This is a genomic window from Mesorhizobium sp. B2-7-3 (genome assembly GCF_006440715.1).
In the GTDB taxonomy this organism is placed as follows: domain Bacteria; phylum Pseudomonadota; class Alphaproteobacteria; order Rhizobiales; family Rhizobiaceae; genus Mesorhizobium; species Mesorhizobium australicum.
Window position 1 is genome coordinate 1 of the sequence record NZ_VFTY01000020.1, and the last position, 55,317, is coordinate 55,317.

The following is a 55,317-nucleotide window of genomic DNA, read 5'->3' on the forward strand; positions in this document are numbered from 1 at the left end:
GGAACAAGCTGATCCAACGTTACCATCTCGAGCGCGGTCTGTTCAGGGGCGGGTCGCTTCAACATGACCCAGTGAATCAAAAACCCCCGGCAAAAGCCAGGGGTTTGTCAGCAGTCTGACCCGCGGGGATCGCTCCCCGCGGGTTTTTTCAACCGCTCCCGCTCAGCCGTGCGCGAGCACGGCCAGCAACAGGAGCGCCACGATGTTGGTGATCTTGATCGCCGGGTTGACCGCCGGGCCGGCGGTGTCCTTGTAGGGATCACCGACGGTGTCGCCGGTCACCGAAGCCTTGTGTGCCTCGGAGCCCTTGAGGTGCTTGACGCCGTCCTTGTCGGTGAACCCGTCCTCGAACGACTTCTTGGCGTTGTCCCAGGCGCCGCCGCCCGAGGTCATCGAGATGGCGACGAACAGGCCATTGACGATGACGCCGAGCAGCGAGGCGCCGAGCGCGGCGAAGGCGGACGCCTTCGAGCCCGAGATCAGCAGCACGCCGAAATAGACGACGAGCGGCGCCAGCACAGGCAGCAGCGACGGGATGATCATCTCCCGGATCGCCGCCTTGGTCAGGAGGTCGACCGCACGCGCATAGTTCGGCTTGGACGTGCCGGCCATGATGCCCGGATCCTCGCGGAACTGCTTGCGCACCTCCTCGACGATGGCGCCCGCCGCGCGGCCGACCGCCGTCATGGCGATGCCGCCGAACAGATAGGGGATCAAGCCACCGAAGATCAGGCCGGCGACGACGTAAGGGTTGGAGAGATCGAAGGAGATTTCGCCCATGCCCTGGAAGTAGGGATATTTGTCGCCATTGGCGGCGAAGAACTTCAGGTCGTTCGAGTAGGCCGCGAACAGCACCAGCGCGCCGAGGCCAGCCGAACCGATGGCGTAGCCCTTGGTCACCGCCTTGGTGGTGTTGCCGACGGCGTCGAGCGCATCGGTGGAGTGGCGCACTTCCTTGGGAAGGCCCGCCATTTCGGCAATGCCGCCGGCATTGTCGGTGACCGGGCCGAAGGCGTCGAGCGCCACGATCATGCCGGCGAGGCCGAGCATGGTGGTGACGGCGATCGCCGTGCCGAACAAGCCGCCGAGCTGGTAGGTGGCTATGATGCCGCCGACGATGACGATTGCCGGCAGTGCCGTCGATTCCAGCGAGACCGCGAGGCCCTGGATGACGTTGGTGCCGTGGCCGGTCACCGACGCCTGGGCGATGGAGTTGACCGGGCGCTTGTTGGTGCCGGTGTAGTACTCGGTGATCACCACGATCAACCCGGTCACCACGAGGCCGATCAGGCCGCAGATGAACAGGTTCTTGCCGGTGATCGTCATGCCGGCGACGGTGCCGACCTCGCCCCAGCCGAGCGTGGCCGAAGTGGCGACGCCGAGGCCGACGATCGACAGCAGGCCGGTCACGATCAGGCCCTTGTAGAGCGCGCCCATGATCGAGCCGTTGGAGCCGAGCTTGACGAAGAAGGTGCCGACGATCGAGGTCAGGATGCAGGCGCCGCAGATGGCGAGCGGATACAGCATCGCCGCACCGAGGACAGCGGTGCCACCGAAGAAAATGGCGGCCAGAACCATGGTGGCGACAACCGTCACCGCATAGGTTTCGAACAGGTCGGCGGCCATGCCGGCGCAATCGCCGACATTATCGCCAACATTGTCGGCGATGGTGGCCGGGTTGCGCGGATCATCCTCCGGAATACCGGCTTCGACCTTGCCGACCAGGTCGCCGCCGACATCGGCGCCCTTGGTGAAGATGCCGCCGCCGAGACGGGCGAAGATCGAGATCAGCGAGGCGCCGAAGCCGAGCGAGACCAACGAGTCGATGACGATACGATCGTTGGGCTGAAGACCCATGAAATGGGTCAGGACGAGATAATAGATGGAGACGCCCAGCAGAGCGAGGCCGGCCACCAGCATGCCGGTGATGGCGCCCGACTTGAAAGCGATGTCGAGGCCGGCGGCGAGGCTGTTGGAAGCCGCTTGCGCGGTGCGTACATTGGCCCGCACCGAAACATGCATGCCGATGAAGCCGGCGGCACCCGACAGAACGGCGCCGATCAGGAAGCCGATGGCGGCGGTGATTGACAGCAGCCACCAGGCGAGCACGAGCACGACCACGCCGACGATGGCGATGGTGGTGTATTGGCGCGCCAGATAGGCCTGGGCGCCTTCGCGGATGGCGGCGGAGATTTCCTGCATGCGTGCATTGCCCTGATCGGCCGCGAGGACCGAACGTGTCGCCCAGATGGCGTATAGGATTGAAAGCAGGCCGCAGGCGATGACGGCGGAAATAATGGTCATTGCCGAATTTTCCTCGATTGTTGGCCCAAAAGAACCCCTCCCTGGGCCGTTGAGACAAAGAACGGATTCCGCGCGCGGAATCCGCCTCTTCGCATCGGTGTATGCGAAACAGGGCCGCGAACGTCAAGATATTGTTCGGTTTTTGCCCGGCTTTCGCCCAAAAGACAAAACCCGCGACGGCAGAGCCGAAAGGGCCTTGGATTTAGATCGATTGAAATCGCGCTAGGGAACCATCCGGGGCAAGACCTCCGTCTCCCCGAGGATCATTCCGCTTCGCGACCCATCCGGCGCGCCGTGTAGCGCTCTACCGCCGACAGTCCGTCATAGATCAGCACGGCAAGGGCCGCCACGATCAGGCCGCCCTGCAGGATGAAGGCGAGATTGTTTGATAGCAGGCCGGCGATGATCACCTCGCCGAGTGTCTTGGCGGCCACCGTCGAGCCGATGGTGGCCGTGGCCAGGCTGATCACCACGGAGAGCCTTATGCCGCCAAGGATGATCGGTGCACTGAGCGGCAACTCGACCTTGGTGAGCCTTTGCCAGCCGGTCATGCCGGCGCCACGCGCCGCCTCGACGACGTTAGCCGGCAGCGTCGTCAACCCGGTCAGTGCGTTCTCGAAGATCGGCAGCAGTCCATAGAGAAACAGCGCGATCAGCGTCGGCTTCTCGCCGAAGCCGACTGCCGGCACGGCGAGCGCCAGCACCGCCACGGGCGGAAAGGTCTGGCCGATGTTGACCAGGCTGCGCGACAACGGCAGAAATTCGACGCCAGCCGGCCGGGTGACGAGGATGGCGAGCGCCACCGCGACGATGGTGGCGGCGACGGTCGCGATCAACACGGTGCGCAGATGCAGCAGCGTCAGCGTCAGCAGGCTGCCCTGATTGTAGATTACGGGAGCGTTGTTTTCGGTCAGCGGCTTCAGCAACGGCTCGAACCACCCCGGACTGGTGATGAAGGCAACAAGCAACACCACCAGCGCAAGCCTGAGCAGCAGCGGCAGCCAGGCCCTCATGCCGGCCTCGCCGCGCGCTTGATCAGTCCGTCGACGGTGACGCGGCCGATCGGCTTGCCGTCGGCACCCTTCACCGGCAGCGCCGGCCTGCCGGACCAGAGAAGTTCCGCGAGCGCGTCACGCTGGCTGGCGTCGCCGGGGATCGCCTCGCCTTCGGCGCCGCCCTGCTCCACCGCATCGCGTACCCGCCCCAGCGACAGTAGCCTGAATGGTTTTTCGCTGGCTCCGACCAGGGTTTCGACAAAGCTGCTGGCTGGGTTCGCCAGGATCTCCGCCGGCCTTGCATATTGCACGAGCTTGCCGGCATCCATCACCGCGATCTTGTCCCCCATGTGCACGGCCTCCTCCATGTCATGAGTGACGAGGATGATGGTGGTGCCGAAGCGCTTCTGGATTGCCAGCAGATCTTCTTGCGCCTTGGTGCGGATGATCGGGTCGAGTGCGCCGAACGGCTCGTCCATCAACAGCACGTTGGGTTCGGCGGCGAGCGCGCGGGCAACGCCGACGCGCTGCTGCTGGCCGCCGGACAGTTCATGCGGGTAGCGCGGCCCAAATTCCTGGGGGTCGAGTTGGTAGAGCGTCATCAGCTCGTCGACGCGGGACTTGATGCGTGCCTTTTCCCAGCCAAGCAGCACCGGCACGGTAGCGATGTTCTGCGCCACCGTGCGATGCGGAAACAGGCCGTGGCCCTGGATGGCGTAGCCGATGCTGCGGCGTAGTTCGTACCCCGGCACCGATCGGTTGTCGGCACCATCGAGCTTGATGACGCCGGCGGTCGGTTCGACCAGCCGATTGATCATGCGCAGCAGCGTCGTCTTGCCGGACCCCGAGGTGCCAACAATGACGCAGACCGTACGCGGCTCGACGACCATCGAGACGTCGTCGACGACAGTGGTCGCGTCATAGCGCTTGGTGATGCCTTCGATTTCGATCATGCCGTTTCAACCCTGCGCTTGGTGGCGGTCATTTCGATCACGGCGTCGAGGATGATGGCGGCGGCAAAGGCGAGTGCCACGGTCGGCACTGCGCCAAGCAGCACCAGGTCCATCGCCGTCTGGCCGACACCCTGGAAGACGAACACGCCGAAACCGCCGCCGCCGATCAGCGCGGCGATGGTGGCAAGGCCTATATTCTGCACCAGCACAATGCGGATGCCGGTGAGGATCACCGGAAAGGCCAGCGGAAACTCCACACCGAACAGGCGCTGGCGGTCCGTCATGCCCATGCCCCGCGCCGCGTCATTGGCGGCACGCGGCACGCCGGCAAGGCCGACCACGGTGTTGGCCACCACCGGCAGCAGCGAATAGAGGAACAGGGCGACGAAGGCGGGCGCCGTGCCGATGCCCCTGATACCGAGCGCGGCGGCCCCCGGAACGTGGGCCGCGACCCAGCCAAGCGGCGCGATCAGCAGTCCGAACAGCGCGATCGAGGGAATGGTCTGGATGATGTTCAAGACGTTGAGGACGCCGGCCCGCAGGCTCTCGACACGGTGGCACAGGATGCCGAGCGGCAGGCCGACGATCACGGCGGCAAGCAACGAGCCGAGAGCAAGGGTCACATGCTTGGAGCCTTCGGCCCAAAAGCTGTCGGCGCGGTTGGAGTATTCCTTGAGGATCGAGAGGCTGTCCCAGCGTCCCGAAATCAGCAGCAAGCCGATGGCCAGCGCCGCAACGACAAGCACGCCGACGCGCGCCGAGGGCGACAGGTTGAGCCGGGTCAGCACGTCGGCGAGCAACAGCGTGAAGGCGAAGATGAGAATCCAGAAGCCGGATGCCGGCGAGACCCGAGCAAAGGTATTGCCGGCTGGAGTGAGGAATGTGCCGGCGACGCCGATGAGCAGCGCCAGCGCGACAAGCGTCACGACGCTCGCTGCAAGGCGCAAGACGAGCGGCGTTTTGAGGAGCGCGATGATTGCCGCCGCGACAATGATTGCGAGCAGCAACGGCCCTATAGCCTGCGGCAGCGCCTCGACGATAGAGCGTGCCTGGCCGGGAACGATGCGGTTCGCGCGGAAGGTGGCGAATGGCGCGAGAAACGCGGCGTAAGCAGCGAGTGCAGCGATGACCACGCCGAGCTTATCGAAACGCGGGGTCATAAGGCGCCTCGCACTGACGTCGCTATCGACGCGCAGCTATTTCAAAAACCCGTTCTTCTTCAAAAAGTCCTCGGCGACGCCCTTGACCGGCTCGCCGCCGACCTGCACGCGGCCGTTCAGTTCCTGCAGCGTGACGAGATCGAGCTTGGCGAAGACCGGCTTCAGTAGCGTTTCGATCTCCGGGTGCTCCTTCAGCACGGATTCGCGGATGATCGGCGCCGGCTGATAGACCGGCTGCACGCCCTTGTCGTCAGTCAGCACCACGAGCCCCGATGGCGCGATGCCCCCGTCGGTGCCGTAGACCATGGCAGCATTGGCGCCGCTGGTCTGGTTGGCGGCGGCCGCGATGGTTGCCGCCGTATCGCCACCAGAGAGGGTGATCAGCTGGTCCGGCTTCAACGTGAAGCCGTAGGTAGTCTGGAAGGCCGGAAGGGCTGCCGCCGAATTGACGAACTCGGCGGAGGCCGCCAGGACCACCTTGCCGCCGCCGGCGACATATTTGCCGAAGTCCGACAGCGTGACGAGCTTGTTCTCGTCCGTCACTTCCTTGCGCAGGGCGATCGCCCAGGTGTTGTTGGCCGGTGCCGGTGACAGCCAGACGATCTTGTTGGCGTCGTAGTCAAGCTTCTTGGCCGTCTCATAGGCCTTGGCGGCATCCTTCCACACGGGATCATCGGCCTTCTCGAAGAAGAAGGCGGCGTTGCCGGTGTATTCGGGATAGATGTCGATCTCACCGGCGGTGATCGCCTTGCGCACCACGGGCGTGCCGCCGAGCTGGATGCGGTCCGTGGTCTTGATATTGTTGGCGTTGAGGACGAGCTGGATAATGTTGCCGAGCACGCCACCCTCGGTGTCAATCTTCGAGGAGACGACGACCTGAGCGCTCGCGGAAGCCGCCGTGATGGCGAGCGCGATTGCCGCGCTGGCCAGAACCTTGACTGAAAACATTGTGAAACCCCTTGCTGTAAACCGGAATGCGGTGGCCGCATATGAGCATGGCTTCAACGGCCAGTCGGGGCACACGGTTTCATAAGAAGGGGGACCAGCGCAATATTTTTGTTCCGGACGCGCCGATTTGGGCCTGGCGGCAACAGCGGGCTGGCGATTGGCCGCTATCGGGTGAATAATGCCACGAGGGTGGCGGCAAACACGGAGAGCGTGTCATGGCCATACACAAGGTCGGTTATCTCATCGGCAGCCTTGCCCAGGCATCCATCAACCGCAAGCTCGCGAAGGCGCTTGTTCAACTTGCCCCTCCCGAGCTCGAAATGACGGAAATCGGCTTCAAGGATCTGCCTCTCTACAGTTACGACTACGACGCCAATTTCCCGCCGGCCGCCCAGGCTTTCAAAAAGGCGATCGCCTCCGTCCAGGCCGTGCTGTTCGTCACCCCGGAGTATAATCGCTCGATCCCCGGCGGACTGAAGAACGCGATCGACTGGGCCAGCCGCCCCTACGGCAAGAATTCATTCGCGCGCAAACCGTCGGCCGTCATCGGAACATCGCCGGGCGCGATCGCGACCGCTGTCGCCCAACAAAGCCTGCGCAGCGTGCTGAGTTTCTGCAACTCACCGCAGATGAACGCGCCCGAAGCCTATATCCAGTTCACGCCGGGACTGATCACGGATGACGGCGAGGTGACGGTTGAATCCACTGAGGATTTCCTGCGCAATTACATGGCTGAGTTCCATATGTTCATAGCGCGGGTGCTTCAGGTTCTGCCGCCGGACGCATAGCTTTCGAATTCGCGTCAAGCCGGCCGCAAGCTTGTGATCTTCAGCGCGCCGAGTGCCACGAAGCAAAGTGCGGCGACCGGAAAGATCATCCAGTTGAGCATCGTCCAGCCCCAGGCGTTGTAGACCATGCCCGACATCAGCGACGCACAGGCGACGGAGCCGAACAGGACGAAGTCGTGGAAGCCCTGCACCTTGCCCTTTTCGGAAGGGTGGTAGCTGGCCGCCACCATGGCGGTGGCGCCGATGAAGCTGAAATTCCAGCCGAGGCCGAGCAGGATCAGCGCCGTCCAGAACTGCCACAGCGCCAGGCCCGACAAGGCAACGACGGCACAGCCGATCAGCAACAGCAGGCCGAGGGCGACAATGCGCTCGGCGCCGAAACGATGGATCAGCGAGCCGGTGAAGAAGCTTGGCCCGAACATCGCCATGACGTGCCAGGAGATGCCCAGCGTCGCATCGTCCTCCGACAGGCCGCAGCCCACCATGGCGAGCGGCGCGCCGGTCATGACGAAACTCATCAGCGCGTAGCTGCCGACGGCGCAGAAGAGCGCCGCGACGAAACGCGGCTTGGTGACGATTTCGGAAAGGGGTCGGGCATCGCCGTCGGCAACGTCCACCTTGCTCGCGGTCCTCGACGGCAAACGAAGGAACGACAGGATGACGGCGCCGACAGCCGCCAGCGGCAGGATCGAGGCGAAGGAACCGGCAAACATGGTGCGAATAATTCGCGCGTGAAGATGACGATCTGCGGCCCGACGATGGCGGTGATGATGCCACCGGCGAGCACGAAGGAGATGGCGCGGGCCTTGAACGCCGGCGGCGCGTTGTCGGCCGCGGCAAAACGGAACTGCTGGACGAAGGCGCCGCCGACACCGATGACGAGCAACGCGAACGCGAACAGCCAAAAGCTGCCGTGGAATAGAGCCAGGGTGGCGACCAGCCCGCCGAGCGCGGTGACCACGGTTCCGGTCATGAAACCGCCACGCTGCCCCAGCCAGCGGATAATGGCGGCCGCGGGCAAGGCGCCTAGCGCCACACCGAGATTGAAGCCGGTGATCGGCGCGGTCGCCAGGGATTTGTCGGCGCCGAGCAGATATTGCCCGGCCAGCGCGCCCATGGAAATGGCGATGGGAGCCGCCGAGCCGATGATCGCCTGCGAGGCAGCGAGGATCAGCGCGGTGCGCCGCGCCTCCTTGCCCGCCTCGACGGCGATGGCGGTCACGAAGCGTCCTTGCCGCGTCCCTCGCCACGCACCCGGCGTGACACGCGGTCGAGCACGGCATTGACCAGCTTCGGCTCGTCTTCTTCGTAGAAGGCCTTGGCGATGTCGACATATTCGGTGACGATGACCGCGACAGGAACGTCCTCGCGCTTCATCAGTTCGTAGACGCCCGCGCGAAGGATGGCACGCAGCGTCGAATCGAGGCGCGACAGCGGCCAGTCGTCGGTCAGCGCCTGGCGGATGATCGGATCGATGGTCTTCTGGTTCTCGACGACGCCGGTCAGGATGGCGCGAAACCACTGCGCGTCCGCCTCGCGATAGAGCGCGCCGTCGACTTCCTTGCCGAGACGGAACGCCTCGTACTCGGCGGTGATCTCGAACACGCCGCTGCCGGCGACATCCATCTGATAGAGCGCCTGCACGGCGGCCAGACGGGCAGCGCCGCGCTTGTTGGCGTGGCGCACCGCAGGCTGTCCGGGCGAAGCGGGTTCGCTCACGATTGCGCTCCCAGTTGTTCCTTCAACGCGATCATGGTCAGCGCCGCGCGCGCGGCAAAGCCGCCCTTGTCGCCTTCGGAGCGCTTGGCCCGCGTCCACGCCTGCACATCGTTCTCGGTGGTCAGGATACCGTTGCCGATGCAGACCGAGTCCTGCACGGACAGGTCCATGAGCGCACGGCTGGATTCATTGGCGACGATGTCGAAATGATAGGTATCGCCACGAATAATCGTGCCGAGGGCGACAAAACCGTCATAGCCCGTCCCGCCTTCGGCCATGCCGTCGAGCGCGAAGGTGATCACCGCGGGAATTTCAAGCGAACCGGGAACGGTGACGACGTCGTAAGTCGCGCCCGCTTCGTCGAGCGCGCTTGTCGCGCCATCGAGCAGTGCGTCGGCGAGGTCGTCGTGAAAGCGCGCCTCGATGACGAGGAGGTGAGCCTTCTTCTTGGGACGAATGAACGCCTTGCCGTGTTGGGATGTGCCAGCCATAGATGTCTCCGGAGTCGCCGGTGACTTAGGCCGAAGCCGGTTTGATCGCAAGCGGAAGATTGCCCGACGCGTATCAGCTTGCCGTGGGTCGGACTGTCCCGCAGGCGATCAAAGCCCCTCTTTCGCCGCCTCCGCCAGCCGGGCTGCGTAGCGGGCCATGGTATCGATCTCGAGATTGACGCGGTCGCCTGCCTTGCGCTCGCCCCAGGTGGTGACGGTCAGCGAATGATGGATCAACAGCACGTCGAAGCGGGTGCCCGCCACGCTGTTGACAGTGAGCGAGGTGCCATCCAGCGCCACGGAGCCTTTCGGCGCGATGAATTTCGCCAGATCGCGCGGCGCTTCGAGTGTGAAGCGCACCGCATCGCCCTCGTCCCTGCGTTCAACGATCTCTGCGGTACCGTCGACATGGCCCGAAACGATGTGGCCGCCAAGCTCGTCGCCGATCTTCAGCGCCCGCTCCAGATTGATTCTGGTGCCCGATTTCCAACCGGCCGCCGTCGTCAGCCTGAGCGCCTCCTCCCAGGCCTCGACCTCGAACCAGCGCGCGTTCGAGCCGCTGTCGGGCAAAGCGGTGACCGTCAGGCAGACGCCACCGCAGGAAATCGAGGCGCCGATGGCGATGGTCTCGGGATCATAGGCGGTGTCGATGCGCAGTCCCACCCCTTCCCGCAGCGGCTTGGTGGCGGCCACGGTGCCGATATCGGTGACAATCCCGGTAAACATTGATCGCTATCCCTGAAAATCCCTGATCCATTCGGCGTAACCGTCTTCGCCGAACCGCATCTCGCGCAGCTTGCGAAAACCCGCCGGAATATGGTCAGCGTCGACAGGCGATGCAATGCCGTCTTGGCCGATCGCTTCCGGTCCCTGGAACAGCACGATGCGGTCGACCAGCCCGTCGGCCAGGAAGGCGCTCGCCACCTTGGCGCCGCCCTCGACCAGCACGCTTGCCATGCCAAGCGCCGCCAAATCCTCGAGCAGCTCCGGCAATGCGACGCCGCCCTCGTGCGTCTCCGTACCGATGAAGCGCACGCCGGCGCGCTCGAGCACGGCCCGGCGCTGCGGATCTGCCTCCAGGCAAGCCGCCACATAAAGAGGTACGCGATCGACGCCCGACACCAGCTTCGAGCCCTCCGGCAGCCTGATCTGGCGGTCGAGCACGATGCGTGCCGGCGAGCGGTTCTCCAGTCCGGGCAAACGCACCGTCAGCGCCGGATCATCTTCCAGCGCCGTGCCGATGCCGACCAAGATGGCGTCCGCCTCGGCGCGCATGAGGTAGACTTCGCGGCGCGCCATGTCGCCTGTTATCGCGACCTGGCCGGCGCCTTCCCTGCCGATCTTGCCGTCGCTGGAAAGCGCAAGCTTCAGAATTACTTCCGGGCGCTTTCTCAGAGAGCGAATCAAATAGCCCGCCATCTGTTCGGCAGCTTCCGTGGCGAGGACCTTTTCGACCACTTCGACACCGGCCTCGCGCAGGATGGTGTAACCCTTGCCGGAGACCCGCGGATCGGGATCACTGGCGGCACCCACGACACGCGCGATGCCGGCATTGACCAGCGCGTTGGCACAAGGCGGTGTGCGGCCGTGATGGGCGCAAGGCTCGAGCGTGACATAGGCGGTTGCGCCACGCGCGAGTTCGCCGGCCTCGGCAAGCGCCTCGGTCTCGGCGTGCGGCCGGCCGCCGACGGCGGTGACGCCGGTACCGACGATCATCGGCCCGGTCCCATCATCGCGCACGATCAGCGTGCCGACGGAAGGGTTGGTCGAGGTGCGTCCGGCGTTCTTGCGCGACAGCCGCAAGGCCGCGGCCATGAAACGGCGGTCAGGGGCCGCTTGTTCGGCCTCGCTGCGTTGCGGTGCTGCCATGCTCAGCCGGCGTCCTCTTCGCTCTTTTCTTCGTCCCCCTTCAGCTCGCCGAGCAGCTCGTGGAAATCCTTGGCCTCACGGAAATTGCGATAGACCGAGGCGAAACGCACATAGGCGACATCGTCGAGCGATTTCAGCGCATCCATGACCAGCCGGCCGACCTCACCCGAGGCCACTTCCGTTTCGCCGGAGCTTTCCAGTTGGCGCACGATCCCGGTCACCGCGCGATCGATGCGCTCGGGATCGACATTGCGCTTGCGCACCGCGATCTCGACCGAGCGCAACAGCTTGTCGCGGGCGAACGGCACTTTTCGTCCCGACTTCTTGACCACGACGAGGTCGCGCAACTGCACGCGCTCGAACGTCGTGAAACGGCCGCCGCAATCGGGGCAGACACGCCGCCGGCGGATCGCCGCGCCATCCTCGGCGGGGCGCGAATCCTTCACCTGCGTATCTTCGGACTGGCAATAGGGACAGCGCATGGAGAGCCTTGGGTTCGCGAATCTGGTGGGGTGAAAGGCTTAGAACCTTTCCGGTGCGGATTGAAGCAGTTCCGCTTTTCCACGGCCTGCCGTACCTCAGAGATAGCGAGGCGCGAGGAAGATTGCCAGCACGGCAAGCAGTTGCGCCGGCCAGCCCGCTATGGCGCCACGTCCTTGGTTGGAAAGCCACAAGACGCGCCGAGATTGCGATAGGCCTTTGTAAAACCGTCCATCGGAATGCTGGCGACAGCCTGCTTGCCGAAAGCCACATCGAGCGAGGTAACCTGGCGCATGGCCCGCAGCAGCGCAAGACTGGTCTTGGCCTGGTTGTCGATCGTCCAGCTCGGACGGCCGTTGACGGCGTCATTGGAATAGACAGCCGTCGAAACCTTGACGCCGGGATCGCCGAAAGTCGCCGCGATCTTCTTGCCGGTTAGCAGGCTCTTGTTGTCGATGGTGATCAAGATTGCCGGATAAGCATCGGGCGGCAGCGCGTCGCCGGTCGAGATCGACAATGTCAGCGTGCCCGAATTGCCACTCGCATCGAAGAAGGCTGTGGAAGCCGCGCAGGTCTTGTGCGCGTCCTGGCCGGTGTCGAGCGTATCGACCATTGTCGTCCACCGGCCGAAAGTGCTGGTGGCAGGCATGTCCGCGGCGGGCTGCGTCTGCGCCAAAACGGGGCCGCAGGCGGCCAGCCAACCGAAGGCGCCGAGAGAAGCAAGACAGAAATTGCGCATCATCAATTCTCCGGTTCGATGCGTCACCCGATCAGGGGTGACGCGATGCCGGTGGATAAAAGATGACGCTTCGCGCCCGGTCAACCGAGATAAGCGATCAACCGAGATAGGGATAGAGGGGGAATCGATCGGTCAATGCGACGACCTTGGCCTTGACCGCCGCCTCGACCGCGGCATTGCCTTCGTCGGAATTGGCGACCTTGAGCCCATCCAGCACCTCGGCGATCAGCTTGCCGATCTCGCGGAACTCGGCCTGGCCGAAGCCGCGCGTGGTGCCGGCGGGCGTGCCGAGCCGCACGCCAGAGGTAACGAAGGGCTTCTCTGGATCGAAGGGGATGCCGTTCTTGTTGCAGGTGATGTTGGCGCGGCCAAGGGCCGCCTCGGCGCGCTTGCCGGTGGCGTTCTTGGGCCTGAGATCAACCAGCATCAGGTGGTTGTCGGTGCCGCCGGAGACGATGTCGAGGCCCGTTTCCTTGAGGCTGGAGGCAAGCGCCTTGGCGTTGGCGGCCACGCTTTCGGCATAGACCTTGAAGCTCGGCTTCAACGCTTCGCCGAAGGCTACCGCCTTGGCGGCGATGACATGCATCAGCGGTCCGCCCTGCAGGCCGGGGAACACCGCCGAGTTCATCTTCTTGGCGATATCCTCATCATTGCACAGGATCATGCCGCCGCGCGGGCCGCGCAGCGATTTGTGCGTGGTGGTCGTCACCACATGGGCGTGCGGCAGGGGCGAGGGATGCACACCGCCGGCAACGAGGCCCGCAATGTGCGCCATGTCGACCATCAGATAGGCGCCGACGGCGTCGGCGATCTCGCGAAAACGCTTCCAGTCCCAGATGCGCGAATAGGCTGTGCCGCCGGCCAGGATCAGCTTCGGCTTGGTCTCGTGCGCGGTCTTTTCGATGGCGTCCATGTCAAGCAGATGGTCGTCCTTGCGCACGCCATAGGAGACGACCTTGAACCACTTGCCGCTCATGTTGACCGGCGAGCCATGGGTGAGATGTCCGCCGGAATTGAGGTCGAGGCCCATGAAAGTGTCGCCGGGCTGCAGCAGCGCCAGGAACACCGCCTGGTTCATCTGGCTGCCGGAATTCGGCTGGACGTTGGCGAAGTTACAACCGAACAGTTTTTTCGCACGCTCGATGGCCAGTTCCTCGGCCAGGTCGACGAACTGGCAGCCGCCATAGTAGCGCTTGCCCGGATAGCCCTCGGCATATTTGTTGGTCATGATCGACCCCTGCGCCTCGAGCACGGCGCGCGAGACGATGTTTTCGGAGGCGATCAGTTCGATCTCGTGGCGCTGGCGACCGAGCTCGTTGCGGATGGCGCCGAAGATCTCCGGATCGGCATCTTCCAAAGTGGTTTCGAAGAAGGATTCGAATTTGTTGGACGCCGCCGCTGCTGTTGCCATGGCCTGAGTTCCCCTAGGGTTGGAAGGGCAAATTCGTGCACGCCGTCGTCCCGAACCACTCAACGGCCTTGGGCGACATGCATTGCGTTCGCGGGGCCATTAACACAGTTGTTTTGGGCTCGCCACGTTTGCAGCGCGAAATTTGCTGGCCGGTTTGCGCCAACGGATCGCGGCGGATCGCTATTTCCTGTCCCGCCGCTGCTTCAACAAGGCCTCGGTCAAGGTGATTTCAGAAAACAGCGCGCGCATTGTGTGATCGTTGATCTCCTGGCTGCGGAACATGGCGCGCAGCGCGGAGCGCTCGGCTTCGATGCCGGCCGCCCTGAGTTCCAGTTCCAGCCTGCCGGCCTCGCGAGCCTCGGCACGGGCCTCGTCGGCTTCGTCCGAAGCCGCGATGCGTCTACGATAACCTGCCACGATGCTGTCGGCGACGGCCAGCCGAGCCTGGACCGCTTCGCCCTCGCCCGCCTCATTGGCGATGCTCTCGATCCTGGCGATCGCCGCATTGGCGGCGCCCACGCGCGCCCGGCGCTCTTCCGCCGCCGCCGGATCCTTGCCCGGCTCGACCAGCCCCCGCGCTATCCTGGGCAAGGCAAGGCTGGCGATCAGAAGCGAGCAGATGATGACGCCGGCGGCAAGGAAGATCACCACATCGCGTGCCGGAAAGGGAGAGCCGTCCTGCAAAGCGAGCGGCAATGACAGGATGCCCGCCAATGTGATGGCGCCGCGCACGCCGGCCACGGAGCCGGCAAGCCGGACGCGAAATCCGAACGGCTCGGCCTCGCGTTTGCCGATGCGCGCCGCGATCGCCTGGGCGATGTCGCCGACCCAGATCCACAGGAAGCGCAGTCCGATCAGGCAGAGCGTCAGGATCAGCACCGTCGCCACCGGCTCGATCAGCCAATGACGGCTGGACAGTTCCGGTGGGACCTTGCGGATGATGTCGGGAAGCTGCAGGCCGAGCAGGATGAACAGAGCGCCATTGAAGACGAAAGTGAGCGTCGCCCAAAGCGACAGGGTCTGCATGCGCGCCGACACACCGAGGAAGCGGTACATGCCGGAAACCCCAGTCAACAGGCCGGCAGTGACCGCCGCCAGGATGCCCGAAGCGCCGACATGCTCGGCGCCGAGATAGGCGACGAAAGGCAGCAGGATCATGACGAGAACCTGCGCCTCCGCTGGCACGCCGCCGATGCGGTTGAGCAGCTGCAGCGCTTTGGCGGCGATAAACAGCGCCGCGACACCGGCCAGGATGCCGGCGGCGACGGCGTAGAGGAAGCTGAGCGAGGCTCCCGCGAAGGAGAAGCTGCCGGTCAATGCCGCCGCCACCGCAAAGCGGAACATGACCAGGCCCGACGCGTCGTTGAGCAGCGACTCGCCCTCCAATATGTGCATCAGCCGGGACGGAACCACATTCCTGTCGACGATCGCGGACACCGCCACGGCGTCGGTCGGCGACAGCACGGCAGCCAGCGCGAATGCGACGACGAGCGGAATGCTCGGCACCAGCCAATGCAAGGCATAGCCGAAGCCGACAATGGTGAAGAAGACGAGCCCGACGGCGAGATCGAGTATGGGTCCGCGCAAGGCGACGAGTTCGCGCTTGGGCGCCGCGAAGGCGTCGCCGAACAGGAGCGGCGGGATGAACACCAGCAGAAAAAGCTCCGGATCTATCTCGACATGCAGGCCCTTGGCCGGCCAGGCAAGGGCCGCGCCGATGGCGATCTGCAGCACCGGCAGCGGCACCCGAACCAGCCGGACGAGCGCGCCCGACAGCGCAACGAAGACGAGCACGACGAGAATGAAGATGGCGACGTCCATGGCACGATCCCGGCTGTTTGCCGACCATCGCCAATCGCCTGAGCTTCGTCCAGCCGGCCGAATGAGTGGACCTGACGGCGTCCGCAACAAAAAAGCCGCCCCTGAGAGCGGCTTTTTTTAAAAAATCAGCTTGTTACAGCGAAGACGTGATCTGCAGCTCGCTGTTGCCGTCGAGCGCATAGACGTCGTCGCGGAACTGGACGACGCCGGGTCCTGTCGACCAGGCCGAGAGATAGAGGAAATGCACCGGCACCGGGTTGGTGACCTGGATCGGCGTGTTCTGGCCGGTCTTGATGGCCGCCTCGAAATGCTGGCGATCCCAGCCGGGCGTGTCGCGCAGGATCCAGGTGACGAGATCGCGCACGTTCTGGACACGCACGCAGCCCGATGAATCGAAGCGCATCATCTTGCCGAACAGGCTCTGCTGCGGCGTGTCGTGCATGTAGACGCCGTCCGGGCTCGGGAAATTGATCTTGACCGACGCCATGGCGTTTTCCGAACCGGGATCCTGGCGGAAACGGTACTTGGCCGCATCGTCCGTCGACCAGTCCACATTCATCGGATCGACTTCGCTGCCATCGGGCGCGAACAGGCGGATATGGCTGTTCTTGAGATAATCGGGATCCTTCCGCATCAACGGAATGATGTCCTTGCGCACAATCGAGACCGGGGCGTTCCAGTACGGATTGACGATGATCTCGTTGATCTTGGAATTGACGATCGGCGTCTGGCGATCGATCTTGCCGACGATCGCGGTGTGGCGAAGCACGACGCGGTCGTTCTCGACCGCTTCGATCTGCGCCGCCGGAATGTCGACCAGCACATAACGGCTGCCCAGCGTGCCGGCCTTTTCCTTCAGCCGCTGCAGATTGGTCTGCAACTGGCCGAGCCGGATCTGCGCCGAAACGTTCATCGCGGCGTAGGTGTATTTGCCCATCGAACCGTCAGCCGGCAGGCCGTGGCGCAACTGGAAACGCTTGACCGCCGAGTCAACATAGGAATCGAACGCTGTCGAAATGCCGGCGCTCTGCGACAGGTCGCCCGCAACCATCAGGCGCTTGCGCAGCGGCACCACGTCCGGATCGTCGACGCCGAGTTGCAGCTTCTTGGTCGCGGGAACGTCCGTCCAACCGCCCTGCCCGACAATGTTCTGATACTGCGCGACCGCCTGCTCGGTGAAGGCGACGGTCTGGGGACTGAAGATGGGCAGCGTCGAGGCCACCTTGCCGCCTTCGCTGGCGCGGGCATCGAACTGATCGTCCCAGTTGCCGCGGGCCGAGGATTTCAGGATATCCCCGATCACATCCTGCGCATTCGCACGCCCAGCCATCACGGCGGCGGCGAGCGCGGAGGCTCCGGAAAGGAAAAAGCGGCGGCTGGTTCTCATGGACGTTCCAGACATTCTTGTAGCGGTTCGATCACTTGCTGCGTCGACCATCGCGCGATCTCGCCCGCACTCTAAAATCGGCAATCTTAACAATTAGCCAACCATGGTCCGTATCACATTGGCGACCAAGGCAAGGGGCGCGACACGGTTGCGGGTGGACGCATGGTCTTCACCACAGCATCACTGCCGCTCTCGGTTCCATTGGAATATGGCGGCAACGTGGCCTTGGCCCGTAATTTGCTTTGGCCGAACGCGCGAAAAGAGAAGACCGGTGCTTTTCGGCACCGGCCCTGACTGGAGGTCGCTGTTTCGGCCACGCTTCTGCGGCGGGGCTCCGTTTCCAGGATGCTCTTACATCCGGTAGGCAATCGTGTCGTTCCAGAAGCGGTCGAGGCGCTGCAAAGCGCGGTTCATCTGCTTGAACTCGTCGGTGTTGATGCCGCCGACCTGTTCGATCGAGCCGACATGGCGCTCATAGAGACCGGCAACCACGTCTGCCACTTCATTGCCTTTCGGCGTCAGCGAGACACGGACCGAACGGCGGTCGATGCGCGAGCGCTGGTGATTGATGAAGCCGAGATCGACCAGCTTCTTCAGATTGTAGGAAACGTTGGAGCCGAGATAATAGCCACGCGAGCGCAGTTCGCCGGCGGTCAGCTCGGAATTGCCGATGTTGAAGAGCAGCAGCGCCTGGATGGCGTTGATGTCGGAGCGGCCGTTGCGGTCGAATTCGTCCTTGATGACATCAAGCAGACGGCGGTGCAGGCGCTCGACCAGCTGCAGCGATTCCATGTACAGGGAACGGATAGCCTCGCGGCGATCGTCGGAAACGTTGGCGGTCTTCGCCGCCGGACGCGAATTGATCATTGTCTTTGCCTCTCGTTTGTCGCCTTGGTGATTTTTTGTTTTTCACCTTGATCGCGACACTATCGAATACTCATAAAATTCGACTTAAACGCTAGGGCTAACAAGAGCTTACCGGTAAGAGGTTTCGCAAGACGCTTAACGAACGGTCACCCGAGCAAGGATGATTAACCTAAAGATTTAGGCAATGATCGCCGCGCCGGATTCAGGCGGTCGCCAGGTCGTCAACGCGTACAAGGGCTTGCAGCATGTCGCGGCGAATAGGATTCGCCCGACCTGCCGCAGGCTTCTGATTTTATGCATGTCGTTGTCCCGCAACCGAGGACACTTCGGGGCGACATGCATTAGTGCCGTGCCGGTCGTTTCTGCAGGTATATGACGACGCGAAAGACGATATAGAGCAGCGCCACGCAGGCATGCGAGACGATAATCAGCAGACGATGGCCGAAAAGCTCGGAAAAGCCGGCATACATGACCGTCTCCGTGACCGCGCAGATGAACCAGATCACCGGACCCCAGGACGCCAGCATCCACAACCCCGCCGCGGCGAAGGGAAAGAACACGGCGAGCATCACCGCCGCGACCTGCCAATGCACCGGCATAAGGTCGAACCGCCACAGCGAGCCCGGATAGAAGCCGATCAGCTTGATCCAGTAGAGGATGCCGAACAGCAGGCAGTAGCCCGCGATGACGCGCTGGAACCAGGCGAAGATCACCTCGACCGTCGAGGGCTGCAGGATGACGCGTCTCGATGTCACTTCGCTCACAACTCGAGCTCCCGATCGCCGAGCGGGGCAAAATAGGCCTCGACATCCGCCTCGCTAACCGCATCGATCGCTGCCGGCCGCCATTGCGGCTTCGAGCCCTTGTCGATGATGGCGGCGCGGATGCCTTCGTAGAAATCGTGGCCGGCCAGCATCCGGTTCAGGATGCGGAACTCCATCCTCATGCAGTCGTCCATCGACAATGTCTGCCCGGCGCTGATCTGTCGCCAGGCGACGCGAAGGCTGGTCGGCGAGCGCGTGCGGATCGTTGCCAGCGTCCCGGTGGCGAATTCGTCATTGCCCGCGCGGTCCAGGCTGGCGATCAGATCCCGCAGCGACGGTTGGGCGAAATGGCGGGAGATCGCCTCCAGGATCGGCCTGTCGGTCTCCCGCTTGGCCGGAACAAAGAAACCGCGCAGCACCGATTCCGGATCGCCCGTCAGCGCCAGCCGATCGAGGAAGCTTGCCTGGTCTTCAGCCTTGATGGTGTGGGTGGCCAGCCCAGACCACAGCGCATCGCCATAACGAATGCGGTTCCCGGTCAGCGCCAGGTACATGCCGAAGGAACCGCCAAGGTCGGGCAGCAGATGACTGGCGCCGACATCCGGGAAAAAACCGATGCCGACCTCCGGCATGGCGAACTGGGCATTCTCGGTCATCACCCGGTGCGAACCGTGGAAGGAAATGCCGACCCCGCCGCCCATCACGATACCGTCGATGAGCGCCACATAGGGCTTCTTGAAACGCGCGATGTAGGCGTTGAGGCGATACTCGTCGGCGAAAAATTCGACCGGTGGGTTTCCAGCCCGTCCGGCTTCGTAGATGTGCAGGATGTCGCCCCCGGCCGAAAACGCCCTGCCCTCGGCCTTGACCACGACGACATCCACCCCCTCGTCGCGTTCCCAGGACCGCAGGGCCTTGCCCAGCGCCTTGATCATGCGATGGGTGACGGCATTGAGCGCCTGCGGCCGTGTCAGCGTGACGACCCCGGCCCTGCCCAACCTTTCGAAGCGAATTTCGTCGCCTCCACCAAAATCCATCGCCAGAGAATCCTTGTTCCCGCGCCTGCGGGACTGAAGTGCTAAAGGCGGCACATGGGTGCGTCAATGGCTGCAGTCTGGCCGCCTCGATCTTGGCGGCTAGCGGTCGCCGATGCTAGACATTGGTGGCCGGTACTACAGGCCGAGAGCAGGATACTTAGCCATGCCGCAATTTTTGCGCTTTGCCTTTGTTCTGAGTTGCCTGTCGTTTTTGTGGGCAACCAATGTCCCCGCGGGGGCAGCCGACCTTGGCGACCTTTACCACTCGCAGACCATTGTCACCGGCCAGGGTGAAGAAAATCGTCAGCTCGGCTTCAGGACCTGCCTCGACAAGGTGCTCGTCCGTGTTTCGGGCGATCAGCGGCTGCTTGCCAGACGCGAAATGGACGCGCTGCGCGACAAGGCCGGCAGCTTTGTCGACTCGTTCCGCTACCATGACCGGATGGAGGGCATTCCGATCCATGACGAGCAAGGGACGCATGACCGGCCGCATGATCTCACCTGCTTCTACAAGCCTGATGCGATCGACAGGCTGCTGGCGTCGCTCGGCAGCAGGCCCTGGCTTGGCGAGCGGCCGACACTCACCGTCTTCCTCACGACCGAACAAGGCGCGCGGCATTTCATGCTGAGCGCCGAGGAAGGGCGTGGCGAGACGATGCGCGAATCCTTCGTCAATGCCAGCGGGCCGATGCTGATGCATGTCGCGTTTCCCAAGGCCGCGCAACTTGCCGGCTTGGGCGAAGAAGCGCTGCGCGCGACGGACATGGCAAGGCTGGATCGAGTGGCCAAGCAAGCCGGAGGCGACCGAGCGCTCGCCGGCAGCATCGTGTGGAGCGACAAGGAACTGGGCTGGGTCGCCGATTGGCGACTGGCCGATCACGGCAAGACCTATCGTTGGCAGGTGCGCGGTGTCAGCTTCGACGACGCGTTCCGTGTGGCAATCGGAGGCGCGGCACAGATCCTTTCGGGCAACGGGCAGCCCTGAACCAATAGGCGTGGTGGGACAGCGCTGTGGCGGCTTTCGGCACTGGCACAAACGTGTCGCATTGGTCAGCACCAAAAGCTCGTGGTAAAAGCCGCCGATCCGGAGTTTTGGCCATGAACAAATTCACCCCAGCAAAAGCTGCCGGCGCGCGCAGCGTCGACGATGTCACCGGCAGCCGCCGCCTGCGCCGCATGCGCAAGGCCGACTGGTCGCGCCGGCTCGTGCAGGAGAACAGGCTTTCGGTGGACGACCTGATCTGGCCGATCTTCGTCGTCGAGGGCAGGAATGTCCGGGAGCCGATTGCCGCCATGCCCGGCGTCTTCCGGCTGTCGGTCGACCTTGCCGTCAAGGAGGCCGAACGCGCGGCCAAGCTCGGCATCCCCGCTCTTGCCACCTTTCCCAACGTCGATCTCGGCCTGCGCGACCAGACGGGGTCCCACATCCTCGACCCGGAAAATATCATCAACCGCGCCACGCGCGCCATCAAGGACGCGGTGCCCGAGATCGGCATCATCACAGACGCCGCACTCGACCCGTTCACCAGCCATGGCCATGACGGCATCCTGCGCGACGGCATCATCGTCAATGACGAGACAGTCGAACAGGTCGCCGCGGCGGCCGTCATCCAGGCGGCGGCCGGCGCCGACATCATCGCGCCGTCCGACATGATGGACGGCCGCATCGGCGCCATCCGCGATGCGCTCGACGCCAACGGTTTCCAGGACGTGGCGATCATGTCCTACGCCACCAAATTCGCCTCGGCCTTCTACGGTCCCTATCGCGAGGCGGTCGGCACCGCCGGTCTGCTCAAGGGCGACAAGAAGACCTATTATATCGACCACGCCAATTCGGACGAGGCGGTGCGCGAGGCCGACCAGGACATCGCCGAGGGCGCAGACATGCTGATGGTCAAGCCCGGCCTGCCCTATCTCGACATCATCCGCCGGCTGAAGGACGAATTCCAGATGCCGACCTTCGCCTATCAGGTCTCGGGCGAATATTCGATGATCAAGGCGGCTGATTCCAATGGCTGGATCGATGGAGAGAAGGCGATGCTGGAATCGTTGCTCGCCTTCAAGCGCGCCGGCTGCGACGGCATCCTGACCTATTTCGCACCCGAAGTGGCCGTGATGCTGAAAGGGTAGCCCGACTTCCCGGGCAAGGCACTTCAGTAGATGTCACCACTCTTTCAACTGGTCGGCGGTTCTATCGAAAACCCGCTGACAAAAACTGGCGGCTGCAGCTATGATGGAAGCATGGCCGGAAGCGGCCGGCAGCCCGCACCTCGGCCAAGAGGTATGGCGAACGCCTCCTGAGGATGCTTCCTGACTCGTTTCACCGTCGGGCGAAGGTGTCGGCATTGCGGGCACTGACAAAGGCTTCGCCGTGACCGAGGAACGGACATGCTTGCCTATCGCGATGCCAAGACGATGGCGAAAGCCATGCGGGAGGCGCTTGCCGCCCGCGACCTGCCGATCAGGCACAGCGAGGCCCTTGAGATCGTCGCGCGCCAACTGACCGGCCAATGAAGCGGCGGCCGTAGCTTGGCGGCAAGATTCGGAATACAACCGGTTCTCAAGGAGGAGGTCCTCATGTCCAAACTTCGCGTCAACGCTTTCAGCCTGTCGCTTGACGGCTATGGCGCCGGTCCCGATCAGAGCCTTGAAAATCCGCTCGGTGTCGGCGGACCGGCCCTGCACAAATGGGCTTTCAGCACTCGCACCTTCCGCAAGATGTTTGGCCAGGAAGGCGGCGAGACAGGCGTTGACGAAGACTTTGCGGCGCGCAGCTTCGAGAATGTCGGCGCCTGGATCCTCGGCCGCAACATGTTCGGGCCGATCCGGGGCGAGTGGCCTGACGACAGCTGGAAGGGTTGGTGGGGCGACAATCCGCCCTATCACGTCCCGACCTTCGTGCTGACTCATTACAAGCGCGATCCCATCGTGATGGAAGGCGGCACGACTTTTTATTTCGTAACCGACGGCATCCATTCGGCTCTCGAACAAGCCAAAGTCGCCGCGTCAGGCAAGGATGTGCGGGTCGGCGGCGGCGTCTCCACCATCCGGCAGTATCTGCAGGAAAAGCTGATCGACGAGATGCACCTGGCGATCTCGCCGGTGCTGCTTGGCAGAGGCGAGAACCTTTTTGCGGGCCTCGACATGCTGAATCTGGGCTACCAGTGCGGCGAACAGGTGGCGACGGCACTGGCCACGCACGTGGTGATCAAGCGGGCGTAAGGTGGCGAAACCCTCGACGAAAGCCCATTTCTCCCCGTCACTATACGGGGAGAAAGACAAAACTCTCGCTCAATACTTCTCCGGCACGTAAAGCTCGCGCGGCAGCACCTGGCGCTCGTATTCCGGGTTGAAGACGCGCTCCGGCAGCGTGATCTCCTCGTGCGGCACCTCTTCATACGGCAGCTGCTTGAGCAGATGGTCGATGCAGTTCAGCCGCGCGCGCTTCTTGTCGTTACCCTCGACGATGAACCAGGGCGCCTCGGGAATGTTGGTGCGGGCGAAGGTCTCCTCCTTGGCCTTGGTGTAGTGTTCCCAGCGCACCCGCGACTGCAGGTCCATCGGCGACAGCTTCCACTGTTTCATCGGGTCGTGGATCCGCATCAGGAAGCGCATTTGCTGTTCCTCGTCGGTGATCGAGAACCAATATTTGACCACGGTGATGCCCGAGCGCACCAGCATGCGCTCGAACTCCGGCACGTCATGGAAGAACTCCTCGACCTGCTCGGGGCTGGCAAAACCCATTACCCGTTCGACGCCGGAGCGGTTGTACCAGGAGCGGTCGAGCAAAACGATCTCGCCGCCTGCCGGCAAATGCGGGACATAGCGCTGGAAATACCATTGCGACTTCTCGCGTTCGGTCGGAGCCGGAAGCGCCACGACGCGGCAGATACGCGGATTGAGCCGCTGTGTGATGCGCTTGATGACGCCGCCCTTGCCAGCGGAGTCGCGGCCCTCGAATATCACCACCAGTTTCTTCTTGTGGTAGGCGACCCAGGATTGCAGCTTGATCAATTCGGACTGGAGGCTGATCAGGTCGCGAAAATACTGCATGCGATCGATCGAAGGCGGATGCGAGTTCTTGTAGATCTTGGCGATCTCCATCGAGAGGGCCGGCTCCGACATTTCGAGCTCATAGTCCTCGTCGAGCGTGTCGGCGAGCTCGGCTTCAAGCCAGTCCTTGGCAGGGGAATTCTGTTTCAGCTCGGTCATATCAACTGCTCCGCTTGCAAGCCCTGTCGGTTACCACTGGGCGCTCCAAATTGCTGGCCGGCGGCCGGGAATGGAAACACCTGAGCCGACTTCAATATAGGCCGGCGGTGACGGTTTTATTGCAGCACAGGCGCAATTGCCGACGTTGCAAATTCCGCGATGTCTGATCGATCGACCGTCGTCGCATGGCGACAAGCCGGCCGAATTGTCCTACAAATGCGCGGTCGCCTTCCAGGCCTGCCTTGCCGGCACGCCTCTTCAACAAAATCGTGAGGATCTGACATGGAATACCGCACCCTTGGCCGTTCCGGCCTGAAGGTTTCGACACTGACGCTTGGCACCATGACATTCGGCGGCGCCGGGCCCTTCGCCGCGGTCGGCAACAGCGATCTCGCCGAAGCCAAGCGGATGATCGATATGTGCATCGATGCCGGCATCAACCTCATCGACACCGCCAATGTCTATTCCAACGGCCTCTCCGAAGAGATCATAGGCGAAGCTCTCGGCGGCAAGCGCAAGAACGATGTGCTGATCGCGTCCAAGGCGCGGATGCGGATCGGCAAGGGCCCGAACGACGAGGGCCTGTCGCGCCATCATCTGATCCGTGAATGCGAGAGCAGCCTGAAGCGCTTGAAGACCGATGTCATCGACATCTATTTCGTCCACCAATGGGACGGCCTCACTCCGCTCGAGGAGACCGTTGCCGCGCTCGACAGTTTGGTCAGCCAGGGCAAGGTGCGCTACATCGGCTGCTCCAACTATTCCGGCTGGCAGGTGATGAAGGCGCTTTCCATCAGCGACAGCCGTCACCAGCAACGCTTCGTCACCCAGCAGATCCACTATACGCTGGAAGCGCGCGAGGCCGAGTACGAGCTCTTGCCGATCTCGGTCGACCAAGGGCTGGGCGTTTTGGTCTGGAGCCCGCTCGCCGGCGGCCTGCTGTCGGGCAAATACCGCCGCGACAGCCCGACCGCTCGCCAGCTTGCCGGCTGGTCCGAGCCGCCGATCCGCGACGAGGACCGGCTGTGGCGGATTGTCGATGTGCTGGTCGAGATCGGCAAGGATCGTGGCGTCTCGGCGGCGCAGGTGGCGCTCGCCTGGCTGCTCGGACGCCCTGCCGTCTCCTCGCTGGTGATCGGTGCCCGCAATGACGTTCAGCTCAAGGACAACCTTGCGGCGGCGGCCCTGAAGCTCGGCACCGAAGAACGCCAGCGCCTCGACGCGGTCAGCCGGCCGGCTCTGCTCTACCCCTACTGGCACCAGCAACTGACAGCGAAGGATCGCTTCGGCCCAGCCGATCTGGTTCTCGACCGCAGCGATATCTGATCAGCGTCAGGCAGAGAGCAAGAGCTAGCCGCCGATAAACCGCCAGAGTTCGGGATCGGGTTCGATCTGGCCGCCGAGCACGAAATATTTGTAGAGGACGAGCAAGGAGATCGCATGCTCGTCCCGTTCATTGGAGAATTTGCGGCAATAGGCATTGGCTGCGGCGATGATGCGCTCCGCCGCGGCCGGGTGCGCTTCGAAATAGCGCACTTTTTCGCCGAGATCGGCAAAATCCGGGTCAAGCGGCGCATAGTGGATACCGGCCTCGAGCTGGCTCTCGCCGAACCATGTTTCGTAGGTCGGCGGCGGCATCAGACAGAGCGAGTTGGAATTCATGATCCATTTGAGGTTGGTCGCCACGTCATTGCCCTCCAGCGAGACGATGTAGCGATAGCGCAGGTGCTGGCTGATGCTGAGGAAAGGCTTGCTGTACTTAGCCGGTGCGCTGCGCTTGTGCGAACCGGCGTCGCAGAACGGCAAGTCGCGCGCGACATCCAGGAACCGTGTCCTGATCGGGTTGTTGAGGTCGCCGCGCCAGACCACGGCAGGGCGCTTGTCGGCGAAGGCGACGGTATCGAGGGGCATGTGGAAGTGGCGGAATTTGTTGAACTTCATGACGACGGCATTGCCGTTGTCGGCGCGGATCGGCCGGTCCTTGACGAGGGTCGGCAGCTTGGGCACGCCGATGACATCACCGAACTTCAGGTCGATGAGCAATGATGGATCGAAATAGCGGGCAAATTCCTTCAGGTCGTAATAGTACATGCTCGGTTCAAACGGTATCTTGTCGATGCGCACAGCATCCGGGCCTGGTGTAAAAGCGTCCTGCAGCTTGTTGTAGTGATTCAGTCGCCGGCGCACGGCCTCGTCCGAGAGCCTGGCCTGCTGCAGGCGGCTGGCCAATCGCCGCCGGAAGATCGCCTGGGGCGCGATATCGCGCATGACGTTCCGCGCATAGTAGAAGACCTTTGCCGTCGTTCGTTGGAGGGTGGCCATGGACTCTTTTGATCAAAGATAAACGCGGTTGAACAAGTGAAGGTCGGGATGGTTCCCGCAGCATGATTGCCCTACCATCCAGCCACGCATTCCGATAGCGCCCGAATGCGGCTGGCGGCCTCGACCGAGCGCCGCAACTAGCCCGTTATGTAGCGCCACACCTCGGCATCCGGTTTGATCTGGCCCGACAGCACGAAGTATTTGTAGAGCACCAGCAGGGAGATCGTCTGCTCGGTCTGTTCGTCGTCGAATGTCCGGCAATAGGCGTTCGCAGCCGCGATGATGCGCTCCGCCTCCGCCGGATTCCGCTCGAAATAGGCGACGTGGTCCTCAAGGTTCGAGAAATCCGCCGCGAGCGGCACATAGTGGACGTTGGCTTCGAGCTGCCGCTCCGCAAACCATGTCTCATAGGTCGGCGGCGGCATCATGCAGAGCGACTTCGAATTCATGATCCATTTGAGATTGGTCGCCACGTCGTTGCCCTCGAGCGAGACGATGTAGCGATAGCGCTGGTGCTGGCTGATGCTGAGAAAAGGCCTGGCGTATTCGGGCGGTGCGTTCGGCTTGTGCGAACCGGCATCGCAGAACGGCAGGTCGCGCACAGCGTTCAGAAATCTTGTCCTGATCGGATTGTTGAGATCACCGCGCCAGACAACGGACGGCAGCTTGTCGGCGAACGACATCGCGTCAGCCGGCATCTGGAAATGACGAAACTTGTCGAGTTTCATGATGATCGCGTTCTTGTCGTCAGCACAGATTGGCCGGTCCTTGACGATCGAAGGCACCTTGGGGACATTCCTGACGTCGCCGAATTCCAGGTCGATGAGCAGGCCGGGATCGAAGTAGCGGGCGAACTCCTTCAGGTCGTAATAGTACATGGTCGGCGTGAAGGGCAGTTTGCCGATGCGCATGGCATCGGCGCTTGGCGCGAAACCATCCTGCAACTTGTTGTAGTAATTCAGCCTGCGGCGCGCCGCCTCACCGGAAAGCCTGGCCCTTTCGAGACGGCCAGCCAGCCGGGCACGAAACAACGCTTGCGGAGCGACATCGCGCGCGACGTTTCTCGCATAATAGAAAACTCTTGCTGCGGTCCGCGAAATTGTGGCCATCGGTCACTTGATCAAAACAAACGGGCGGTTCTCAATCCATGGCGCCCGCATGTCCTACATCATTGTGGCGCCGATCTGGCAAGCGCCCGCATCTCTTCGATGCCAGCAGCCACGCATTATCGCTTCGGCTGTTGTGTTTGACGGCTAATGCTCCTAGGCAGGCTCAGGGCCGCAAGGCAGTCACAAAAAGGAGCCGACATGGCGCGAGCACCAAACTACGATCAGGAACGCAAGGAGCGCGACCGCCAGAAAGCGGCCAAGAAGGCTGAAAAGCTGGCGGCCAAGGTTGCCGCGCGCGAACGTACGAAGCCTGAAACCGAGACTGAGACCGAAACGAAGGATTAACGGCATCCGGCCCGCTAATGCGGGCCGAGCCTCAAATCCAATTGTCAGCCCAAACCGCGAGCTAATATCAGGCTGGCGCCTTGTCGCTGATGAAGACATCCACTTCCCGCGCCGCGGCGATGAAAGCGCGCCTGGCATTCATCGCCGGCTTGTCGCCGGCGAGCGCGTCGTGACAGGCCTGCAGCGCCGCACGATGCTTGGGGCTGCGCTTGCCGGGCCAGTTGTTGAGGAGGTAATCGGAAGCCTCCCTTGCCGAACGCAAGAGCTGAGTGCTTCCCGCCGTGACGGATTTGACGGTCACGGGTGTTTCAAACCGGTTGTTTTCCATCGCCGCTCTTACGCCATCGGCTTCCTTGAAGCGAGGCCGAAAGTGTGCTTCACGTCAGACCCGTCTGTTTTTCCGGCCAGCGCGCCGCAGCGCATGGACCGCACTAAGCGGCGACGACGGCAAATCCCCTGGCGCGAAGGCCACGTCGGTCGTTGGCAAGCGACGTCACCAGCCGATCACGGCTGCCGACGATGTGGGCCGACAGCAGCCGCGCGGCTTCATCAGCCTGACCGAGGCGTGTCGCGGCAAGAATGGCGCGATGTTCGACCCAGGCACGGCCAAGGGCCGTCTCGTCACGCACTTCCAGCCAGCGGGCGCGCGACAGGCGCGTCATCGCGTCACGAACCGCCCGGAACAGGAATTCGTTGCCGGAGAGCCGCGCCAGCTCGATGTGAAAATCCATGCCGACACGATGCCACTCCTCGCGCGGCGTATTTTCGTCGCAGGAATCGAGCATCGCCTCGATGACATCGATGGCGCTCTTGTCGGCTTGCCCGCACGTCAGCCGCAATGCCGCGATCTCGACCGCCTCGCGATAGACCGCAACCTGCTCGAGTTCGGCCAGATTGATGGGCGAAACGGTCCAGCCGCGCCCGTCCCTGCCGACCAGCCCCTCGGTCTCCAGCCGCAGCAGCGCCGCCCTGACGGGCGTGCGCGAGGCCCCGAACTGGCTTTCGATCCAGCGTTCGGTCAGCCGCTCTCCCGGCCCGATCTCGAGCGCCAGGATCATCTCGCGAAGCTGCCGTTCGACATTCTGCATCTGCGACATCGCGCGCCCTTTCCGAAGCCGCATTGACAGCGGCCGGCGTGAAGTTCATGACGGAGACCAGTTTGGTATCCCAAAATGGTATCCGCAACAAGCGCTGATACCGGGCAGGCAGGGCATGACGCAGGAAGACACGCAGCAAAGCGGCTACAACATTCACTGGCGGCGCAATCTCGCGGTCTGTTTCGCGGGCTCGTTCAGCGCGCTCATCGCCATGACCCTGCTGTTGCCATTCCTGCCGCTCTATGTCGAACAGCTCGGCGCACAGGGCCACGCGGCAATCGTGCAGTGGTCCGGCGTCGCTTATGGCGCCACCTTCTTCGCCGCGGCCACAGTAGCGCCGCTATGGGGGCGCCTGGGTGACCGCTACGGGCGCAAGGTGATGCTGGTGCGCGCCTCCTTCGGCATGGCGATCTGCATGTCGCTGACGGGCATGGTCGAGACGGTCTGGCAACTGGTTCTGCTGCGCCTGCTGATCGGCTTCGCGGGCGGCTATTCCTCCGGTTCAACCATACTGGTGGCCATGCAGACGCCGAAGGAGCGTTCCGGCTGGGCGCTTGGCGTACTGTCGGCGGGCATTACGGCGGGCTCGCTGGTCGGTCCCCTGTTGGGCGGCGTGCTGCCGCCGGTGATCGGCATTCGCGCCACCTTCCTCTTGTCAGGCGGTGTGATCTTCCTCGCCTTCCTGGCAACGACCTTCCTCATCAAGGAGAGCCCGCGCCCGAAGCCAGTCAAACCGGTGTCGGCGGCAAAACCGAAAAGCGGCTGGTCGCAGATCCCGGACAAGCGCCCGGTCGTGGCCATGCTGACCACCGGCATGCTGCTCGCCTTCGCCACAATGTCGATCGAGCCGATCATCACCGTCTATGTGCAGCAGCTCATTGAGGACCAGAGCAGGGTGACGCTCGTCGCCGGCGTTGTGATGTCGGCCGCCGCGCTGGGCACCATCCTCTCGGCGTCTTGGCTCGGCAAGCTCGCGGACCGGATCGGGCACTGGAACGTTGTCGTGGGAGCACTGGCGGTTTCGGCGCTGCTGCTTATCCCGCAGGCTTTTGTCACCGATAGCTGGCAGCTTATCGGCCTGCGTTTCCTGATGGGCCTGGCGCTGGGCGGCCTCCTGCCCTGCATCACCAGTGTCATCAGGCACAACATCCCCGACGGCGTTGGCGGCAACGTGCTTGGCCTGGCGATCTCGGCGCAGTATGTCGGACAGGTCGCGGGGCCGCTGGCCGGCGGTTTTGTGGGCGGCCATTTCGGCATGCCGGCGGTGTTTCTCGGCACGTCGGTGCTGATGGCGCTCGGGGCGGCCTACAACTGGATCGTCCAGTCGCGGCGGACGCGGCATATGGCGCTGGAAGCGCGCAAGCCCTGACGCTTGCTGAAGAAAGAAGGAGCACGCCGGCCATGAACCCCGATCCAAACGGCAGCCGCCTCCTCGTGCTTGCCGGCGGCCTCGTCGGCGCGGCGGGGGTGGCGCTTTCGGCGGCCGCCGCCCACCGCGGCGGCGCCTTTACCGGCACCGCCGCGTCGTTCCTGCTGATGCATGCGCCGGTCTTCCTCGCCATCGGCCTTATCGGCGCGAACCGCTGGCTGCGCATCGCCAGCCTCGTTCTGCTCGCCGGGCTGCTCCTCTTCGCGGGCGATCTTCTCGCCCGCGATTTCTGGGGCTCAAGGCTGTTTCCGATGTCGGCGCCGATCGGCGGCACCCTGCTCATTGCAGGCTGGCTGGCGATAGCGATCTCGGCCGTGGCACGTCCACGACCCTGAAATGATTGCTTGAGGTCAATCCCGGCGGCGTTCCGGGCGGACCCAAAGGGCACGGCCGCCAACAGCAGGTTTCACCCGCCGTCGCGCTTCCGGTCGCTCGGTGGCCGGTGCGATGCCCCAGTAGTTGCGGTAGATATCTTCGAACAGATGCTTGATGGGATGCATGACTCATCCTCCTTGTCTTTGAATCGATCCAATCGTCGGGCGCGAAAAAGCCGGTTTGATCAGCTCCGCTTGCGCGCCACCAAGAAGCGAAGATCGCGAACCCATGGGCCCGTCTCACCACGATGCCTAGCCTTGTTGGTGGCTGACCCGATATTCCAGTCGTTGCGGTAGATGTCGGCGAACAGGTAGTTGACGGGATGCATGGCGCTCCTCCCTTTTTGGCTATTCAGCAGAACAAGCTGCCACTTGGATCGATTCAAATCTAGGATCGAAACCGGCGCAGGTCAAGCAAAATTTGAATCGATCCAACGAAAATACTAGATGCGGCGGAAGAACGTGCTACATGGATATCAGGAGGCACGCACAAATGGCGTCACTCACCGCAGGCAATCGACGACCCGTACGGCTGGCCGACATCGCCAAGGCCGCCGGTGTTTCGCACGGCACCGCGTCCAACGTATTCAGCCGCCCCGAGATCGTGCGCGAGGAAGTCCGCGAACGGGTTCGCGCCGCGGCCGAGGCAATGGGTTATGGCGGCCCCGATCCAAAGGGCAGGCTGCTGCGGGCCGGCAAGGTCAACGCCATCGGCGTGGCCACCGCCGAGCCCCTCTCCTATTTCTTCGACGATCCGTTTGCGCGCGTCATGATGGCGGGCATCTCGCAAGCTTGCGATGCGACCGGAGCCGGCATTTCCCTGGTCTCGGCCGCCAACAACGAGCAGCTTGCCTGGAACATCCAGAGCGCTCTGGTCGACGGCTTCATCGTCTTTTGCATCGAAGGTGGCTCGCGCCTGGTGGAGTTGGCACGTGAGCGCAAGCTGCCCTTCGTCGCGCTCGACCTCGACTCCGAGGACGGCTCGGTCGCCGCGATCGGAGTCGACAACATCGCCGGCGCCGGCATGGCGGCCCGCCATCTCACGGATCTCGGCCATCGCCGCTTCGCCGTCATGGCCCTGCCCTTCGCCGACAACAGGACGGGCCTTGTTTCGGCCGAACAGGTTCGGGCGGCGACCTATGCCGGAACGCGCGACCGCCTCACCGGCTATCTCCGGGAGCTTTCGCGGGTTGGCGTCGACATAACCAAAGTGCCTGTCTACGAGACCGCCAACGACGTGGCGAGCACGAAGGCGGGGCTCGAGACCATCTTCGCCTCCGACACGCCGCCCACCGCCATTCTGGCCATGTCGGACAGAATAGCCCTGGTGGCGCTCGAATGGCTGAGCGCACGCGGGCTGAGCGTGCCTGACGACGTTTCCATCGTCGGCTTCGACGGTGTTCCGGAAGCAGCGGTGTCCGAGCCGCCATTGACCACGATCGCCCAGCCGATTGCCGAGATGGGCCGCCTTGCCGTCAGGGCGATCCTGGAGAGCGACGGGCCGGTCAGCCGGCATCAACTGCCGGTCGAACTGATCGTGCGAGCCTCGACGGCTTCGCCACGCGGCTGAACCGCACGGCCGAACCGCCTACCGATTGGCTCTTGCCATGGCAGTCCCCAAAGGCGCACGAACCGGCGCGGGAACCGTTTGGGCCGTACGGGCCTTGCCCGAACCGCCGATGGTCGACAGCCATTCGAGATAGAAGGCGAGCGCGAACTGCATGGCGATGCCGGCCGATATCAGCAGGCTGTCATAGACGAGCCCGCCCGGATTGATCAGCTTCATCACCTGCGCGACCATGGCGATCACCGTGCCGGCGATGAAGGCCGGCAGCGATCTTTTGCCCAGTATGGCCAGCGGATGGTCGGGGCTGGTGCGGAACAGGTTTGACATCGTCGGCAGGGCGACGACGAGGTAGCTGACCGCCAGGATGTGCAACAGCCGCGACAACGACAGGAAGGTCTTGTCGAAGCCGCCGATCACCACCGGCAGGTTGAACCACGTTATCTGTCCCCAGAGCGGGCTATGCACCCACACCAGAGCCGCCAGCCCATAGGCCGAGGCCGCGCCGACAAGCCAGCGGTTGACCGGAATGACACCGCCGCGCCTGACATGCAGCATGGCGGCAAGGCCGATGTTGAACAGGAACTGCCAGGACAACGGGTTGAGGAACCAGAAACCGGGCTCGGGGTAATTGGGCGGAGCGATCTCCCAAATTCCGGCAACCAGCCATAGCGTGCCGGACATGACAAGCGCCGCGACGGGCCTGGAGCTGACGAACAGGACGAACGCCGGCGCCATCAAAAGCAGCGCCGCATAGACCGGCAGGATGTTGTTATAGCCGAGCTGATGGCCGAGCGTGACGATGCCGACCAGCACTTGCGGCGTGTTTTTCATCAAGGGCTCGATGTTGATGAGCGTCAGCAGTTCCGGCCGCCTGGCAAACACCGCCACGGCGCAGAACAGGGCCATCACCACCATCGTCGTGACGATGTGGGCGACGTAGAGCACGCCGGCCCGCCGCCACATTTTCAAGGTCGCCAGAAGCCGGCCACCCGGCCGGAATTTTGTGCCGTAGGCGAGCGCGACCGAAATGCCTGATATCAGCACGAACGCCTCGGCCGCGTCCGAAAACCCGAAATTCTTGTAGGTCAGGGTCTCGAAAGCCGTGCCCGGCACATGGTCGACGAAGATGGTGAGCAGTGCCAGCGCGCGCAGCACATCGATACGCGTGTCGCGTTCAAAGACACGCAAATCGCGATCTGGCGAAACAGGGGTAGTCATCGACAAAAGGCCTCAAAGCTGGTTGTTCATGTCCAGCAATGCGACCCCCGACGCACCGCTTCGATTCCTCCCACAGGGAGTGTATCGGCGCAGAAACGGGCCGCAATGAGCCTGGTTCAATCAACTTTCGCGGAGCATGAAAATATTGCGTTTTGAAGCCGGCAAATTGAGCGAAACCTCATATAATCAACGGGATGCGGTATGACTGGCGCCAGTGTCGAAAATGGCCCTCCGATGCTGGATCTAGCCTTTCCTTATCGCCTCCTCGGTGCCGGCAAAAGCGGCCGCGCGTGCCTGTTCCTGCTGCATGGATCGGGTGTCGACGAGACAAGCATGGTGCCGCTGGCGAGGCGCATCGCGCCCGACGCCCCCCTGATCGCGGTACGGGGCCGCATCCCGCAGGAGGACGGTTTTCGCTGGTTCGAGCGAATCACGCCGACGCGCTTCGGCCAGCAAAGCATCCGTGTCGAAACCGCCGCCTTCGCGGCATTCGCAAGCGAAGTCGCCGCGCGCCATGGGCTCGATCTCGCCCACGCGACATTCCTTGGCTATTCGAACGGCGCCAATCTGGTTTCGAGCCTGATGCTGCTCCATCCCGGCATTGTCCGGAGCGCGGCGCTGCTGAGGCCAATGCCGGTGCTCGACAAGGTGCCTTCAACGGACCTCATGGGCACACGGACGCTGATCATTGCCGGGGCGGCGGACGAGACCTACGGGCCTTTCGCGTTGGCGCTGGTGACGCTGCTCAGCCGGCACGGTAGCGAGATCGACGCCCGGATCGTTCCATCAGGCCACGAAATCGGCGACCCGGACGCCGCGATCGTCGAGCGATGGCTGGCCGGAGCGGCACAGGGAGGCTGACCGCCTTTGCGACCGCTCGCTGCCCAATCAGCGTTCGGCCACCATTCGAACTTCTGCCCCGGCGATCAGCAGGGCGAGCCCGCTTTCAAACAGCGCCTCGTGTCCGCCGGCACGGTAGTGCACCAAGGCTTCATGCAAAAGCGGATGATCATGCGCCGCCGCATCCAGCGCTTCGCCACGCCCCGGACCTGACGGATTTTCGGCTTGCTCCTCCATGACACAGCCGACCGTGTAGCGGCCGACCGTCATCAGCAATTCCATGGCTGGAACCGCCGCCATGCCCTCGCCCGCCAGGAATTCCAGCAGCCGCTCGAAGTGGCAACAGAATGGAGGGGAGTGTACGGCTCCCCCCGAACTTGCACCAGACTGGGCTACCCTCTTCCCATTCTGTTCCAGGCGTCGAGGCCGGCGATCTTGTAGGCCTCGGCCAGGGTTGGATAGTTGAAGGTGTTGTTGACGAAGAAGTCGACCGTGCCGCCGAGATTGATCACCGCTTGGCCGATATGAATGAGTTCGGTGGCGCCCTCACCGACAATGTGCGCGCCGAGCAGGCGCCGCGTCTCGATCGAGAACAACAGCTTCAGGAAGCCGGTGTCGACGCCCATGATGTGGCCGCGCGACGTCTCACGGAAGCGCGCGACGCCAACCTCATAGGCGCCGCCGCTTTGGCGTACCTGCTCCTCGGACTGGCCGACCGTCGATATCTCCGGCACCGCGTAGATGCCGTAGGGAAAGGTCTCCGGCGGCGCGGGCAGGGTCACGCCAAAGGCATGGCAGGCGGCCACCCTGCCCTGCTCCATGGAGGTCGAGGCGAGGCTTGGAAAGCCGATGACGTCGCCGGCCGCGTAGATGTTCGGCACGCTGGTCTGGAAAGTCTGGGGATCGACCTTGATGCGGCCCCTGGAGTCGGCTTCGATGCCGACCACGTCGAGGCCGAGGCTGCCGACATTGCCGGTGCGGCCGGCGGCGTAGAGCACGACCTCGGAGCGAATGGTGCGGCCATCGGCCAGTTCCACTTCGGCGGCATCCGGCTTGGAGCGGATTTCCTTGACCGCGCTGCCCAGTCTTATCGTCATGCCGCGGTCGCGCATCTGGTGGATGAAATCGTCGACGATCTCCCGGTCGACGAAATCGAGGATGGAGTTGCGCGGCTCGACCAGGGTCACCGGTACGTCGAGCGCGGAAAAGATCGTGGCGTATTCGACGCCGATGACGCCGGCGCCGATCACCGTCAGCGTGCGTGGCAGGCGGTCGAGTTCAAGCATTTCGTCGCTGTCGAAGACACGGGTCTTGTCGAAGGGCACGTCGGCCGGCCGATGCGGCCTGGTGCCCACGGCGATCAGTGCGTTGGCGAAACCGACTTCGCTGTAGTCGCCATTGTCCGATGTCAGGCTGACCTTGTTGGAGCCCAGAAATTTCACCGCCGCGCGCGCGCTTTTGACCGTGTTGCGCATGAACTGGTGCTGCAGCACCTCGACCTCATGGTCGAGCGTCTTGTGCAGGCGCTCGATCAGGTCGCCGACCGAGATATCCTGCTTGACCCGATAGCCGCGTCCATAGAAGCCGCGCTCGCGCCAGCCCGAGAGGTTGAGCACCGTTTCGCGCAGCGTTTTGGAAGGAATGGTGCCGGTGTGCACCGAGACGCCGCCAAGGCGCCGGCCCCGGTCGACCACCAGCACCGATTTGCCGAGTTTGGCCGATTGCACGGCGGCGCGGCGGCCGGAAGGGCCGCTGCCGATGACCAGCATGTCGTAGTCCATATTGCCCCGTCCCCTCGGCGTCTTGTTGCGCCGCAGCAAGCTAACGCCATCCGTGCTGCAAATTCAACCGCTTCGGACCATCAGCCCATTCTGTCCCGCCTGGCGCCGCGGCGAAACGGTCCGATCTTGATTCCACCATGAGCCTTCACCATTTCTGGTGCGGTGGGGCGCAGGCTAAGCAGGCCCCTGTTACGAGGAAATGACATGAACGCTCGCGTTCTCGACGGCGAAATCATCAACACCCGGCTCGACGATGTCAGGGCTTTTGAAGGCGTGCGCACAAGGCGCATTCTGGCTTTCGTGCTCGACTATCTCATCGTTGGCCTGCTGAGCATTCCGGTCGCCATCCTGGTGTTCTTCCTCGGGCTCTTGACCCTCGGCCTGGGCTGGATGCTGTTCGGCGTCCTGGTGCCGGCAGTCGCCATCCTCTACATCTGGAACACGTTGGGCAGCGCCGACCAGGCCACCACGGGCATGAAGATGATGGGCATTCGCCTCGACCGTCTCGACGGCACTCGCATCGACGGGCTGACCGCGGTCGTCCATTCAGTATTGTTCTGGGCCGGCAACGTCATTCTGTCGCCGCTGGTCCTGCTGGTGACCCTGTTCTCGGACCGCAAGCGCACGCTGCACGATCTTTTGCTCGGCACTGTCGTCAGCCGCACCGGCCGATGAAACCGCCCTGAAGCAAAGCCGCAGCCCCCTTGAGCGCAAATGTGAAGGTGTTGAGTTGCCCACACCTTCACAATCCTGTTGAATTTTTCGCCGCCGGAGCCAAAGGTAGAGCGATTCGAAGGAGTGTTTCCAAGGCTCGATGACGCAGCACCCGACCCAGTCGCCGCAGTTCTTCCTGACCGCGCCGTCGCCGTGCCCCTATCTCGACGGCCAGTTCGAGCGCAAGGTGTTCACGCATCTGGTCGGCGACAAGGCCTCGGAGATGAACGACCTGCTCACGCAAGGCGGCTTCCGGCGCTCGCAGAACATCGCCTACAGACCAGCCTGCGAGACCTGCCGCGCCTGTGTGTCGGTGCGTATCCTGGCACAGGAGTTCACCGCCAGCCGCAACATGAAGCGCGTGCTGCAGCACAATTCCGACCTCGTCGGCGCCATGCACAACGCCGAGCCCTCGACCGAACAATATTCACTGTTTCGCGGCTATCTCGATGCCCGCCACCGCCGCGGCGGCATGTCCGACATGACGGTGCTCGACTACGCCATGATGGTCGAGGATACCCATGTCGACACCAAGGTGATCGAATACCGGCGGCGCGGACCCGACACCTTCATCACCGGCAAAGGCCAGGGTGAACTCATAGCGGTGGCGCTCACCGACAAGATGGCCGACGGCTTGTCGATGGTTTATTCCTATTTCAATCCCGATTTCGAAAGCCGCTCGCTCGGCACGTTCATGATCCTCGACCATATCGCCCGTGCCAAGGCGATGGGGCTGCCCCATGTCTACCTTGGCTACTGGGTCAATGGTTCGCGCAAGATGAATTATAAGATGCGCTTCATGCCGCAGGAGCATCTCGGCCCAAAAGGCTGGGAGCGCTATACCAACGAAGCGGTCTGACGCTGAGTTTTCCCTCGATCCACGCTTAAACTGTTTCAAGGCAGGGGACGCTGGTCTTTCAGCCGCTCGGCTGGAGAGAGTGCGCGCTTGCGCCGACCGGCCGCCTGCAATTCAATTGCGAAAGTTCCTGCATGTCCTCTCACCATGATCACCAGAAGGGCCTTCTGATAACCGCCATCGGCGGACTGATACTGACCGTCGACATACCGTTGATCCGCCTTGCGGATGGCGGCGCGTGGACCATCCTTTTGCTGCGAACCGGAACCACCTTCATCGCCGCGATGATCATCTGGTCGGTCTGGCGCGCGCTGAGCCGGAATGTCCCGCCGCTTATCCCCGGCTGGTCCGGGCTGATCGTGGCGATATGCTATGGGCTGACCTCGATCACCTTCGTTACCGCGGTCTTCCACACCTCGACCGCCGACCTGGTGTTCATCCTGGCCTTCAACACCGTCTTCGCCGCACTCTTGTCCTGGATATTCCTACGGGAAAGGCCGGGAGCGGTGACGATCGCGGCCATGCTGGTCATGATCCTCGGCGTGCTGGTCATCGTCGGCGGTTCGGTTGGCAGCGGCAAGCTGTTCGGTGATTTCATGGCGCTGTGCTCGGCTTTCTTCATCGCGGTGGCCATCACCCTCTCGCGAGCCAGCGGCAAAGATATGGGATTCACCTCGCTGATCGGCGTCGTTCTGCCGCTTGGGCTGGCGGCCTTCATGGTGAGCGGCGAAGGCTTTCACGTAAACGCGCCATGGTGGATCATCTTCAACGGCGCCGTCATCATGCCGATCTCGTTCTTCTGCCTCGCCGCCGGGCCGAAATACATTTCAGGACCGGAAGTGGCGATGTTCTACCTGCTCGAAACCGTGCTGGCGCCGATCTGGGTATGGATGATCTTTGCCGAGACGCCGACCCGCAACAGCCTGATCGGCGGCGGCATCCTGATCGTCACGCTCGTCGCCCATTCGCTCTGGCAGTTGCATGATGGACGCAAGCGCCGAGGCGACCTCGCGGTACACCATCCGGCGTAGAGGTCGAGATTCAGGCGCTGGCTTTCTTGACCACGCTGGGTTCGGGCAGGACCTCGATTTGTGGACCGGCTTCGATTTCATTCGGCGGCACGATCTCGTCGGCCAGTTCCACCTCGCGCAGCCACTCGCGCCAGATGGCGACCAGTAGCGCCATCAGCACCGGACCGATGAAAAGGCCGAGGAACCCCATCGTCTTGACGCCGCCGATCAGGCCGAAAAAGGTCGGCAGGAAGGGCAGTTTTATCGGGCCGCCGACGAGCTTGGGGCGCAACGTCTTGTCGACGACGAACAACTCGACCGTGCCCCAGATGAACAGCGCCAGGCCGGCCATCGGTGAGCCGCTGGCGGCGAGGTAGATCGAGACCAATGTGAAGGACAATGGCGCACCGCCGGGGATGAGCGCCATGACGCCGGTCAGCGCGCCGAGCGTCACCGGCGACGGCACACCAGCCAGCCAGTAGGCGATGCCCAGCACCAGTCCCTCGCCGATGGCGATTACCGTCATGCCGGTCACGGTCGAGGAAATGGTCGCCGGCACGACGCGCGAGATCCGTTCCCAGCGGGTGGGCAGGATGCGCTCGCCGAGGCGGTCGATCTGGCCGGCGAAATTCTCGCCGTCGCGATAGGCGAAAAACAGGGCGATCATCATGAACAGCAGCGTCAGAAAGAGGCTGAAAGCGCTGCCGCCGGCGGCGAGCGCACCGCGGTAGATGCTGCCTATATTGGCGCCGCTGACCAGCTGGATCAGTTCGCCGATGCCGCCGGGATGGCCGAGATTGGTCGTCCACTGCTCGTTCAGCCACTCACCCACCACAGGCAGGGTGGCGATCCAGTGCGGCGTCACCGCACCGTGGCGGTTGGTCTCTATCGCCCAGCCGACCCATTCGCGCACCTCGTTGATGGCGTAGGTGCCGGCAAGCGCGATCGGTATCACCAGGAAGGCCAGGATGAACAGGATGGCAAATGTGGCGGCGATGGTTCGGTTGCCGCCGACGCCGACCAGCAGCCGTCGGTAGAGCGGCCAGCTGGCGAAGGCGATAACGAGGGCGGCCAGCACCGGGAACAGGAAGCCGTGGAAAAAATAGACGCCGGCGGCAACGATCAGCACCAGCAGCCAGCGCGCCGCCGAGAGCGGCGGTATGACGGCCGAACGAAGCGGTGTGGACAGCCCGAAGAGGCGCTGCTGCCGTTCCGGCTTCTGGATCTTTGCTTCCTTCAAACGCCCTGTTCTCCCCGGCCCATCCGGTCAGTTATGCACCGATATAGTGCAGCAATCGTGACGATACTCCAAATGGTGATGGCGGAGCTGCCAATCTCCGCCTCGTGGGGAATCTCATGCAGGACAGAGGGGGGCGTGAACTTCTGATCTGATCTTAAGGACCGAGAATTGCGAGAGGTGTAGCCAGCCATTTGATGCGCTGGCGGGACAGCGCCTCCTCTGGCCAGCCGGCCATTTCCCCAACGAGGGAGGAGATCGGCAGCTTCTAGCCGAACTTCCCAGTCCTTGGGAATCCCTTAGGCACCATTCGTCCCGCCGACGCCCGGGCGCCGATCCATTCAGCCAATTCCTCGCGCGACCGGGTGAAGGTACGGTCGGCCGAATCCTGCCAGGAGAGACCGGTCTCCAGCGTGAACGGCTTGAGGTCGAGCAGGCCGCCGTCCTTGTATTTCTGCAGCCGCACACCCTTGCCGCGGCCCATCTCCGGAATTTCCGAGAGCGCGAACACCAGCATCTTGCGGTTCTCGCCAACGATGGCCAGGTGATCGCCGGTGACCGGCACGCAGCGCTTGGCCTCGTCCGGCGCCTTGACGTTCATCACCTGCTTGCCCTTGCGGGTGTTGGCGACCACCTCTTCCTCGGGAACGATGAAGCCGTTGGCGTCGAAAGAGGCGAGCAGCAGCTTGCGCTTGGGATCGTGGACGAAGGCGGTGACGATGTCCTGGTCATTGTCCATGTCGACGATGATGCGGATCGGCTCGCCATGGCCGCGGCCGCCCGGCAGCCGGTCGGCGCCGATCGTGTAGAACTTGCCGCCGGTCGTGAAGACCAGAACCTTGTCCGTCGTCTGGGCATGGAAGGCGAGCTTGAGGCTGTCGCCCTCCTTGAAGGTCAGCGTCGAAAAATCGGCCAGATGGCCCTTCATCGCCCGCAGCCAGCCTTTTTCCGAAACCACCACGGTGACCGGCTCGCGCTCGATCATGGCGTGCGCGATATCGGTCAGGTCGTGCTCGGGCGCGTCGGCGAACTGCGTGCGGCGCTTGCCGAGCTCGGTCTCCGGACCGAACTTGTCGCGAACCTGAGTGACTTCCCACTTGATGGTCGACCATTGCTTGGCATCGGACGCCAGCAGTGCCTCGATCTGCTTCTTCTCCGCTGTCAGGCCGTCGAATTCCTTGCGGATCTCGAATTCTTCCAGCTTGCGCAAGGCGCGCAGCCGCATGTTGAGGATCGCTTCGGCCTGGGTGTCGGTGAGCGACCAGCGAGCCATCATGACCTGCTTGGGCTCATCCTCCTCGCGGATGATCCTGATCACCTCGTCGATGTTGAGATAGGCGATCAGGTAGCCGGCAAGGATTTCCAGCCGCCTCTCGATCTCGCCGAGGCGAAATTTCGAGCGACGGATGAGGACGTCGCGGCGGTGGTCCAGCCATTCCTGCAGCACGCCCTTCAGCGACAGCACGTTGGGCACCTTGCCGCGCGACAGCACATTCATGTTGAGCGGGAAACGGCTTTCGAGCTCGGTCAGCTTGAACAGCGATTCCATCAGGATGCCTGGGTCGACCGAACGGCTCTTCGGCACCAGCACGACGCGGATGTCCTCGGCGCTTTCGTCCCTGATATCCTCGAGCAGCGGCAGCTTGCGGGCCATCAACAGCTCGGCGATCTTCTCGATCAGCCGCGCCTTCTGCACCCCATAGGGGATTTCGGTGACGACAATGCTCCAGGTGCCCCTGCCCTGGTCTTCCTGGTTCCATTTCGACCGCACGCGAAACCCGCCGCGGCCGGTCTCATAGGCTTCGAGGATCGAGGCACGGCTGTCGACGATGATGCCGCCGGTCGGAAAATCCGGACCCTGGACGAAATCCATCAGCTTCGCCACCGGCGCATCACGATGCTCGATCAGATGCAGCGCCGCGTCGCAGAGCTCGGCGGCATTGTGCGGCGGGATCGAGGTCGCCATGCCAACCGCGATGCCGGACGAGCCGTTGGCCAAGAGATTGGGGAAGGCACCGGGGAGCACGACCGGCTCCTCGTCTTCTTCATTGTAGGTCGGCCGATAGTCGACCGCGTCCTCGGTGATGCCGGCAAGCAGGTCGGTCGCCACGTCGGTCATGCGCGCTTCGGTGTAGCGCATGGCGGCGGCGTTATCGCCGTCGATGTTGCCGAAATTGCCCTGGCCGTCGACCAGGGGGTAGCGCATCGAAAAATCCTGCGCCAGCCGCACCAGCGCATCATAGATCGACTGGTCGCCATGCGGGTGGAACTTGCCCATCACCTCGCCGACGATACGAGCGCATTTGGCGAACCCCTGGTCGGGATTGAGGCGCAGCAGGCGCATGGCGTGCATGATGCGGCGATGGACCGGCTTCAGTCCGTCGCGCACATCCGGGAGCGCCCGGTGCATGATGGTCGACAAAGCATAGGCGAGATAGCGCTCTTCCAGCGCCTTCTTCAGGTCGACCGGTTCGATATGATCGCCGCCGCCATTGTCAGGCGGCAAAAGCCTTTTTCCCATGGGCTGCACCTAGCCGAGCGGGTGATTCGCGGCAAGAGGCGCGCACCGGGCCAGTCGATTTGCGCGCAATTCTGCAACAGAAAACCGCAAGGTCGAGGTTGCCGGCCAACATCAATCTGTTACATGCCGCATCTATTGCGAAGCACGCTGGCGGCCCGACCTTCATGCCAAATTCACTGCATTCTCCAATAGCGTTCGGATCGGGTTTGCCTTTCAGCGCGATTTTCGACCATTGTGCCGGGACACGCCTTTTTCCCGTCCAGTTCGTCACGGAATGGTGATGGCGCAAAGAATTGAAAAATAATTTCAGGACACTCTCAGGGACCTTGCGATGACAATCAACCGCTCAACTCTCCGGAAATTCGCACTTTCGACCTTCTTGCTCACGCTGCCGCTGAATGCGGCCCTTGCCCAGGACGCGGCGGTCGCGGACCGGCTGAAGGCAGCACTCTCCGCCCAGGGCGTCGACATCTCTTGGACCGGCGTGACCGGCGACAACACCAGCATGGTGCTGCAGGGCGTGTCCGTGAAACCGGCCGCGGAAAAGGAAGCGCTGACGATCGGCGACGTCAAGCTCGAGAACATCACCGAAGCCAATGGCGGCTATGATATCGGCACCGTGTCGACCTCGGCCTTCGAACACAGCAAGGACGGCGTCACCCTGGATCTCAGCCCCTTCGTCATCCACGACATGACGGTGCCGGCCGACGGCTCCACCAGCCCGCTTGGCTCGCTGATGATGTACAAATCCGCTGAACTCTCGAACATGACGGTCAAGGTCGCCGACAAGACCGCTTTTTCGATGGACGGGCTTGCCATCCAGATCACGCCGCCCGCCGACGGCAAGGCGATGGAATTCACCGCCAACACGGAGAAATTCACGGCCGATCTCTCGCTGGTCGAGGACCCCAAGTCCAAGGAGGTCATCAACGCGCTCGGCTACCAGAACATCTCGGGCAATCTTGAAATGGCCGGCACCTGGCAGCCGTCGGACGGCAAGATGGAGCTGTCGAAATACGACATATCCGTCGAGAATGCCGGCACGCTCGGCATGACCTTCGACCTCGGCGGCTACACGATCGACTTCATCAAGTCGCTGCAGGAGATGCAGAAGAAGATGGCCGCACAGCCGGAAGGCGCCGACAATTCAGCGCAAGGCATGGCCATGCTCGGCCTGTTGCAGCAGCTTTCGTTCAACAGCGCATCGATCCGCTTCGACGACGATTCGCTGACCGGCAAGGTGCTGGACTATGTCGGCAAGCAGCAGGGCATGTCGGCCAAGGACATCGCCAACCAGGCCAAGGCAATCGTGCCGTTCGGCATGGCGCAGCTCAACAATCCCGAGCTGACGGCTCAGGTTACGGCGGCTGTCAGCAAATATCTCGACGATCCGAAGAGCCTCGAAATCTCGGCCGAGCCGCCGGCATCGGTGCCGTTCGCGCTGATCATGGCGGGCGCCATGTCCAACCCGCTCGACCTGCCGAAGACGCTCGGCGTCAGCGTCAAGGCGAACGAGGACTGATCGAATTAGCTGCCTTCTCCCCGTCACTATACGGGGAGAAGGTGCCGGCAGGCGGATGAGGGGCAGCGCCGACGCTTGCGAATATGAATTCCAGTCTGAAACGATTGCCTGTCAGAAGGCCTCGGCTGCTACGATCGCTCGCAAATCCCCAGCATCCGCGCTGCCCCTCATTGTCCTGCCGGACATTTCTCCCCGTATAGTGACGGGGAGAAAGGGCAGTTGCACCCGTCAGTCCTTCTTCACCGGCGCTACCCGCAGCGCCAAATCGCGAAGCTGCTGCGGCGAGGCTTCCGACGGCGCGTTCATCAACAGGTCGTAAGCCTGCTGGTTCATCGGGAACATGGTGATCTCGCGCAGGTTCTTCGCCCCGACCAGCAGCATGACGACGCGGTCGACGCCGGCGGCCATGCCGCCATGCGGCGGCGCGCCATACTGGAAGGCACGGTAGAGGCCGCCAAAGCGCTCCTCGACCGTGGCGCGGTCGAGCCCGACCGTCTCGAACGCCTTGACCATGGTTTCGGGCAGATGGTTGCGGATACCGCCACTGGCGATCTCGAAACCGTTGCAGACCATGTCGTACTGGAAGGCCTTGATGCCGAGCAGATCCTCGCCGTTCAGCGCATCGATGCCACCCTGCGGCATCGAGAACGGGTTGTGGGCGAAGTCGATCTTCTTCTCCTCCTCGTTCCATTCGAAGAACGGGAAGTCCACGATCCAGCACAGTTCGAAGCGTTCGCGGTCGACGAGGTTCAGCTCCTCGCCGGCACGGGTGCGCGCCGCGCCGGCGAACGACACGAACTTCTTCGGATCACCGGCGACAAAGAAAGCGGCGTCGCCGTCGGCAAGACCGAGTTGCAAGCGGATCGCCTCGGTACGTTCCTCGCCGATGTTCTTGGCGAGCGGGCCGGCGCCTTCGAGCTTGTCGCCTTCCTTGCGCCAGAAGATGTAGCCCAGGCCCGGCTGGCCCTCGCCTTGCGCCCAGCTATTCATGCGGTCGCAAAAGGCGCGGCTGCCGCCGGTCTTTGCCGGAATGCCCCACACCTCGGCCTTCGGATCGTTGGCCAGGATGTTGGCGAACACCTTGAAGCCGGAATCGCGAAAATGGTCGGAGACGGCTTGCATCTCGATCGGGTTGCGCAAGTCCGGCTTGTCGGAGCCGTATTTGCGCATGGCGACATCATAGGGGATGCGCTGGAATTTCTGCGTCACCGGCTTGCCGTTGGCGAAGGTCTCGAAGACGCCGCGCATCACCGGTTCCATGGTCGACAGCACGTCGTCCTGCTCGACGAAACTCATTTCGAGGTCGAGCTGGTAGAATTCGCCGGGTAGGCGGTCGGCGCGCGGGTCCTCGTCACGGAAGCAGGGCGCGATCTGGAAGTAGCGGTCGAAGCCCGACACCATGATCAGCTGCTTGTATTGCTGCGGCGCCTGCGGCAGCGCGTAGAAGGTGCCGGGATGGATGCGCGACGGCACCAGGAAGTCGCGCGCGCCTTCCGGCGACGACGCGGTCAAGATCGGCGTCGAGAATTCGGTGAAGCCGACCTCGCCCATGCGCTTGCGCATCTCGGCGATGATCTTCGTGCGCGCCACGATGTTCTTGTGCAGTGTCTCGCGGCGCAGGTCGAGGAAGCGGTATTTCAGCCTGATGTCCTCGGGATAATCGGGCTCGCCGAACACCGGCAGCGGCAATTCCTTGGCCGCCGACAACACCTCGATCTCGCGGGCGAAAATCTCGATCTCGCCGGTCGGCAAATTGGCGTTGACCGTCTCGGGCAAGCGCGCCTTGACCTCGCCATCGACGCGGATCACCCACTCGCCGCGCAAGGTCTCGGCGACCTTGAAGGCGGGCGAATCGGGATCGGCGACGATCTGGGTCAGGCCGTAATGGTCGCGCAGGTCGATGAACAGCAGGCCGCCATGGTCGCGCACGCGATGCACCCAACCCGACAGGCGAACGGAATTGCCGACGTCGCTCTTTCGCAACTGGGCACAGGTATGGCTGCGGTAACGGTGCATGGTCATGGATAAAAGTCCGGGATTGTGAGTTGCGGGCCAAAGCATCGCAGCCCGGCCCAAAATTTGCGCGAAAAGCGCATGAGAGGCATGGTTTGTCAAGGCAAAGGGACGGAGGGGGCGATCTCTCAGCTTGGAACTTCGGCTTTCAATTTATGGCCGTTCATGTGGCGGAACGGTAAACCGCCTCTCACGTTAGCGCATGATGGACTGAGAGGAGGCAAACATGTTTTCCTGGAAGGGCACTTGGCGCAATCAATACGGTTCGGTTGTAATTATCGAGGACGATAGTGAGGGTTTGATCCGCGGTGTCTTCAAGACAGCGTTGCCCGACAGCAGCTTTTCCGGGATGGAAGTGCCTCTTCACGGGGCCGCTCATGGAGATGTGATCGGCTTTACTTCCGCGGCGTTAGGAAAGACGGGGCCGGCGGCGGTCAGCTATACCGGCATTTTTCGAGACGGCAAGATCGAGATGTTATGGCACACAGTGGCTGGCCTGGCTCTTTCAGCCGATGCCGAGGGTGAGCCCGCAAAGCTGACCACGGTTGGAACATGGCGCGCCTTCGGGACCAGCCTAGACACTTTTGAGCGCGTCGATTGATACTCTGACCGATTAACCGGCGCTGCCGGTCGCCATCGACATCTGTTTCATCCCCCGAGCTGAATTCGGGCCGAGGCCTTGCTGCCTTTTCATTGGCAAATGCCGCTGGCATCGACGGAGACGATGGTCCAAAAAGGATCAACGATGAGCGGCTGTATTCCTTATGTCCTCCATCCGTCCCCTGATCCCGCTTCTTCTCGCCGCAGGCATCCTCCTCGGCGGCAATGGGCTGCAGAGCACGCTGATCGCGCTGCGTGGCGCGCAGGAAGGGTTTTCGGCTTCCGACATCGGCCTGATGGGCACCTTCTATTTCGCCGGCTTCCTGCTCGGCTGCCTGGCCATCACCCGCATCATGAAGGCTGTGGGCCATATCAGGGCGTTTTCGGCGCTGGCGGCGATCGCCTCCGTCGGCACCTTGCTGCTCGTGCTGGTTGTCGATCCGGTGATGTGGTGCGCGGTGCGCTTTGCCGGCGGCTTCTGTTTCGCCGGATTGTTCACCATCGTCGAAAGCTGGCTGAATTCCGGCGTCACTAACCGCGACCGCGCCCGCGTGCTGGCGATCTACCGGATGGTCGATACCGGATCGGTGACATCAGCCCAGTTCCTGATTCCCGTCTTCGGCGCCGGTGGCTTCACCATCTTCGCAATCATGTCGATCATGATCACGCTGTCGTTGGTGCCGGTCTCGCTCGGCGACCGCTCCAACCCGACGCCGCCGGAAGAGGTCAAGCTCGATCTGGCCCGCGTCTGGCGGATTTCGCCTCTGGGCTGCTTTGGCTGCATCGCCGTCGGCGTCACCAACAGTGCCTTTCGCACCTTGTCGCCGGTCTATGCGGAGCAGATCGGCATGTCGGTCGGCGATGTCGTCACCTTCGTCAGCGTCGGCATTTTCGGCGGCGCCATCATCCAGTATCCGCTCGGTTACCTCTCCGACCGCTGGGATCGGCGCCGGGTGCTGCTGATGACGACCTGCTGCGCGATGCTTTCGGCTCTGGCGCTGGTGTTCATCGCCGGCAGCAACCCGCTGCTCAACTTCATCATCATCTTTATCTTCGGCTGTTTCGCCATGCCGCTGTATTCGCTGTCGGCGGCACATTCCAACGACCGCGCGGATGCCGGCGAGTTCGTGCTGATCAACGCCGCCCTGATGCTGTTCTACTCCTTCGGCGCTATTGGCGGCCCTTTCGCGGCCTCGACCGCGATGCAGTATTTCGGGCCAAGCGCGCTGTTCGTCTTCAGCGCCGTGGTCTACGCGATCTTCATTGCCGTCATCCTCTACCGCATGCAGGCACGCTCTGGAGTACCGGCGGGCAAGCGCAGCCGCTTCACGGCGCTGTTGCGCACGTCGACCATTTTCGCACGGCTGGCGAGGAGAAATAGTGATCCAGACAGTCCGGAAGGGCCGTGACGGTGGCGCCACAGCTTGACGAAAGCCTTCCCGGCTGAAATCTAGGAAGACCCTACTCCTGCCAAAAGCGATTTGATGCACGTCATCACCACCCAGAAAGAACTCGAGACCGTTCTCGCCGCTTTCGAAAAGTCGGATTTCGTCACCGTCGACACCGAATTCATCCGCGAAACGACCTTCTGGCCAATCCTGTGCCTGATCCAGATGGCCGCGCCCGGCGTGACCGCGCTGATCGATCCGCTGTCACCTGACATCGACCTGGCTCCCTTCTTCAGGCTGATGGCCAACGAGGCGGTGGTCAAAGTCTTCCATGCGGCGCGCCAGGACATCGAAATCATCGTCCATCTCGGCGACCTCGTTCCGCACCCCGTGTTCGATACCCAGGTGGCGGCGATGGTCTGCGGCTTCGGCGACAGCGTTTCCTACGATCAGCTGGTACAGCGCATCACCGGGGCGCGGCTCGACAAGTCGTCGCGCTTCACCGACTGGCGCCATCGGCCGCTGTCCGACAAGCAGCTTGATTACGCGCTGGCCGACGTCACCCATCTGATCGAGGTCTATCAGCACCTCAACGCCGAGCTGGCGCGGGAAAACCGCGCCCACTGGCTGAATGAGGAGATGGATGTCCTGACCTCGCGCGAGACCTACGATCCGCACCCCGAGGATGCCTGGAAGCGGCTGAAGATGCGGCTTCGCAAGCCCCAGGAACTGGCGATCGTGCAGGCCGTGGCGGCATGGCGCGAACGCGAGGCGCGCGAGCGCGACGTGCCGCGCGGCCGTGTGCTCAAGGACGACGCGATCTACGAGATCGCGCAGCAAGGACCGCGCGATGCGCCAGCCCTTGCCAAGCTGCGCACCACGCCAAAAGGCTGGGAACGCTCCTCGACAGCGACGGCATTGCTCGGCGCGGTCAACACCGCGCTCGCCCTGCCCAAGGAGCAGATGCCGAAACTGCCGAAAAACTTCCAGCCGCCCGAGGGCTCGAATGCGGCCGCGGAACTGTTGAAGGTGCTGCTCAGGATCGTCGCCGAAAAACAGGGCGTCGCCTCGAAGGTGCTGGCCTCCAGCGATGACATCGATCGCATCGCCGCCGAGGGCGAGGATGCCGATGTGCCCGCGCTGCAAGGATGGCGGCGCGCCGTGTTCGGCGAACACGCGCTGAAGCTGGTACGCGGCGAGATCGGCATCAAGTTCGACAATCGCAAGATCGCGGTGTTCGATCTATAGGCGCCGGCCTTTCCCCCTTCCCTTTTGGAGAAGGTGATTGGCGCAACTCATACGATCGCGAGCAAGTGCAGGCCCAGCCAGATCCAGCCCAGCGCCAGCACCACCGCGCCCAGCACGAAGGAGCGGTTGCGCACCAGCAGCTTGTTGCTGGTCAGGTGAAACCAGGCGTGAAAATAGCGCGACGCGACAAAAATCCACATCAGTGCGAGGGTGATGTAATTGACGCCGTTGGTCATGTGCAGTGTCAGGCACAGCACGTAAAAAAGCACCGGCAGTTCGAATTGGTTGATCAAATTGTTCGCGACGGTGACAGTAGAGGCCGGCTCGGTCGAACGAACCTTGTACTGGCCGACCTTGGCTTCACCCGACTTGACAGCAACATAGCGGCGCCGGCCCATGACGATATAGACGATGTAGATCAGCAGCACATGAGCCAGCACAGGCCAGAAGATCGTGGTCTGGTTCATGAAGCCGCCCCTGCCCTGCTCCGCTTCAACTCCGACGTCTTTGGCCTGCCAGCCAGAAAGCGGCAATGACGATGACCGGGACGGCGAGAAGCGCGAATTTGGTGACGATCAACGCCGAGGCAAAGGACAGCGAGTCCGGGTTGGCGTAGAGGAAATCGGACAGAAGGCGCGCCACGGCGATGTTCTGGGCGTAGTCGGCGAGCGTATAGGGCAGCACCAGGATCAGCGCGAAGACCGCCTGCATCTGCGCCGGCAGCACGCGGAAATTCTTCAGGCGCCGGCCAGTTGCCAGGATCAGGCTGACCAGCGTCAGCGACAACAGCGTCGGAAACAGAAGATCGAAGGTCAGGTAGTGCCAGACCAGGATGATCTCGCTGCCGCGCCGGCCAAGCGCCGTCAGCCAGGCCATGCCTTCGTCGGGCGTGAATCCGAAATAACGCATGTCGAGCGAAGCCAGGCCCCCGCTCAGTCGACGAAAATAGAAGAACTCCATCCCCGTCATGGCGACAAAAACCGCCACCGAGAGGAAGCAGAGCGCCCCGACATGGCGCGACAAGCGCAGCACCATGGCGGTCAAGTTCGCCCAAAGCCCGGAAGAATCAGGCTCCGCCGGGATAGTTGGGGCTTTCGCGGGTAATCGTGACGTCATGGGCGTGGCTTTCACGAAGTCCGGCGTTGGATATGCGCACAAAGGTGGCGCGGTCGCGGAAATCGGCAAGGTCGCGGCCACCAACATAACCCATAGCGGCTTTCAGCCCGCCCGCAAGCTGGTGCAGCACGCCAGACACAGGTCCTTTATAGGGAACCTGCCCTTCAATGCCTTCCGGCACCAGTTTCAGCGTGTCGCGCACCTCGGCCTGGAAGTAGCGATCGGCGGAGCCCCGCGCCATGGCGCCGACCGAGCCCATGCCGCGATAGGCCTTGAAGGAGCGGCCCTGGTGCAGATAGACCTCGCCCGGGCTTTCGTCGGTTCCGGCAAGCAGCGAGCCGATCATGGCGGCACTGGCGCCGGCGGCGAGTGCCTTGGCGAGATCGCCGGAATATTTGATGCCGCCGTCGGCGATCACCGAGGCGCCTGATTTGTGCGCCGTCTCGACCGCCGACATGATGGCCGAAAGCTGGGGAACGCCGACCCCGGCCACAATGCGGGTGGTGCAGATGGAGCCCGGACCAATGCCGACCTTGACGGCGTCGGCGCCGGCGTCGATCAGCGCCCGCGTGCCTTCCGCGGTGGCGACGTTGCCGGCCAGGATTCGCACGGAATTGGAAAGCTTCTTCGCCCGCGTCACCGCGTCCAGCACGCGCTGCGAGTGGCCATGCGCTGTGTCGATCACCAAAAGATCGACGCCGGCCTCGATAAGACGCTCGGCGCGCTCGAAGCCGTCATCACCGACGCTGGTGGCGGCCGCGGCGCGCAGGCGCCCCTGCGCATCCTTGGTGGCGTGCGGGTTGAGCTGCGACTTCTCGATGTCCTTGACGGTGATCAGCCCGACGCAATTGCCCGTTTTGTCGACCACCACCAACTTCTCGATGCGGTGCTGGTGCAGAAGCCGCTTGGCCTCGTCCTGGTCGACGTTCTCCTTGACCGTGATCAGGTTCTCACGGGTCATCAATTCGTAGACCTTTTGCGCCGGATCGGAAGCGAAGCGCACATCGCGGTTGGTCAGGATGCCGACCAGCCGGCCGGTCTTGTGGCCACCGGCGCCGCCATTCTCGACCACCGGAATGCCCGAGATCGAATAGGTGCGCATCAGCGACAATGCGTCGGCGAGCGTGGCGTCGGGCCCGATCGTGACCGGGTTGACCACCATGCCGGATTCGAATTTCTTGACCTGCCGCACCTGCTCGGCCTGTTCGGCGGGCGAGAAATTGCGATGGATGACGCCGATGCCGCCGGCCTGCGCCATGGCGATGGCAAGCCTTGCCTCGGTGACCGTGTCCATCGCCGCCGACAGGATCGGCACGTTGAGGTCGATGTCGCCGGCGATGCGAGTGCGGATGTCGGTCTGGCCGGGCATGACCTCGGAATGACCGGGCTGCAAAAGCACGTCGTCAAAGGTCAGCGCCAGTGCGCCGGTGGACGTTTCGATGATTTTTGCCATGGCCAGCCCTTTGAATGCGAAAAAGCGCTGGACCGGAATGGACAGCGCCGACTCGTTATTCCCTTTCAGGATTGGCGGTGGCTGGTAACACGTCGCGGGACGGATGAAAAGCCGATCGTTGCGTCGTTCCGCGTTCTAGTCGCCAGACTTCCCCGCTAGAGCATCAAGCAATGGGTGACGCGGCGCTGCGAAAGGACTGACGACAGTGACCGCGCCCCATGTGAAGCCGTCTTGCAGATCTTCCGAGACCAGCAGCCGACAGCCAGCTTGCGAGGCCGTGGAGAGAATGACCGAGTCCCAAATGCTGAGTCGATGATCGGTAGCCAGATCAGCGGCCATCATCATCACGTCCTGCGTCGTCGCGGCAACGGAAAATGCGTCGCTCCAGCTCAGAAGGGCATCCCGTGCCTCCAGGGGCGGTCTTCCTGCTTTGCGGACCAAAACGTTGAAGAGTTCACCAAGAACCTGAACAGGAATAACCGCGTCATCTTGCCGGAGATCGCGCAGCAATTCGAGAACGATGTCGCGCTTCTCCGCACCGTTCACCCCTTCCGCGTAAGCAAGGATATTCGTATCGAGCGCGATCTTCAATGCTCGTCCTCATAAAGCTCATCGCGCGTCCACTGCCCGGCATTCATGACAGGCTGGCGCTCAAGGCGCGACAACAACGCCGCGCGCGATCGGGCAGCCACACCCTCCTGATGATCCGCGGGCACGATCCGAGCGACCGGACGCCCGTGACTGGTCACCACGTAGCTTTGTCCTTCGCGAACGCCGCGCAGTAGGAGAGAAAACCTGCGATTGGCATCGGCCGCCGAAACACCTTTTTCCATGGCAATGTTCCCATAGTAGTTATATTCACTACAATAATGATGTGTGTCGTTCCATGCAAGGTGTCCCTTGCCTGGCAGGGATCTCTGCCGGCATGGGGCATGCCAAAGCGAAAGGCCGCATCCTTGCAGTCGCACAAAAGTGACAGCAATTTAACACGACATCACCCTCTGGCCGTGATAACCGCCCTGCGTGCCGGCTTGCCCCAGCCGACGACACAGAGAATCAGTCCGGACGCGTCTTGTGAACCGCACCATTCCGCTCATATTGGCGGTCGCTCTCTTCATGGAAAACATGGATTCGACCGTCATCGCGACATCGCTGCCGGCGATCGCCATCGACATCCACACCAGCCCGATCGCGCTCAAACTGGCGCTGACGGCCTATCTGGTGTCGCTGGCGATCTTCATTCCAATCAGCGGCTGGATGGCCGACCGCTTCGGCGCCAAGACCATCTTTCGTGCCGCGATTGCAGTGTTCATTGCAGGTTCGGTGGCGTGCGCCCTCTCCGGTTCGCTGCCCGCCTTCGTAGTCGCGCGTTTCCTGCAAGGCATTGGCGGCGCCATGATGACCCCGGTCGGGCGCCTGGTTCTGGTGCGCGCCACGCCCAAGAGCGAACTGGTCGCCGCCATGTCGTGGCTGACCGTTCCCGCGCTGGTCGGGCCGCTGGTGGGTCCGCCGATCGGCGGCTTCATCACCACCTACTTCACCTGGCACTGGATCTTTCTGATCAACGTCCCGATCGGCCTGATCGGCATTTGGCTTGCCACTCGCTTCCTGCCGGAAACCGAGGCAACCGAGACGCCGCCGCTCGATTTCGTCGGTTTCGTCCTGAGCGGGCTGGCCGCTTCAGGCGTCGTCTTTGGCCTGTCTGTGGTCAGCCTGCCTTATCTGCCGCCGGCGACCGGCTTCATCACGATCGCCGTGGGACTGCTGTCGGGCGCGCTCTACCTCATGCATGCGCGCCGCGCCAAAAATCCGCTGCTGGCGCTCGAACTGTTCCGTAACCAGGTGTTCCGCTCGTCGGTGCTTGGCGGCTCGCTGTTTCGCATCGGCATCGGCGCCGTGCCGTTCCTTTTGCCGCTGATGTTCCAGATCGGTTTCGGGCTGACACCGTTCCAGTCCGGCATGATCACCTTTGTCTCGGCGATCGGCGCCATTGGTATGAAATTCGTCACTGCGCTGATCTTCCGCGTTGTCGGCTTTCGCCGCGTGCTGATCGTCGGCTCGCTGGTCGCCGCCGCATCGATCGCCATCTACGGCCTCTTCACCCCCGAAACACCTTACGCGCTGATGCTGGCCATATTGCTGGTCGGCGGCTTCATCCGCTCGATGTTCTTCACCGGCGTCAACGCGCTCTCCTATGCCGAGGTGTCGGCCGAGGATACCAGCAAGGCAACGCCGATCACGGCGGTGTTCCAGCAGCTCTCGATCGCGCTCGGCGTGGCGCTCGCCGGCGGCATTCTGGAAGTCTCGACCTCGATCCATGGCGGCCCGCTGACGCTGCGCGACTTCCATACCGCCTTCTTCATCGTGGCGGCGGTGTCGGCGGCGGCGTCGCTGTCGTTCATGCGGATGGCGCCCGACGCCGGTAACGCCGTCTCCGGCCATGGCCGGCTGACGACGCCGAAGACGCTGGAACCCGTCAGATCGCCGGGAGAGTGATAAGTCGCCGTAGAGCGATCAGCCGCGGCGTCCCCGGCCGTTCGCCATGGCTCCGGGCGCTCGAGTCCTTCGGAACGTCCACTGGACGTTCCGATCCGCCTGGCGGCGGACCGGCGGGGAGCTGGCCTTTCAGCCGTCGGCGTCCCCCGGCCCTTCGCTATGGCTCGGGGCGCTCGAGTCCTTCGGAACGTCCACTGGACGTTCCGATCCGCCTGGCGGCGGACCGGACTCTCGCCCCTTAAAATCCTTGGCCAACAGATAGAGCTCCACTGATTCATCGCGTGAGGCCGGCGGCTTGACGTGATGGACGGAGCGGAAATTCTTCTTGAGCATCGAGAGCAACTCATTTTCGGCGCCGCCCTGGAAGGTCTTGGCGAGGAAATGGCCGCCCGGCTTGAGGACCGAGAGCGCGAAATCGGCCGCCACCTCGCACAGATGCATGGTGCGGATATGGTCGGTCCGCTTGTGGCCGGTGGTCGGCGCCGCCATGTCGGACAGCACGACATCCGGATCCCCGCCCAGCGCCTCGGCCAGCCTTTGCGGCGCGTCGGCGTCCAGGAAATCCATCAGCAGCACCGGCGCACCGGGCACGGCGTCCATTTCGAGATAATCGATGCCGATGACATGCGGGTTTTCGGCCGTCGATTTCGTGCGCGCGGCCGCGACCTGGCACCAGCCGCCGGGGGCGGCACCCAGATCGATTACTTTCATGCCGGGCTTCAAGAGGTGGTGCTTGTCGTCGATCTCGATCAGCTTGTAGGCCGCGCGCGAGCGATAGCCGTCGGCCTTGGAGCGCTGGACATAGGGATCGTTGATGTGGCGCTGCAGCCAGCGGCGCGACGATTCCTTCAGGCCGCTTTTCTTTTTGATCCGCGTCTTCAGCACGCGAATGCTGGCGGATCCTGGCTTTTCTGGTTTCTTCGTCATTGCCTGATTTCTTGTTTGAGCATGATCATGATGCCCGGGCACGCCCGTCATTGCGCCAGACGCCGTCATCGGCCATCAGCTCACTCAATATTCCTTCGCGCAAGCCCCGGTCGGCGACGCGCAGCCTCTCCGAGGGCCAGACGGCGCGAATCGCTTCGAGGATGGCACAACCGGCCAGCACGAGATCGG

55 protein-coding genes and 2 pseudogenes (1 of these 57 only partly in view) are annotated in these 55,317 nt (G+C 63.0%); 19 read left to right on the forward strand and 38 right to left on the reverse strand.

Translation table 11 applies throughout. From position 1 onward, the window contains the following. Positions 1-162 precede the first annotated feature (162 nt). From FJW04_RS28985 to FJW04_RS29005, 5 genes are all read right to left on the reverse strand, one after another. Positions 163-2,304, reverse strand: coding sequence for a sodium-translocating pyrophosphatase (locus FJW04_RS28985; RefSeq protein ID WP_015318236.1), 2,142 nt, complete (start codon positions 2,302-2,304; stop codon positions 163-165). Between the two features lie 263 nt (positions 2,305-2,567). Next, entirely contained in the window at positions 2,568-3,317 is a 750-nt protein-coding gene (locus FJW04_RS28990; protein WP_140718221.1) for an ABC transporter permease, read from the reverse strand. Continuing rightward, on the reverse strand, positions 3,314-4,252 hold the full coding sequence (locus tag FJW04_RS28995; RefSeq protein ID WP_140718223.1) for an ABC transporter ATP-binding protein: 939 nt from the start codon (positions 4,250-4,252) through the stop codon (positions 3,314-3,316). The genes FJW04_RS28990 and FJW04_RS28995 overlap by 4 nt, the downstream gene beginning before the upstream one ends. Next, positions 4,249-5,412 carry an ABC transporter permease gene (locus FJW04_RS29000; RefSeq protein ID WP_140617052.1) on the reverse strand — a complete coding sequence of 388 codons (1,164 nt, stop codon included), beginning with the start codon at positions 5,410-5,412 and terminating at the stop codon, positions 4,249-4,251. Before FJW04_RS29000 ends, FJW04_RS28995 begins: the two co-directional genes overlap by 4 nt. Positions 5,413-5,448: 36 nt before the next feature. Next, the gene (locus FJW04_RS29005) at positions 5,449-6,360 is read right to left on the reverse strand and encodes an ABC transporter substrate-binding protein (RefSeq protein ID WP_140718225.1); all 912 of its coding nucleotides are present in this window, start codon (positions 6,358-6,360) and stop codon (positions 5,449-5,451) included. 215 nt (positions 6,361-6,575) lie between these two features. Here FJW04_RS29005 and FJW04_RS29010 point away from each other — a divergent pair, with 215 nt between their 5' ends. After that, on the forward strand, positions 6,576-7,148 hold the full coding sequence (locus FJW04_RS29010) for an NADPH-dependent FMN reductase (protein WP_023773263.1): 573 nt from the start codon (positions 6,576-6,578) through the stop codon (positions 7,146-7,148). 14 nt (positions 7,149-7,162) lie between these two features. On the opposite strand, the pseudogene FJW04_RS29015 reads toward FJW04_RS29010, so the two are convergent. The 13 genes and pseudogenes from FJW04_RS29015 to FJW04_RS29075 form a co-directional block, all read right to left on the reverse strand. After that, positions 7,163-8,370 (reverse strand): annotated as a pseudogene (locus tag FJW04_RS29015) (MFS transporter). Continuing rightward, the gene (nusB, locus tag FJW04_RS29020) at positions 8,367-8,867 is read right to left on the reverse strand and encodes a transcription antitermination factor NusB (protein WP_015318243.1); all 501 of its coding nucleotides are present in this window, start codon (positions 8,865-8,867) and stop codon (positions 8,367-8,369) included. Before nusB ends, FJW04_RS29015 begins: the two are co-directional and overlap by 4 nt. Then, a complete protein-coding gene (ribH, locus tag FJW04_RS29025) occupies positions 8,864-9,358 on the reverse strand; it encodes a 6,7-dimethyl-8-ribityllumazine synthase (RefSeq protein ID WP_140617055.1) in 495 nt (164 codons plus the stop codon). The genes nusB and ribH overlap by 4 nt, the downstream gene beginning before the upstream one ends. 108 nt (positions 9,359-9,466) lie before the next feature. After that, on the reverse strand, positions 9,467-10,084 hold the full coding sequence (locus tag FJW04_RS29030; protein ID WP_140617056.1) for a riboflavin synthase: 618 nt from the start codon (positions 10,082-10,084) through the stop codon (positions 9,467-9,469). 6 nt (positions 10,085-10,090) lie between these two features. Next, complete coding sequence (gene ribD / locus FJW04_RS29035) at positions 10,091-11,227, reverse strand: bifunctional diaminohydroxyphosphoribosylaminopyrimidine deaminase/5-amino-6-(5-phosphoribosylamino)uracil reductase RibD (protein WP_140718227.1); 1,137 nt, start codon at positions 11,225-11,227, stop codon at positions 10,091-10,093. Between the two features lie 2 nt (positions 11,228-11,229). Beyond that, on the reverse strand, positions 11,230-11,709 hold the full coding sequence (nrdR, locus tag FJW04_RS29040; RefSeq protein ID WP_140718229.1) for a transcriptional regulator NrdR: 480 nt from the start codon (positions 11,707-11,709) through the stop codon (positions 11,230-11,232). 158 nt (positions 11,710-11,867) lie between these two features. Continuing rightward, positions 11,868-12,449: a hypothetical protein gene (locus FJW04_RS29045; protein WP_246674059.1), complete on the reverse strand. Its 582-nt coding sequence runs from the start codon at positions 12,447-12,449 to the stop codon at positions 11,868-11,870. Positions 12,450-12,543: 94 nt separating this feature from the next. After that, the gene (gene glyA, locus FJW04_RS29050; RefSeq protein WP_140718233.1) at positions 12,544-13,857 is read right to left on the reverse strand and encodes a serine hydroxymethyltransferase; all 1,314 of its coding nucleotides are present in this window, start codon (positions 13,855-13,857) and stop codon (positions 12,544-12,546) included. 180 nt (positions 13,858-14,037) lie between these two features. Further along, on the reverse strand, positions 14,038-15,678 hold the full coding sequence (locus FJW04_RS29055) for a Na+/H+ antiporter (RefSeq protein ID WP_140718235.1): 1,641 nt from the start codon (positions 15,676-15,678) through the stop codon (positions 14,038-14,040). 133 nt (positions 15,679-15,811) lie between these two features. Then, positions 15,812-17,065, reverse strand: coding sequence for a murein L,D-transpeptidase (locus tag FJW04_RS29060; protein WP_015318251.1), 1,254 nt, complete (start codon positions 17,063-17,065; stop codon positions 15,812-15,814). A gap of 351 nt (positions 17,066-17,416) precedes the next feature. Continuing rightward, on the reverse strand, positions 17,417-17,932 hold the full coding sequence (locus FJW04_RS29065) for a winged helix DNA-binding protein (RefSeq protein ID WP_013896002.1): 516 nt from the start codon (positions 17,930-17,932) through the stop codon (positions 17,417-17,419). Between the two features lie 341 nt (positions 17,933-18,273). Continuing rightward, the gene (locus tag FJW04_RS29070) at positions 18,274-18,696 is read right to left on the reverse strand and encodes a DUF6163 family protein (protein WP_140718237.1); all 423 of its coding nucleotides are present in this window, start codon (positions 18,694-18,696) and stop codon (positions 18,274-18,276) included. Beyond that, the gene (locus FJW04_RS29075) at positions 18,693-19,733 is read right to left on the reverse strand and encodes an enoyl-CoA hydratase/isomerase family protein (RefSeq protein WP_140718239.1); all 1,041 of its coding nucleotides are present in this window, start codon (positions 19,731-19,733) and stop codon (positions 18,693-18,695) included. Before FJW04_RS29075 ends, FJW04_RS29070 begins: the two co-directional genes overlap by 4 nt. Positions 19,734-19,896: 163 nt before the next feature. Here FJW04_RS29075 and FJW04_RS29080 point away from each other — a divergent pair, with 163 nt between their 5' ends. From FJW04_RS29080 to FJW04_RS29095, 4 genes and pseudogenes are all read left to right on the forward strand, one after another. Next, complete coding sequence (locus tag FJW04_RS29080) at positions 19,897-20,718, forward strand: DUF2066 domain-containing protein (RefSeq protein ID WP_140718241.1); 822 nt, start codon at positions 19,897-19,899, stop codon at positions 20,716-20,718. A gap of 113 nt (positions 20,719-20,831) precedes the next feature. Then, the gene (hemB, locus tag FJW04_RS29085) at positions 20,832-21,863 is read left to right on the forward strand and encodes a porphobilinogen synthase (RefSeq protein WP_140718243.1); all 1,032 of its coding nucleotides are present in this window, start codon (positions 20,832-20,834) and stop codon (positions 21,861-21,863) included. 258 nt (positions 21,864-22,121) lie between these two features. After that, a pseudogene (locus FJW04_RS30505) lies at positions 22,122-22,232 on the forward strand (glyoxalase superfamily protein); the annotation flags it as partial. A 78-nt stretch (positions 22,233-22,310) separates the two neighbouring features. Then, positions 22,311-22,955: a dihydrofolate reductase family protein gene (locus tag FJW04_RS29095; RefSeq protein ID WP_140718245.1), complete on the forward strand. Its 645-nt coding sequence runs from the start codon at positions 22,311-22,313 to the stop codon at positions 22,953-22,955. Positions 22,956-23,024: 69 nt separating this feature from the next. On the opposite strand, the gene ppk2 is transcribed toward FJW04_RS29095, so the two are convergent. Beyond that, positions 23,025-23,945: a polyphosphate kinase 2 gene (gene ppk2, locus FJW04_RS29100; RefSeq protein ID WP_015318259.1), complete on the reverse strand. Its 921-nt coding sequence runs from the start codon at positions 23,943-23,945 to the stop codon at positions 23,025-23,027. Positions 23,946-24,227: 282 nt separating this feature from the next. Here ppk2 and FJW04_RS29105 point away from each other — a divergent pair, with 282 nt between their 5' ends. Continuing rightward, positions 24,228-25,271: an aldo/keto reductase gene (locus FJW04_RS29105; protein WP_140661935.1), complete on the forward strand. Its 1,044-nt coding sequence runs from the start codon at positions 24,228-24,230 to the stop codon at positions 25,269-25,271. 24 nt (positions 25,272-25,295) lie between these two features. Here the strand turns inward: FJW04_RS29105 and FJW04_RS29110 are convergent, their stop codons facing one another. Next, positions 25,296-26,267: a glycosyl transferase family 90 gene (locus FJW04_RS29110; protein ID WP_140718247.1), complete on the reverse strand. Its 972-nt coding sequence runs from the start codon at positions 26,265-26,267 to the stop codon at positions 25,296-25,298. A 137-nt stretch (positions 26,268-26,404) separates the two neighbouring features. Further along, entirely contained in the window at positions 26,405-27,376 is a 972-nt protein-coding gene (locus FJW04_RS29115) for a glycosyl transferase family 90 (protein ID WP_015318262.1), read from the reverse strand. Between the two features lie 198 nt (positions 27,377-27,574). On the opposite strand from FJW04_RS29115, the gene FJW04_RS29120 reads away from it, so the two are divergent. Next, positions 27,575-27,721, forward strand: coding sequence for a hypothetical protein (locus tag FJW04_RS29120; protein ID WP_015318263.1), 147 nt, complete (start codon positions 27,575-27,577; stop codon positions 27,719-27,721). 67 nt (positions 27,722-27,788) lie between these two features. Here FJW04_RS29120 and FJW04_RS29125 read toward each other — a convergent pair whose 3' ends face one another. Together FJW04_RS29125 and FJW04_RS29130 are read right to left on the reverse strand one after the other, a co-directional pair. Further along, positions 27,789-28,049 carry a DUF982 domain-containing protein gene (locus FJW04_RS29125; RefSeq protein WP_015318264.1) on the reverse strand — a complete coding sequence of 87 codons (261 nt, stop codon included), beginning with the start codon at positions 28,047-28,049 and terminating at the stop codon, positions 27,789-27,791. Between the two features lie 103 nt (positions 28,050-28,152). Continuing rightward, on the reverse strand, positions 28,153-28,818 hold the full coding sequence (locus tag FJW04_RS29130; RefSeq protein ID WP_015318265.1) for a GntR family transcriptional regulator: 666 nt from the start codon (positions 28,816-28,818) through the stop codon (positions 28,153-28,155). A gap of 115 nt (positions 28,819-28,933) precedes the next feature. Here FJW04_RS29130 and FJW04_RS29135 point away from each other — a divergent pair, with 115 nt between their 5' ends. Together FJW04_RS29135 and FJW04_RS29140 are read left to right on the forward strand one after the other, a co-directional pair. Continuing rightward, positions 28,934-30,187, forward strand: coding sequence for an MFS transporter (locus tag FJW04_RS29135; RefSeq protein ID WP_140718249.1), 1,254 nt, complete (start codon positions 28,934-28,936; stop codon positions 30,185-30,187). 32 nt (positions 30,188-30,219) lie between these two features. Then, complete coding sequence (locus FJW04_RS29140; protein ID WP_015318267.1) at positions 30,220-30,582, forward strand: DUF423 domain-containing protein; 363 nt, start codon at positions 30,220-30,222, stop codon at positions 30,580-30,582. A gap of 15 nt (positions 30,583-30,597) precedes the next feature. Here the strand turns inward: FJW04_RS29140 and FJW04_RS30135 are convergent, their stop codons facing one another. Next, positions 30,598-30,747: a hypothetical protein gene (locus FJW04_RS30135; protein WP_015318268.1), complete on the reverse strand. Its 150-nt coding sequence runs from the start codon at positions 30,745-30,747 to the stop codon at positions 30,598-30,600. 59 nt (positions 30,748-30,806) lie between these two features. Next, positions 30,807-30,950 (reverse strand): hypothetical protein, encoded by a 144-nt coding sequence (locus FJW04_RS30140; RefSeq protein ID WP_015318269.1) that lies wholly within the window; start codon positions 30,948-30,950, stop codon positions 30,807-30,809. A 164-nt stretch (positions 30,951-31,114) separates the two neighbouring features. Between FJW04_RS30140 and FJW04_RS29145 the strand changes: the two genes are divergently transcribed. Further along, positions 31,115-32,191, forward strand: coding sequence for a substrate-binding domain-containing protein (locus FJW04_RS29145; protein WP_015318270.1), 1,077 nt, complete (start codon positions 31,115-31,117; stop codon positions 32,189-32,191). 18 nt (positions 32,192-32,209) lie between these two features. Here FJW04_RS29145 and FJW04_RS29150 read toward each other — a convergent pair whose 3' ends face one another. Then, on the reverse strand, positions 32,210-33,406 hold the full coding sequence (locus FJW04_RS29150) for an OpgC family protein (RefSeq protein ID WP_140718251.1): 1,197 nt from the start codon (positions 33,404-33,406) through the stop codon (positions 32,210-32,212). A 201-nt stretch (positions 33,407-33,607) separates the two neighbouring features. Between FJW04_RS29150 and FJW04_RS29155 the strand changes: the two genes are divergently transcribed. After that, a complete protein-coding gene (locus tag FJW04_RS29155) occupies positions 33,608-34,267 on the forward strand; it encodes an alpha/beta hydrolase (RefSeq protein ID WP_140718253.1) in 660 nt (219 codons plus the stop codon). A 27-nt stretch (positions 34,268-34,294) separates the two neighbouring features. On the opposite strand, the gene FJW04_RS29160 is transcribed toward FJW04_RS29155, so the two are convergent. Next, positions 34,295-34,663 carry a TetR/AcrR family transcriptional regulator C-terminal domain-containing protein gene (locus FJW04_RS29160; protein WP_140718255.1) on the reverse strand — a complete coding sequence of 123 codons (369 nt, stop codon included), beginning with the start codon at positions 34,661-34,663 and terminating at the stop codon, positions 34,295-34,297. Beyond that, complete coding sequence (gene sthA, locus FJW04_RS29165) at positions 34,639-36,027, reverse strand: Si-specific NAD(P)(+) transhydrogenase (protein WP_015318273.1); 1,389 nt, start codon at positions 36,025-36,027, stop codon at positions 34,639-34,641. The genes FJW04_RS29160 and sthA overlap by 25 nt, the downstream gene beginning before the upstream one ends. Positions 36,028-36,231: 204 nt before the next feature. Here sthA and FJW04_RS29170 point away from each other — a divergent pair, with 204 nt between their 5' ends. The 3 genes from FJW04_RS29170 to FJW04_RS29180 all read left to right on the forward strand — a co-directional run bounded on the left by FJW04_RS29170 (position 36,232) and on the right by FJW04_RS29180 (position 38,628). After that, positions 36,232-36,702 (forward strand): RDD family protein, encoded by a 471-nt coding sequence (locus FJW04_RS29170; RefSeq protein WP_015318274.1) that lies wholly within the window; start codon positions 36,232-36,234, stop codon positions 36,700-36,702. Between the two features lie 139 nt (positions 36,703-36,841). Continuing rightward, complete coding sequence (locus FJW04_RS29175) at positions 36,842-37,600, forward strand: arginyltransferase (RefSeq protein WP_015318275.1); 759 nt, start codon at positions 36,842-36,844, stop codon at positions 37,598-37,600. Between the two features lie 131 nt (positions 37,601-37,731). Then, complete coding sequence (locus FJW04_RS29180) at positions 37,732-38,628, forward strand: DMT family transporter (protein ID WP_140718257.1); 897 nt, start codon at positions 37,732-37,734, stop codon at positions 38,626-38,628. A gap of 10 nt (positions 38,629-38,638) precedes the next feature. Here the strand turns inward: FJW04_RS29180 and FJW04_RS29185 are convergent, their stop codons facing one another. After that, positions 38,639-39,847 (reverse strand): AI-2E family transporter, encoded by a 1,209-nt coding sequence (locus FJW04_RS29185; RefSeq protein WP_015318277.1) that lies wholly within the window; start codon positions 39,845-39,847, stop codon positions 38,639-38,641. Between the two features lie 265 nt (positions 39,848-40,112). Continuing rightward, positions 40,113-42,365 carry a DNA topoisomerase IV subunit A gene (gene parC / locus FJW04_RS29190; protein WP_015318278.1) on the reverse strand — a complete coding sequence of 751 codons (2,253 nt, stop codon included), beginning with the start codon at positions 42,363-42,365 and terminating at the stop codon, positions 40,113-40,115. Between the two features lie 331 nt (positions 42,366-42,696). Between parC and FJW04_RS29195 the strand changes: the two genes are divergently transcribed. Continuing rightward, positions 42,697-43,887, forward strand: a complete 1,191-nt coding sequence (locus FJW04_RS29195; RefSeq protein WP_140718259.1) for a hypothetical protein — start codon at positions 42,697-42,699, stop codon at positions 43,885-43,887. A 228-nt stretch (positions 43,888-44,115) separates the two neighbouring features. Here FJW04_RS29195 and aspS read toward each other — a convergent pair whose 3' ends face one another. Further along, positions 44,116-45,903: an aspartate--tRNA ligase gene (aspS, locus tag FJW04_RS29200; RefSeq protein WP_181173082.1), complete on the reverse strand. Its 1,788-nt coding sequence runs from the start codon at positions 45,901-45,903 to the stop codon at positions 44,116-44,118. A gap of 223 nt (positions 45,904-46,126) precedes the next feature. Here aspS and FJW04_RS29205 point away from each other — a divergent pair, with 223 nt between their 5' ends. The 3 genes from FJW04_RS29205 (at position 46,127) to rnd (ending at position 49,136) form a co-directional block, all read left to right on the forward strand. After that, positions 46,127-46,501, forward strand: a complete 375-nt coding sequence (locus FJW04_RS29205) for an avidin/streptavidin family protein (RefSeq protein ID WP_140718263.1) — start codon at positions 46,127-46,129, stop codon at positions 46,499-46,501. A 163-nt stretch (positions 46,502-46,664) separates the two neighbouring features. Beyond that, the gene (locus FJW04_RS29210; RefSeq protein ID WP_140718265.1) at positions 46,665-47,909 is read left to right on the forward strand and encodes an MFS transporter; all 1,245 of its coding nucleotides are present in this window, start codon (positions 46,665-46,667) and stop codon (positions 47,907-47,909) included. A gap of 75 nt (positions 47,910-47,984) precedes the next feature. Beyond that, positions 47,985-49,136 carry a ribonuclease D gene (gene rnd, locus FJW04_RS29215; RefSeq protein ID WP_015318283.1) on the forward strand — a complete coding sequence of 384 codons (1,152 nt, stop codon included), beginning with the start codon at positions 47,985-47,987 and terminating at the stop codon, positions 49,134-49,136. 47 nt (positions 49,137-49,183) lie between these two features. Here rnd and FJW04_RS29220 read toward each other — a convergent pair whose 3' ends face one another. The 5 genes from FJW04_RS29220 to FJW04_RS29240 all read right to left on the reverse strand — a co-directional run bounded on the left by FJW04_RS29220 (position 49,184) and on the right by FJW04_RS29240 (position 52,538). Then, on the reverse strand, positions 49,184-49,603 hold the full coding sequence (locus tag FJW04_RS29220) for an MAPEG family protein (protein WP_140718268.1): 420 nt from the start codon (positions 49,601-49,603) through the stop codon (positions 49,184-49,186). Positions 49,604-49,628: 25 nt separating this feature from the next. Further along, positions 49,629-50,171, reverse strand: a complete 543-nt coding sequence (locus FJW04_RS29225) for a hypothetical protein (RefSeq protein WP_181173080.1) — start codon at positions 50,169-50,171, stop codon at positions 49,629-49,631. Between the two features lie 31 nt (positions 50,172-50,202). Continuing rightward, positions 50,203-51,705 (reverse strand): IMP dehydrogenase, encoded by a 1,503-nt coding sequence (gene guaB, locus FJW04_RS29230; RefSeq protein WP_015318286.1) that lies wholly within the window; start codon positions 51,703-51,705, stop codon positions 50,203-50,205. A gap of 135 nt (positions 51,706-51,840) precedes the next feature. Then, the gene (locus FJW04_RS29235) at positions 51,841-52,296 is read right to left on the reverse strand and encodes a PIN domain-containing protein (RefSeq protein ID WP_140617088.1); all 456 of its coding nucleotides are present in this window, start codon (positions 52,294-52,296) and stop codon (positions 51,841-51,843) included. Beyond that, positions 52,293-52,538: a type II toxin-antitoxin system prevent-host-death family antitoxin gene (locus FJW04_RS29240; protein ID WP_140617089.1), complete on the reverse strand. Its 246-nt coding sequence runs from the start codon at positions 52,536-52,538 to the stop codon at positions 52,293-52,295. Before FJW04_RS29240 ends, FJW04_RS29235 begins: the two co-directional genes overlap by 4 nt. Positions 52,539-52,779: 241 nt before the next feature. Between FJW04_RS29240 and FJW04_RS29245 the strand changes: the two genes are divergently transcribed. Next, the gene (locus tag FJW04_RS29245) at positions 52,780-54,201 is read left to right on the forward strand and encodes an MFS transporter (protein WP_140617090.1); all 1,422 of its coding nucleotides are present in this window, start codon (positions 52,780-52,782) and stop codon (positions 54,199-54,201) included. A gap of 129 nt (positions 54,202-54,330) precedes the next feature. On the opposite strand, the gene FJW04_RS29250 is transcribed toward FJW04_RS29245, so the two are convergent. After that, on the reverse strand, positions 54,331-55,128 hold the full coding sequence (locus FJW04_RS29250) for an RlmE family RNA methyltransferase (RefSeq protein ID WP_015318290.1): 798 nt from the start codon (positions 55,126-55,128) through the stop codon (positions 54,331-54,333). A 25-nt stretch (positions 55,129-55,153) separates the two neighbouring features. Then, positions 55,154-55,317: the final stretch of a Ppx/GppA phosphatase family protein gene (locus FJW04_RS29255; RefSeq protein ID WP_140718272.1), read on the reverse strand. 1,198 nt of this gene lie beyond the right edge of the window; the window shows 164 of its 1,362 coding nt (coding positions 1,199-1,362); the start codon falls outside the window, past its right edge; the stop codon is at positions 55,154-55,156.

What these genes read in the sequence shown, in the direction of transcription:
- FJW04_RS28985 (WP_015318236.1), bottom strand. Translation starts at nt 2,304, where the DNA reads ATGACCATTATTTCCGCCGTCATCGCCTGCGGCCTGCTTTCAATCCTA.
- FJW04_RS28990 (WP_140718221.1), bottom strand. Translation starts at nt 3,317, where the DNA reads ATGAGGGCCTGGCTGCCGCTGCTGCTCAGGCTTGCGCTGGTGGTGTTG.
- FJW04_RS28995 (WP_140718223.1), bottom strand. Translation starts at nt 4,252, where the DNA reads ATGATCGAAATCGAAGGCATCACCAAGCGCTATGACGCGACCACTGTC.
- FJW04_RS29000 (WP_140617052.1), bottom strand. Translation starts at nt 5,412, where the DNA reads ATGACCCCGCGTTTCGATAAGCTCGGCGTGGTCATCGCTGCACTCGCT.
- FJW04_RS29005 (WP_140718225.1), bottom strand. Translation starts at nt 6,360, where the DNA reads ATGTTTTCAGTCAAGGTTCTGGCCAGCGCGGCAATCGCGCTCGCCATC.
- FJW04_RS29010 (WP_023773263.1), top strand. Translation starts at nt 6,576, where the DNA reads ATGGCCATACACAAGGTCGGTTATCTCATCGGCAGCCTTGCCCAGGCA.
- ribH (WP_140617055.1), bottom strand. Translation starts at nt 9,358, where the DNA reads ATGGCTGGCACATCCCAACACGGCAAGGCGTTCATTCGTCCCAAGAAG.
- FJW04_RS29030 (WP_140617056.1), bottom strand. Translation starts at nt 10,084, where the DNA reads ATGTTTACCGGGATTGTCACCGATATCGGCACCGTGGCCGCCACCAAG.
- ribD (WP_140718227.1), bottom strand. Translation starts at nt 11,227, where the DNA reads ATGGCAGCACCGCAACGCAGCGAGGCCGAACAAGCGGCCCCTGACCGC.
- nrdR (WP_140718229.1), bottom strand. Translation starts at nt 11,709, where the DNA reads ATGCGCTGTCCCTATTGCCAGTCCGAAGATACGCAGGTGAAGGATTCG.
- FJW04_RS29045 (WP_246674059.1), bottom strand. Translation starts at nt 12,449, where the DNA reads ATGATGCGCAATTTCTGTCTTGCTTCTCTCGGCGCCTTCGGTTGGCTG.
- glyA (WP_140718233.1), bottom strand. Translation starts at nt 13,857, where the DNA reads ATGGCAACAGCAGCGGCGGCGTCCAACAAATTCGAATCCTTCTTCGAA.
- FJW04_RS29055 (WP_140718235.1), bottom strand. Translation starts at nt 15,678, where the DNA reads ATGGACGTCGCCATCTTCATTCTCGTCGTGCTCGTCTTCGTTGCGCTG.
- FJW04_RS29060 (WP_015318251.1), bottom strand. Translation starts at nt 17,065, where the DNA reads ATGAGAACCAGCCGCCGCTTTTTCCTTTCCGGAGCCTCCGCGCTCGCC.
- FJW04_RS29065 (WP_013896002.1), bottom strand. Translation starts at nt 17,932, where the DNA reads ATGATCAATTCGCGTCCGGCGGCGAAGACCGCCAACGTTTCCGACGAT.
- FJW04_RS29075 (WP_140718239.1), bottom strand. Translation starts at nt 19,733, where the DNA reads ATGGATTTTGGTGGAGGCGACGAAATTCGCTTCGAAAGGTTGGGCAGG.
- FJW04_RS29080 (WP_140718241.1), top strand. Translation starts at nt 19,897, where the DNA reads ATGCCGCAATTTTTGCGCTTTGCCTTTGTTCTGAGTTGCCTGTCGTTT.
- hemB (WP_140718243.1), top strand. Translation starts at nt 20,832, where the DNA reads ATGAACAAATTCACCCCAGCAAAAGCTGCCGGCGCGCGCAGCGTCGAC.
- FJW04_RS29095 (WP_140718245.1), top strand. Translation starts at nt 22,311, where the DNA reads ATGTCCAAACTTCGCGTCAACGCTTTCAGCCTGTCGCTTGACGGCTAT.
- ppk2 (WP_015318259.1), bottom strand. Translation starts at nt 23,945, where the DNA reads ATGACCGAGCTGAAACAGAATTCCCCTGCCAAGGACTGGCTTGAAGCC.
- FJW04_RS29105 (WP_140661935.1), top strand. Translation starts at nt 24,228, where the DNA reads ATGGAATACCGCACCCTTGGCCGTTCCGGCCTGAAGGTTTCGACACTG.
- FJW04_RS29110 (WP_140718247.1), bottom strand. Translation starts at nt 26,267, where the DNA reads ATGGCCACCCTCCAACGAACGACGGCAAAGGTCTTCTACTATGCGCGG.
- FJW04_RS29115 (WP_015318262.1), bottom strand. Translation starts at nt 27,376, where the DNA reads ATGGCCACAATTTCGCGGACCGCAGCAAGAGTTTTCTATTATGCGAGA.
- FJW04_RS29120 (WP_015318263.1), top strand. Translation starts at nt 27,575, where the DNA reads ATGGCGCGAGCACCAAACTACGATCAGGAACGCAAGGAGCGCGACCGC.
- FJW04_RS29125 (WP_015318264.1), bottom strand. Translation starts at nt 28,049, where the DNA reads ATGGAAAACAACCGGTTTGAAACACCCGTGACCGTCAAATCCGTCACG.
- FJW04_RS29130 (WP_015318265.1), bottom strand. Translation starts at nt 28,818, where the DNA reads ATGTCGCAGATGCAGAATGTCGAACGGCAGCTTCGCGAGATGATCCTG.
- FJW04_RS29135 (WP_140718249.1), top strand. Translation starts at nt 28,934, where the DNA reads ATGACGCAGGAAGACACGCAGCAAAGCGGCTACAACATTCACTGGCGG.
- FJW04_RS29140 (WP_015318267.1), top strand. Translation starts at nt 30,220, where the DNA reads ATGAACCCCGATCCAAACGGCAGCCGCCTCCTCGTGCTTGCCGGCGGC.
- FJW04_RS30135 (WP_015318268.1), bottom strand. Translation starts at nt 30,747, where the DNA reads ATGCATCCCATCAAGCATCTGTTCGAAGATATCTACCGCAACTACTGG.
- FJW04_RS30140 (WP_015318269.1), bottom strand. Translation starts at nt 30,950, where the DNA reads ATGCATCCCGTCAACTACCTGTTCGCCGACATCTACCGCAACGACTGG.
- FJW04_RS29145 (WP_015318270.1), top strand. Translation starts at nt 31,115, where the DNA reads ATGGCGTCACTCACCGCAGGCAATCGACGACCCGTACGGCTGGCCGAC.
- FJW04_RS29150 (WP_140718251.1), bottom strand. Translation starts at nt 33,406, where the DNA reads ATGACTACCCCTGTTTCGCCAGATCGCGATTTGCGTGTCTTTGAACGC.
- FJW04_RS29155 (WP_140718253.1), top strand. Translation starts at nt 33,608, where the DNA reads ATGACTGGCGCCAGTGTCGAAAATGGCCCTCCGATGCTGGATCTAGCC.
- sthA (WP_015318273.1), bottom strand. Translation starts at nt 36,027, where the DNA reads ATGGACTACGACATGCTGGTCATCGGCAGCGGCCCTTCCGGCCGCCGC.
- FJW04_RS29170 (WP_015318274.1), top strand. Translation starts at nt 36,232, where the DNA reads ATGAACGCTCGCGTTCTCGACGGCGAAATCATCAACACCCGGCTCGAC.
- FJW04_RS29175 (WP_015318275.1), top strand. Translation starts at nt 36,842, where the DNA reads ATGACGCAGCACCCGACCCAGTCGCCGCAGTTCTTCCTGACCGCGCCG.
- FJW04_RS29180 (WP_140718257.1), top strand. Translation starts at nt 37,732, where the DNA reads ATGTCCTCTCACCATGATCACCAGAAGGGCCTTCTGATAACCGCCATC.
- parC (WP_015318278.1), bottom strand. Translation starts at nt 42,365, where the DNA reads ATGGGAAAAAGGCTTTTGCCGCCTGACAATGGCGGCGGCGATCATATC.
- FJW04_RS29195 (WP_140718259.1), top strand. Translation starts at nt 42,697, where the DNA reads ATGACAATCAACCGCTCAACTCTCCGGAAATTCGCACTTTCGACCTTC.
- aspS (WP_181173082.1), bottom strand. Translation starts at nt 45,903, where the DNA reads ATGCACCGTTACCGCAGCCATACCTGTGCCCAGTTGCGAAAGAGCGAC.
- FJW04_RS29205 (WP_140718263.1), top strand. Translation starts at nt 46,127, where the DNA reads ATGTTTTCCTGGAAGGGCACTTGGCGCAATCAATACGGTTCGGTTGTA.
- FJW04_RS29210 (WP_140718265.1), top strand. Translation starts at nt 46,665, where the DNA reads ATGTCCTCCATCCGTCCCCTGATCCCGCTTCTTCTCGCCGCAGGCATC.
- rnd (WP_015318283.1), top strand. Translation starts at nt 47,985, where the DNA reads ATGCACGTCATCACCACCCAGAAAGAACTCGAGACCGTTCTCGCCGCT.
- FJW04_RS29220 (WP_140718268.1), bottom strand. Translation starts at nt 49,603, where the DNA reads ATGAACCAGACCACGATCTTCTGGCCTGTGCTGGCTCATGTGCTGCTG.
- FJW04_RS29225 (WP_181173080.1), bottom strand. Translation starts at nt 50,171, where the DNA reads ATGGTGCTGCGCTTGTCGCGCCATGTCGGGGCGCTCTGCTTCCTCTCG.
- guaB (WP_015318286.1), bottom strand. Translation starts at nt 51,705, where the DNA reads ATGGCAAAAATCATCGAAACGTCCACCGGCGCACTGGCGCTGACCTTT.
- FJW04_RS29240 (WP_140617089.1), bottom strand. Translation starts at nt 52,538, where the DNA reads ATGGAAAAAGGTGTTTCGGCGGCCGATGCCAATCGCAGGTTTTCTCTC.
- FJW04_RS29250 (WP_015318290.1), bottom strand. Translation starts at nt 55,128, where the DNA reads ATGACGAAGAAACCAGAAAAGCCAGGATCCGCCAGCATTCGCGTGCTG.